The sequence below is a fragment of the Nonomuraea sp. B19D2 genome (genome assembly GCF_040137845.1).
GTDB lineage: Bacteria > Actinomycetota > Actinomycetes > Streptosporangiales > Streptosporangiaceae > Nonomuraea.
Window position 1 is genome coordinate 56,058 of the sequence record NZ_JBEFAK010000008.1, and the last position, 56,861, is coordinate 112,918.

The window sequence follows — 56,861 nt, forward strand, 5'->3', positions numbered from 1 at the left end:
GAGCAGCAGGGCACCGGCCGCCTGGCCGACGCCGACCCCTCCCGCTACGACGCCGTGCTCTACGCCGGAGGCCACGGCACCATGTGGGACTTCCCCGACGATCCCGACGTCATCCGCGTCGGGCGCGAGGTGTACGAGCGGGGCGGCGTGGTGGCGGCGGTCTGCCACGGCCCGGCCGCGCTGGTGAACCTGACCCTGTCCGACGGCTCCCACCTGGTGTCGGGCAAGCGGGTGGCGGCGTTCACGAACGAGGAGGAGAAGCTGCGCGGCGTGGCCGACGTGGTGCCGTTCCTGCTGGCGGACAAGCTGGTGGAGCGGGGCGCCCAGCACGAGCCGGGCGCGAACTGGCAGGCTCAGGTCGTGGTGGACGGCCGCCTCGCCACCGGCCAGAACCCGGCGAGCGCCGCGCCGCTCGCGGAGCGCGTACTGCAAGTTCTCGCCGATCGGCGGGTCTGAATAGCGCAATCGCCGCCGGATGGCGGATTGTGCGCCGCGGCGCGGGCTCCGAGCATCGAGGGGTAGCCGTCCGTAGATGGGAGACCTCATGGCATTTCACCCCAACCTCGATCCGGAGATCCGCGCCGCGCTCGAACGCACGCCGCTCCCGACGTTCGAGATGGCGAACCTGTCGGGCGAGGAGCTGATCGGGATGCGGGCGCAGGTGAACGCGTTCCTCGCCGCCGCGCCGCCCGCGGACACGGACGTGGTGATCGAGGAGCGTCACGTTCCGGGCCCCGAGGGCGCCCCCGACGTGCGGGTACGGATCTACCGTCCGGCGCAGGACGCCGATGGGCGGCCGGGGCTCTACTGGATCCACGGCGGTGGGATGATCATCGGCACGCCCGAGATCGACGAGGCGATGATGATCGGCTACGTCGAGGAGCTCGGGTGCGTGGCGGTCTCCGTCGACTACCGGCTGGCGCCGGAGAACCCGCATCCCGCGCCGGTCGAGGACTGCTACGCGGGGCTGTTGTGGACCGCCAAGTCGGCGGGGGAGCTGGGCATCGACCCGGCCAGGATCGCGGTCGGGGGCGCCAGCGCGGGTGGCGGGCTGGCCGCGGCCACCGTGCTGCTGGCCCGCGACAGGGGCGGCCCGGACGTGGCGTTCCAGCTGCTCGTCTGCCCGATGCTGGACGACCGCAACATCACCCCGTCCAGCCACGAGTTCACCGAGGCCGTGGTGTGGGACAGGAGCGCCAACATCTACGGCTGGACCGCCCTGCTCGGCGACCGCATCGGCACCGACGACGTGCCCCCGTACGCGGCCCCGGCCAGGGCCACGGACCTGTCCGGGCTGCCGCCCGCGTTCATCGACGTCGGCGAGCTGGAGGTGTTCAGGGACGAGGACATGGACTACGCGCTGCGGCTGTCGCAGGCCGGGGTGTCCACCGAGTTCCACCTCTATCCGGGCGCGTTCCACGGGTTCGACGGGATGGTCCCGGACACCGAGCTCAGCAAGCGGACGCGGGCGGCCCGGCTGGCCGCGCTCAGGCGCGCGTTCCGGCTCTGAGGTTCGCGCGGAGCCGTACCAGGGCGAGGGCCAGGTGGGCGCGGAGGCGGCCGGCCGGGTCGGCGAGCGAGAAGCCCAGTACGGATTCGGCGCGGGCGATGCGCGCGGCCATCGAACTGTGGTGCAGGTGCACGGCGGTGGCCGCGCCGCGTACCGAGCCCGCCAGGCACAGCGCCCGCACCGCCGCCATGGCCTCGTCGCCGAGCCGCTCCATCGCCTGGACGTCGGCCAGGCCCGCGACCGCCGGCTCGGGGAGGTCGGCGAACAGCGCCAGCGCGCCCAGGTCCGACCAGCGCATCACGCGATCGTGCGGGCCGGTGAAGCGGAGCGCGGTCCGCGCGCCGGCCCAGGACTCGGCCGCCCGCTCCCCAGGCAGCTCGGGACCGATCCCGACCCGCGACCCCTCGGGAAGCTGGCTGGGCAAGGTGGTCGCCACCAGGACCGCCTCCGTGTCGCCGATCGTCGTGGCGCGGATCTGGTGGCCCATCGCGCGCAGGCCCGAGGCCAGCCCACGATCGGGCAGCGCGATGGCGAGCGCCTGGAGCGGGGTGGACGGGGGGAAGCCGAGCAGGCGCAGGGCGCGGGCGCGTTCGGCCTCGCCGGTCTCGGCCGACAGCACCAGCTCCACCAGCGCGGGGTCCTGCCCGGACCGCGCCAGCGCGCCTGCGCGTTCCAGGGTGACCTCGGCCGCCACCGCGTACCGCTCGAGGACGATCTCGTCGAGCCCGTGCGGCGGCCCCTCGCGCTCCATCCAGACCGCCCCGAGCCCGTCGCTCAGCTCTCTGACCTGGGACGGGGCGTCGGGCGTGGCCACGGCGCCGCTGGGCGACGTGCGGGTGCGGCGGCCGGTGGCCGCGTCGAGCAGCCCGACCGGGCACTGCGCCAGCCGCGCCGTGGCCGCGAGCAGCACGGGCACGCTCACGTGGTCGCGAACCAGCGAGTCGAAGTAGGCGATGACCCGCACCGCGCTCTCCGCGTCCGCGTCGAGCGTGGAGAGCCGCAGCAGCAGTCCCTGCATGGCCAACAGACTATGTCCGGCAACCACTGTTCGAGCTACCAAGCGTGCGCTAGGTTGGTTTATGTGGATCTCGACTTCTCCCCGGCCGAGCAGGGCTTCCGCGCCGAGGTGCGCGACTGGCTGAGCGCGCACGTGCCGGAGTCGCTCCCGTCCATGGACACCCCCGAGGGCTTCGCGGCGCACCGCTCCTGGGAGGCGCTGCTGGCGCAGGCGCGGTTGTCCGTCGTCTCCTGGCCCGAGGAGTACGGCGGTCGCGGCGCGTCGTTGACCGAGTGGCTGATCTTCGAGGAGGAGTACTGGGCCGCCGGAGCCCCCACCCGGGTGACCCAGAACGGGATCTTCCTGCTGGGGCCGTCCCTGATGCGCCACGGCACGCCCGAACAGCGCTCACGGTGGCTGCCCAGGATGGCCAGGGGCGACGACGTGTGGGCGCAGGCCTGGTCGGAGCCGGAGGCGGGCAGCGACCTGGCCGCGCTGACCTCCCGCGCCGAGCCCGCGTCCGGCGGCTGGCGGCTGTACGGGCACAAGACGTGGAGCTCCCGGGCCGCCTACGCCACCCACGGGTTCGGCCTGTTCCGGACGTCGGGCACGCGGCACCGGGGGCTGACGTACTTCCTGTTCCCCCTCGCGGACGTCGCCGTGCGGCCGATCGCGCAGCTCGACGGGCTGCCCGGCTTCGCGGAGCTGCACTTCGACGGGGTGTTCGCCGACGAGTCGATGGTGCTCGGTGAGGTCGGCGAAGGGTGGCGGGTCGCGATGGCCACCACCTCCTCCGAACGCGGCCTCACCCTGCGCAGCCCCGGCCGCTTCCTGGCCACCGCCGACCGGCTCGTCGCGCTGGCCCGCTCCTCGGGCGATCCCGCGCTGGCCGATCGGGCCGCCAGGTGCTGGGTGGAGGCGGAGGCGTACCGGCTGCACACGTTCGGGACGGCGCGGCGGCTCATGGCGGGGGCGGAGATCGGCTCCGCGGCCAGCATGGGGAAGGTGTTCTGGTCCGAGCTGGATCTCCGCATGCACGCCCTGGCCATGGAGCTGCTGGGGGAGCGGGCCGGGGAGACGCCCTGGCTGGACGGGTTCCTGTTCTCGCTGGCCGGGCCCATATACGCGGGCACGAACGAGATCCAGCGCAACATCGTCGCCGAGCGGGTCCTGGGGCTGCCCCGATGAACTTCGGCTTCACTGACGAGCAGCTCGCCCTGGCCGCGACCGTGCGGGACGTGCTGCGGGCGCACTGCCCTCCGGCCGCGCTGCGTTCCGAGCGGCGCCCGGCCTGGGAGCAGCTGGCCGCGCTGGGGTTCTTCGGGTTGCTCCTGCCGCCCGAGAGCGACGGGCTGGGACTCGGGCTCACCGACATCCTGCCCGCGCTGGAGGAGATCGGGCGGGCGTGCCTTCCCGGGCCGGTGGTGGAGACCGCTGTCGCGGCGCCGTACCTGGTCGGAGGCGCCCTCAAGCTGGCCTCGGGCGCGGTGTGCGTGAGCGTGCTGCTGCCCGGGCAGGTGTACGCGCCGGACGCCGACCTCGCAGACCTGATCGTCGTGGCCGCCGCCGACGGCCTGCGGCTGGTGACCAAGGAATGCGTACGTCTGACGCTCCGGCCCGGAGCGGACCCGTGCCGGCCGCTGTTCGAGGTGGCCTTCGACTTCGCCGAGGAGCTGGGCGGCACGGCCGTGCCGGCGCTGCGGCGGGCCACGGTGGCGACGGCCGCACAACTCATCGGCGTCGCCAGGGAACTGCTCGCGGTCTCGGTGGCCTACGCCAAGGTCAGGACACAGTTCGGCGCCCCGATCGGGTCCTTTCAAGCGGTCAAGCACCAGCTCGCCGACGTGGCCGTGGCCGTAGACTTCGCGGCGCCTCTGGTGTGGCGGGCCGCGCTGGCGGTGGACGGTGCCGCGGCCACCGCCGACCGGGACGTGAGCGCGGCCAAGGCCGCCGCCGGCGAGGCCGCCGTGCTGGCCGCCCGGGTGGCGCTCCAGGTGCACGGGGCCATCGGCTACACCGAGGAGCTGGACCTGCGGTTCTGGCTCGCCCGGGCCTGGTCGTTGTCGGCCGCGTACGGCACCACGGCCGTCCACCGCGAACGCCTGCGTGCCGCCGTGCTGGCCGACGACCTCCGGAGGTATCCGTGAAGTTCGGCGTGCCGCTCGGCCTGGTGCATCCGGCCGCGTGGAAGGACGTGGCGGTGGCGGCGGACGAGCTGGGGTTCGAGTCGGTGTGGTTGCCCGAGCACCTCGTCTTCGCCACCGACCTGTCGCCGGCCGCCTATCCGGGCACGTCGGAGCCGGGCATCAAGCCCACGACGCCGCTGTTCGACGCGCCCGCGTACCTCTGCTGGCTCGCCGCCCTCACCTCCCGCGTCAAGCTGGGCACGGCGGTGCAGCTCCTCGCCCTGCGCCACCCCTTCGTGTCGGCCCGTGCGTTCGCCACCCTGGATGTTGTCTCGTCGGGACGGGCCATCTGCGGGGTCGGCGCCGGCTGGTACCGCGGGGAGTGGGAAGCGGCCGGGGTCGAGTTCCGGACCCGGGGAGCGCGGCTGGACGAGGCGATCGAGGTGGTCAGGCGGCTCTGGAGCGAGCCGGTGGTCGCCCATTCCGGGAGGTTCTACTCCTTTCCCGAGGTCGCCTTCGAGCCCAAGCCGGTGCAGCGGCGGTTGCCGGTGCTCGCGGGCGGGGAGTCGGCCGCCGCGCTGCGCAGGGCGGCCCGGCTGTGTGACGGGTGGATCAGCATGCCGCACACTCTCGAGTCGATCAAGCCCCAGCTCGACCGGCTGGGGGCGGGGGTGCCGGTGACCGCGCACGCGTACTCGCTGGCCTCGCCCGACGAGGTGCCCGCCTGGGCAGCGCTGGGCGTGGAACGGCTGATCGTACGTCCCTGGACGCGCAGCCGGGACGCGGTGTCCCGGTTGGCCGCCTTCGCCGCGGACCATGGATTCTGACGGACGGCGCCGAGGCCGTTCAGGTTTGACGGGCGGCGCCGAGGCCGTTCAGATTCGACGGACGGCGCCGAGGCCGTTCAGGCGCGGTGCCGTCCCCGCCTTCTTGGCTGACCTTGGGCGCTCCTGGCCGCATGGCTGGGAGCGCCCCTGCCGGGCTGGGGTGCGGCGCTCGTGCCCGCGCCGACCAGCTCGCGGTCGCCGTCGTGCCGGGGCGGTGGCGGGGACGCGGTGGTGGCGTGGCGGCGGCCGGTCGGCGCATTGTCCTGAGCGCCGCCGACGTGGACGCCTTGAGGGCCGGGCGCCGGCCTGCGGTGGCGGCGGCCGCGGAGGGGCACGTCGGTCGCGAAGGCCGCGGGCTCCTCGACGGGGTGCTCGCGGCGGCGGCGACGTCCCCGGTAGGTGGCGCCGATGTCGAGTACGTCGCCGCTCGTGCCTCCGGGCGGGGCGAAGGCGTCGAACGCGCTGGTCGCTCCCGGGATGACGATGCGCTCGAACGGCCCAGTGTCGACGAAGCGCTCCAGCGGCCCGGTGTCCAGCACGATCTCGACCGGCCCCGTCGTGGTGGCCGGCGCGGCCGGCCGGGTGCCGAAGAGGGCCTCGAAGGACTCGCTTCCCGCGGGGGCGTGGTGGGGTGACGCCGGGTGCGCGGTGGTGGCGCGCGGTGCGGCGTCCGTGGCGAGGTCGAAGGGGCGGGTGTCGAGCGGGCGCCTGCGGTGTCTGGCACTGCGGGTGGCGGCGCGGCGGAAGGCGTCCGAGGCGCCGACGTCCCGCGCGCCAGGTGTCGCGATGCGCGGGAAAGCGTCCGCGGCCGTGTTGGGCTGGGCGTCGTAGGCGGCGGTGCGTCGGACGGCCCCCGAGGCGGTAGCGAACTCGGCTGCGGAGGTGGCGGCGAGCTCGGCGGCGGCCGAGGTGCTGGTGAGCTGGACGGTTTCCAGGGCGGTGCGCTGGGTCGTGTCCTGGGTGCTGTCCAGGCGCACGCCCGCCCGTACCGGTGTGGTCGTGGTCGTGAGCTTACGACGGCGACGGCGGCGGTTGGTGTTGGAACGGGGCGCCGTGCTCCCCGCGGCGGCCGGTACCGCACGGAGGCGGCGGGTCTTGGCCACGGCGAGCAGCGCCAGCGCGGCCACCAGGGTCGAGCCGACGAGCGTCGGGGAGGAGATGACCGGCAGCGGGCCGGTGGCCGAGGCGTCGGCGTGCGTGGGGAGGGGCTCGGCCGTTGCCGCCGTGGTGTCGGCCGTGGCCGGCTTGGCGTGCTTGGCCTTCTTGGGCTGCTGCGTCACGGCCTCGGCGGCCTTGCCGTCGGTGGCGATGCCGGTGGTGGCCTTGGGGGCGGGCGTGGCGGGGGCCTGCGGGGACTTCTTCGCCGGGGAGCTTCCGGCGAGCGGGGCGTGGGCGGGCTCCTCGATCTCGCTGCGGGGGATCAGGGCGGTGAGCGACTCGTTGCCGGGAAGCTGGAGCGTGCCAACGTCGGTGCCGGGTCCGGAGGTCAGCGCGGCCTGCTCCTCGGCCTTCTTCTGGGCCTCCTGCGCCTGATGGGCCGCCTCCTGGTCCAGGCGGTCCTTGATGCGCTCGGGGTAGCCGTACCCGACGACCTTGCTCGTGTCGCGTTCCTTGCGCTTGGCGATGCCCCCGTCGATGTTCCCCTCGATGGTGAAGATCGTGTCACCCTCGACCCTGGTCACGACACCGACGTGGTCGATGTTGTCGATGTCGTTCGTCCCGCTCCAGTCGTAGAAGACGATCGCCCCGGGCTTCGGCTTGTGGCCCCACGCGCCCTGCTCCTTGAACCACTTCGCGTGGGACACCGTCCATGCGAACTGCCCGATCCAGTCCTCGTACCCGAGCTTGTAGGCCGCCCACGAAATGTACATGTCGCACCACGGAGCGGAGCTGTAGTCGGCGTCGAACTCGACATGCTTGCCGTACCACTTGCCGAACTTGGTGTTCCCGGCCCCTTCGGAGTAGCCGAGCTGGCTCTCGAGCAGGTCGATGAACTTCTGCATCTCTGGCGTCATGGAAGTATCGGGGAACCTTCCGGGCAAGACCGGGTTTGTCAACATGAATCCGGGTAAAGGGGGTAACCCGGGACTTGTGTGACAAAACCGGAGGCTTGTCGTCTTCCGTGATGAGCGAGGCTACCTTGCGGTCAAGGTAGGTCATGCACGACCCAAGAGAGGTTCAAGCCTTTAGAGGCTAGGTAACCGCTGGTCAAAGATGTTGCCAGAAATGTCCGAGCTTCGGTGGTTTAATCCAAAAAGATCTAGCTCATGCCCAGGTGACGGCCCCTACGCCCCCAAGCCCGCCGTGGGTGGTACCGGTCCATTCGGCGGGTTGTGTCCCGGGCGTGTTGCGCGAGTGTGCTTGAGGTCGGGCTTCATAGCTCCACCCGTGAGCCGCACCGCACCGCGCGCCGGGCCTCGTGCCGGACAGCGCCGCGCTGTGCGCCGTGGCGTTGGTTTCGCCGCGGGCCTGAAGGTGAACGCCGGTCAGTAGCCGGCGCCGGTCAGGAGGCCGCCGTCGACCGTGAACTCGCTTCCCGTGCAGTAGCTGGCCCGGTCCGACGCCAGGAACGCCACCACGTGCGACACCTCCACCGGCCTGGCGAAGCGCTTGATGACCATGGACTTCACGAACGCGTCGGCGTCGACCTCGGTCATGAGGTCCGGATCCATCGCCATCGAGGTGTTGATGGCGCCGGGATGCACCGAGTTGACCCGGATCTTGAACCGGGCCAGCTCACGGGCCGCCGACTTGGTGAGCCCGCGCACCCCGAACTTGGACGCCGAGTACGCCGACAGCCCCTCGGCCCCGACGTAGCCCTCGATCGAGGAGATGTTCACGATGGCGCCGCGCCCGGCCGCCTTCATGGGGCTGATCACCGACTTGATCCCCAGCCAGGTCCCCTTGAGGTTTACGGAAATCACGCGATCGAAGTCGTCGGGCGACATGTCGGCGATGCGGCGAAATTTCAGGATCCCGGCGTTGTTGACCAGGACGTCTAGCCGGCCATGCAGCTCCGTGGCTGTCGCCACCGCCCGCGACCAGTCCTCGACGCTGGTCACATCGTGATGGACGTACGCGGCCCCCGTCTCCTCGGCCAGCGCCTTGCCCTCCTCGTCCAGCACGTCACCGAAGACCACCCGCGCCCCCTCCGCCAGGAACAGCCGCACGTGCGCCGCCCCCATCCCGCGAGCCCCGCCGGTGATCAACGCGACCTTGCCGTCAAGCAACCCCATGACGCCCTCCCGCCGCGACCGCCACCGCGGCCGCCTCCATGGAGCGGTAGACGGGGATCCCCGCCGCCGCCGCGATCCGCCTCACTGCATCCTCGACGCCCGCAGGCGCGCACTCGCCGTTCCGGGTGACGAGGGTGATCCTGGTGCCGGGCAGCGCCTCCTGCGCCCCCGCCACGGCCCGCGCGTACGCGTACAGGGGCTCGGCCGCGTCCCCGTATGTGAAGAACGCCTGGACGTTGACGTGCAGGACCACGTCGCGGTACGCCCGGTGCCGCAGCAGAGCCTCGATCACGTCAGGCACCAGAGCGGCGCGCCCCAAAGGCCCCACCGGCACCTCGAGCGGATTGCCCGAGGCCACCACGCCGAGCCCGCGCAGCGCGTCCAGCGCGTCGCCGGGCAGCGGGTCGAGCCGTACCCCGGCCAGGTCGAACGCGTCCGCCGCCAGCACGCTCGCGCCCCCGCTCGGCCCCACCACCAGCACCCCGTCGGAGCCGGAGGCACGCGAGCCGTGCGCCTGGAAGTACGCCAGCACCCCGATGAGGTCGTCCTGACTGGACACCAGCACCGCCCCGGCCTGCTCGGCCACCGCCTCCCAGACCCGCCGGTCGCTCACCAGGCCGCCGGTGTGCGAGGCGGCCGCCTCCTGCCCCTGACCGGTGCGCCCGCCGACCAGCAGCACCACCGGCGCCTCCATGGAGCGCAGTGCCTCGAACAGTTCGCGCCCGTCACGCGGATCCTCCAGGTAGAGCCCGACGGCGCGGGTCTCCGAGTCGCGGGCGAGCCAGCGGAGCAGCTCGGCGGGGGTGACGTCGGCCGAGTTCCCGACGGTGACGACCCGGCTGAACGCCAGCCCGCGCCGCTCCCCGACCTTGATCACCTCGCCCGCGAGCCCGCCGCTCTGCGAGACCAGTGCCACCGACCCGGCGGGCCCGAGACCGCCTCCCACGAACGTCTGCCGCCCCCGAGGGCAGTACACGCCCATGCAGTTGGGCCCGAGCAGCCGCGTCCCCGCCGCCCGTGCCGCCTCGGCCAGCTCCGCCTCCAGCTCGGGCCGTCCGGCCTCGCCGAACCCGCCGCTCATCACCTGCACGAACGGCACCCCGTACGCCTGCCGCACCACCTCGGCACACCGCTCGGCGGGCACGGCCACGAGGGCGTAGTCCACGTCCGCATCGGCGAGAGACGGTACGGCCGGCACCCCCGCCACCTCGGCCGCCGACGGATGCACGGCCACCAGCGGGACGCCCGCGGCCCGGTAGAAGCCGAGGAACATGTTCCCGAAGTTCGGCCTGGTCGTGGAGGCCCCGACGACGGCCACCGCACTGGGCTGGAAGAGCGGCAGGAAGTTCGTCACGGCATCGGGCGCCCCGGGCGCGACAGGTCCCGGGGCGGGCAGGTAGCGGGCATCGACCGCGATCACCCCCGAAGGGCTCGCGATGACCGGGTTCAGCTCGAACTCGCCCAGCTCCAGCCGCTCCCACAGCCCGCCAGGGCCGCCGACCGTCATGAGCAGCTTGACCACCGCGTCCACGTCCGCGGGCGGGCCGCCGCGGTGCCCGTACAGGACGGAAGATCCGCGCAGGGACGCCAGCATGCGCCGTGCGTCCTCCTCCGAGATCGGGCAGAGCCGCAGCGCCGTGTCACGCAGCGCCTCCGTCCACACGCCGCCCAGCCCGGCCAGCAGCACCGGCCCGAAGCCCGGGTCCCGTACGAGGCCCACGATGAGCTCCACTCCGGCGTCGGCCTGCTCCTCGACGAGGAAACCCGCGACCTGCAGCCTGGCCCGCATGCCGGCCGCCGCCGCCCCGAGCTCGTCCCTGGAGAGCCCGAGCGCGACGGCCCCGACGTCCGACTTGTGCACCAGTCCCGGCCCGAACGCCTTCAGCACCAGCGGCTCGGCCAGCTCCGCGGCCCGGGAGAAGTCGAGGTCGTGCACCACCACCCCGCGCGGCACCGGCACCCCGGCCTCGCTGAGCAGCGCCTTGACCTCGTGCTCGTACGCGCTCACCTGAGCAGCCTCGTACGCGCTCACCTGAGCAGCCTCGTACGCGCTCACCTGAGCAGCCTCGTACCCGCTCACCCGAGCAGCTCGCGGATCTTCCCGCGCAGCAGCTTGCCGGGTCCGCCGGAGGCGTCCTGCGAGTGCGGGAGCTCGTCGGCCACCACGATGTGGTCGGGACGCTGGTGCTCCGGCAGCGTGTCGGCCAGGGCCAGCGCCAGCTTGGACGCCTCCAGCGGGTGCCCGGCGCGCGGCACGACCGCCAGCAGGACGCGCTGCTCGGCGGCCCCTTCCGGTACCCCGACCGCGCCTGCCTCGGCCACCCCGTCCAGCGCCGCGGCCGCCTCCTCGATCACGACCGGCTGGGTCCAGACGCCGCCCTTGAGTATCGAGTCCTCCCGCCTGCCCAGCACACGCAGCACGCCGTCGGGGGAGAGGGTCCCGAGGTCGCCGCCGACGTACCACCCGCCGCGCAGCACCTCCGCCGTCCGCTCCGGCAGGCCGTCGTAGCCGGTCATCCGGTGCGGCCCGGCCAGGTTGATCTCGCCGACCTCGTCGATCACGCGGTCGCCGTTCGGGTCCGTGATCTGGACCGCGTTGCCGGTGCGGGCGCGTCCTGAGGAGCCGAGCGGGGTCGAGCCGTCGTCCACGCGACCCATGCACGTGTACGGGGCCTCGGTCTGGCCGTAGTACGAGTACACGCCCGCCTGCGGGAGCCTGGCCTTGATCCGGTCCAGCATGGTCCTGGTCAGCGGCTCGCCGCCCAGCATGATCACCTGGACGGACGACAGGTCCACGCCCTCGTGGTCGGGCGACGCGAGCAGTGCGGCGTAGAACGAGGGGATCTGCGACAGATGCGTGACCCGCTCGCGGGGGACGACGCGCAGGAAGTTCGCCGGGCCCCAGTCCTGCTCCAGCACCAGGCGCATCCCGGCGTACAGAGCCGGCCCGACGATGGCCGGGAAGCCGATGCCCCAGATGATCGCGCCCGTCCCGAACACCGAGTCGGGCCCGCGCGGCACGTCCAGCCAGATCTGCGCCGTGGCCAGGGAGGACGCGTGCGTGTGCACGACCGCCTTCGGCAGTCCGGTCGTGCCCGAGGTGTAGTAGAGCGCCAGCGGGTCGTCGTACCAGCCACTGATCGGCGGCTCCTCGTCGGAGTCGCCTTCGAGCTCCCGCACGTCGATCCACGTGGTCACGGCCGGCAGGGAGCCCCTGATCTGCTCGACCACGCCCTCGACCGTCGCGTCGTACACGAACGCCGTGCACCCCGAGGCCGCCACCACGTCACGCAGTGTCTCCACCGGCCAGTACGGGTTCAGCGCCGCCGTCACCGCCCCGATCTTGGCCTGCGCCAGGTAGACCTCGGCCACCCGCAACGTCTCGTTGAGCAGCGCCGCCACCCGCCGGCCCGGCGTGATCCCCTTCGCGAGGAGGGCGCCGGCGCGGCGGTTGACGTTCCTGTTGAGCTCGTCGTAGGTGAAGCTCTGCTCGCCGCAGTACGTGAGCGCGACCCGGTCGGGCGTGCGCAGCGCTCCGGCGGTCAGGATCGCGTGGCCGTAGTTGCCGTATGGTGATCGCGCCATGGGGGATGCCTCCAGTCAGAGGGGCTGATAGAGCACGAAGACGTTTCCTGAGGGATCGCGCAGCACGGCCCGCGCCTCGTGAGGCCCCTTCTCGGGCTCCCGCACCACCTCGCCGCCGCGTGCCGCCATCTCCCGCACGGCCTGCTCCAGGTCGCCCACCCTGAACGAGGGCGCGACCGAGGCGGTGACGTGCTCGGCGGGCCCGGCCAGCGCCACGGTGACCCCGCCGCCGTCCAGCGCCGCGAACCGGTCGCCGTCCCTGAACTTCACCGGCAGGCCGTAGAAGGCGATCGCCTCGTCCAGGTCGGCGACGGGGATCAGCACGTTGCCGAGCTTCACGCTGGCCTCCAATGAGGGAGTTCGTCGATGAATGTCACGCGTACCGGCATGCCGACGCGCACGTCGTCCGGGGCGCACCCCACCACGTGCCCGAACGCCCGCACACCCGCCGGCAGGTCCACCCAGGCCATCACGTACGGCTCCCGGCCCCGGTACCCGGGGGCGAACGAGCGGTGCACGACCGTGAACGTGTGCACGACGCCGTCGCCCGCGACCGGCTCGAACACGCGCTCGCCGGCACCGCACCAGGGGCAGTCGGCTGCGGGGAGGTGGACGCGGCGGTCGCACGACGTACAGCGCTGGACGACCAGCTCGCCGCGCGCGCAGGCGGCCCAGTACGCAGAGGTGTCACCGCTCATCGCTTGCCAAGCTAGCGCACGCTTGGTTACCCCACAAGGCCGTTCAGCGGTGCGCTTATGGCGACGGCTCCGCCAGGGGAGTCGAGAGGGGCCGGACCGACGGCGACGTGCCTGGCAAGGTGCCCAACGACGTGCCCGATGGTGTGGGCGACGGCGTGGGCGTGGTGAGGGTCGAGGTGCTGTGTTCGTGGCTGGGCGTCGGCGTGGCGGAACGGGAAGGCGTGGGGCAGGCGGGGCCGTCCACCGCGACCTCGCTCACCTGCGGCCCGTTCGCCGCGGCGGGCTCCGTCATGACGACGATCCCGAAGTAAGCCCGCCTGCCGCAGGAAACGCTCCCCGGGTCGTGCGCCACGCTGCTGGTGTAGACGGTGCTGCCCCGTAAAGTGCGGCTCTCCTGCCGTACCGTCCTGGCCACCCCGCCCTCCCCGTCCCGCCGCGTGTACGAGATCAGCACCCGCACGGGCCCGGCGCCGTCCGCGGAGACCTTGATCGTCCCCACGGTGCCGCTCCACCCCATGATGCCGGCGGCCCGGACGGCGGCGGGACGGGGCACGGAGGTCCCGCCCTGCCGGATCGTGGGAGGAGGCGGCGCGGAGCTGCTCGGCACACGAGCAGGGGAGGGGGAGGTGCGGCGGGGAGCGGTGGACGTCCGGGTACGGGTAGGCGTGGCCGCGTCGACAGGCGTCGGCCCCGGCTCGCTCGGCGTCGTCCTGGGCGGTGGCATCAGGATCGTGCCGGGCCCCGGCGGCAGCCGCCCGCCCGACACCACGAGCGCGAGCGCCACCGTGACCACCGTCGCCCCCGCCACCCATAAGTGCGGGGGCAGCCGGGGCATCCGCAGCACCCGGTTCTTCAGGGTGATCCCGGCCGCCCGGTCGGTCCTGGCCAGCGGGAACCGGAGCGCCAGCAGCGTGGCCAGCTCGCCCAGGTGCCGCCGCCCCCGCTTCTCCCACTCCGGCCCGTAGCCGGCGACCGCGTCCTCCTCCAGCTCCGCAGCGAACTGCCTGGCCGAGGCGTACCTGTCCGCCGGATCCTTGGCCATCCCGCGTTTGAGCAGGTCGCGCAGCGAGTCGGGGGCCACTTCCAGCGGCACCGGCTCCGCCAGGTGCTTGTCCCGCACCGCGGGAACGTCCAGCGCCCCTTCGTGGCTGCCGGATGGGCCCTCCTTGACCGCCCGATAGGGCGGGCGCCCCCTGACCGCCTCGAAGAGCACGCAGGCCGCCGCGTACAGGTCCGCGGACGGCCCCGCCCGGCCCTGCGTCCACAGCTCGGGGGACATGTACTCGGGGCTGCCCGCGGGCACGTCCGGCTCCTCCGCGTGCACGGCGACGCCGAAGCCGGCCAGCTTGCTGGTGCCGTCGGCCTGGACCAGGATGTTCTCCGGCTTGACGTCACGGTGCGGCACGCCCCGCTCGTGCGCGGCGGCCAGGGCCAGCAGCGTGCTCTTCAGCACGGCGAGGGCCGCTTCCGGGCTGATCCCGCGGTGCTCGGTCAGCAGCGTACGCAGTGACACGCCGTCCACAAGTTCCATGACGACGGCGGCCCGGCCGGCGGTCTCCACGTACTCGTAGATCCGGACCACGTTCGGGTCGTCGATCTCGACCAGTTCGTGGGTGTCCGACCGGAAGCGGTCCATGAACTCGGCGTCCCTGCGCAAGGTGGCGTTCAGATACTTGATCGCCACGTAGGCGCCTGTCTGCTGGTAGGTGGCGAGGAAGACGCGGCCGGTGCGTCCGGCGCCGAGCTGGCGTACTTCGCGGTAACCAGGGACCAAGTCGAACCCCCATAAGCAGCCGTCTTCGATTCGACGGTCTCACCTGGGGTTGGGGTTGTCACGACTGGAGATATTTCGCCGGGTGTTATGCGAAATGACGCTGTGTTGCGGGTGATATGCTGAGTCGTTCCCAAGCAAGCGCTCGGCTAAATCGACGGAGGTCGCCTGTGGAGCGCGTGGCCGTGCTGGTGATGGAGATGCAGCGGGGCGTAGTCGGCGATCTAACGAAATTTCCGGACCTGGTGGACGCCTGCGCGCGGCACGACGTCGTGGCCAACACCGCCCGCCTCCTCCAGGCGGCCAGATCGGCCGGGATCCCGGTGATCCACTGCACGGCCGCCTTCCGCCCCGACCGGTCCGGCTCCCACACGGACAACTGCCCGTTCATCGTCTCCCTGCTCAAGGACCCGGAGCACATGCTGGAGGGCATGCCCGCCGCGGAGGTCATCCCCGAGCTGCGGGACGGCGGCGACCTGGAGAGCCGCCGCTACCACGGTTTCTCCCCGTTCACCGGCACCTCGCTCGACATGACGCTGCGCTCCCTGGGCGTGTCCGCCGTGGTCGCGGCGGGCGTTTCGGTCAACCTGGGCATCCCGGGCCTGGCGCTGGAGGCGGTCAACCTGGGTTACCGAGTGACGGTGGTGACGGACGCGGTGGCGGGCATTCCCGAGGACTACGCGCGGGCCGTGCTGAAACACACGATCAGCCTCCTCGCCACCCGCGCCGGCACGGCGGACCTCGTCGAGAGGTGGAAATGATGGACGGGCTGCGCCTGGACGGGCGCGTGGCCGTGGTGACCGGGGGAGCGGGTGCGATCGGCGCGGCCATCGCCACGGACCTGTCCGCGCTGGGGGCGGAGGTCGTGGTCGCCGACGTGCGGAACGCGGAAGCGGTGGCCGCCGATCTGCCCGGCGGGCGGGCGGCGGTCGTGGACCTGGCCTCGCCCGCGTCCGTCGAGCAGTTCTCCGAAGCGGTGGGACAGGTGGACATCCTGGTGCACAACGCCGGGGTGTCGATCGTGGAGGCGTTCGCCGAGAGCAATCCCGCGGGCTGGGACCTCATGTGGCAGGTCAACCTGCGCGGGCCGATGCTCCTCACCAAGCTGCTCCTGCCCGGCATGCTGGCCAGGAGATGGGGGCGGCTGGTGTTCGTCTCCTCCGACGGCGCCAGGGCGGGATCCGGCGGAGAAGGGGCGTACGCGGCGACCAAGGCGGGGCTGTTCGGCCTGGCCAAGACGCTCGCCAGGGAGGCGGCCAAGGCGGGGGTCACCTCGAACGTGGTCTGCCCCGGCCCCACGGACACGCCCATGCTCCATCGGGTGTCCGCGGCCGAGCCGGGGCTGGTGGACAAGATCGCGCGCGGCATCCCGCTGCGCCGCCTCGGGACCCCCGCCGACGTGGCGGGCCTGGTCGCCTACCTGTGCACGGATCGCGCGGCCTACATCACCGGGCAGACGCTGTCGGTGAGCGGCGGCGTGACCATGCACTGAGCGGTCATGCGGTCAGAGCGAGTCGTAGACGGCCTGCACCAGGCGGAGGCCGCGCAGGTTGCCGGAGACGGCGTTGGCCATCCTGTTCATGACGTAGCCGATGGCCAGGCCGCGCTCGGGATCGCCCACGCCGAGCGAGCCGCCCAGGCCCGAGTGGCCGAACGCGGTCTCCGACGGCATCAGGAACGTCATGGACGGCCGCATGTAGCCGAGGCCGAACGAGGTGTCCAGGAGCAGGACGCGGTCGGGGCCGTGCACGCGGGGGCGTACGGCCTCCCGCAGCGTCTCGGGGCGCAGGAGGTCGCCCGCGATCAGCGAACGGTAGAACCCGGCCAGCCCCCTGGCCGTGGTCACGACCCCGGCCGCGGGCCAGCCCGCCCGCAGGATGACGGGGTGGTTCGCGCCGCCCTTGAGGAGGTGCATGCCGGGGTTGCCGAGCGAGCGGTTCATGAGGCTCTGCGGATCGAGCGCCGCCTTCGCCATCTCGGCCAGCACATCCGGCACCCCGCCGGTGGCCTCGGTGACCGCTGCGCGGGGGCGTTCGCCTGCCTTGAGCCGGGCCGTGCGGGCGATCACCGAGTCCGGCGCCCCCACCCAGAGCTCCAGCCCCAGCGGCTCGGCGATCTCCGCGGCGACCAGCTCGCCCACCGACTTGCCGGTGACCCGCCTGATCACCTCCCCCACCAGGAACCCGTACGACAGCGCGTGATACCCGTGCGCCGACCCCGGCTCCCACAGCGGAGCCTGACCGACGAGCCGGGCCGCGATGGCCGCCGGATCCCCGAACTCCGCCACCGGCACCGGCTCCTCCACCACCGGCAACCCGCTCTGGTGAGTGAGCAGGTGCTCGACGGTGATCGCCCCCTTGCCCCGGGCCGCGAACTCCAGCCACACATCCGCGACCGCCCCGGAGACGTCCACCAGCCCCCGCTCGGCGAGCTGCAGCAGCACGGTGGCGGTGATCGCCTTGGTGCAGGAGTAGGCGAAGGCAGGCGTGTCGCCCTCCCACAGCCGCCCCGTGTGCCGGTCCGCCACACCGCCCCACAGATCCACGACCGGCTCGCCGTCCAGGTAGACGGCGAAGGCGGCGCCCAGCTCCGCGCCGTCGGCGAGATGCCGGTCGAACACCTCGCGTACGCGGGAGAACCGCGGATCGCAGTGCATCGGACCTCCGGAGCAGGGTTATCCGCGCCAGGCGGCGCGCAGGAGAAAGGGAGCGCTTACTTGGTTCACGAGCCTAACAACTGGGGACGATTCGGCCCAGACGATCAGCGCGGCACCCTCAACCTGCTCACCCCGGCCGTGGTGCTCGAAGCCCTGAGCAGCGCCACCACGGGCGAGGTGCTCAGCCTGGCCATGCCGATCAGGGGCGCCACCTCCTCGCCCGCCCCCACGACGGTGCCGCACCTGCCCGGCCGCCCGCTGCCGCAGCACTTCATGTCCGTGGACGGCGGCGACTACGCGGCCGGCGCCCGCCCGATCGGGGAGGGGCTGTACGTGGCCGACGACGCGCTGGTCGTCAGCCATCACGGCACCACGACCCATATGGACGCGCTGTGCCACATGTGGTCGGGCGACGAGCTCTACAACGGCCATCCGGCGGCCAGGGTCCGCTCCTACGGCGCGACCAGGTGCGGCATCGAGCAGGTGGGCGGCGTGGTCGCCAGGGGGGTGCTGTTCGACGTGGCCCGCCACCTCGGCCTCGACCACCTGCCCGCGGACTTCAGGATCCCGGCGGAGCTGCTGTCGGAGATCGCCACGCCACGACCGGGGGACGCCGCGGTGATCCGTACCGGCTGGCCGCTGGTGTGGCGGCGCTCGCACGAGGAGTACTGGGCGGGCCAGCCGGGGCTGTCCGCGGCGGCGGGCCGCTGGCTCGCCGCGCACGACGTGTCCGTGGTGGCCTCGGACAACGCCGCCATCGGCGGGCTCAACGCCCAGGGGCTCGCCGACGAGGACCTCGCCGACGACCTGCACCTCATCCTGCTCCACCGGCACGGCGTGCACCTCGTCGAGATGCTCTGGCTGGAGGAGCTGGGGGCCGCCGGCCGTACGGAGTTCGTCTTCGTGGTGGCGCCGCTCAGGATCGAGGGCGGAACCGGCAGCCCGGTCACTCCCCTGGCCATCCTCTGATCCGGACGCTTCCGCATATTTTCCGGCGCATTTGGATATTTCGTGATCAGCCGTTCACCCCTGCCCCCAATGGTCTGTCCCGGTAAGACTCCCCGTGCTAGGAGACCCATGCGCCGCCTCGCCCTCATCGGCATCGCCGCCACCGCCCTGACCGCGCTCGCGGCCGTACCAGCCGCCGACGCCGCCACGGCGGGACGCGGCCCGCTGCGGATCAACCAGATCCAGACCATGGCCACCCACAACAGCTATCACCGCGAGCTGACCGACGCCGAGAAGGACGTGCAGCGCAGGACCGACGCCAACTGGTGGAACCTGCAGTACTCGCACACCGCCCTGCCGAACCAGTTCACCGCCCAGCACGTGCGCGGCATCGAGCTGGACGTCTTCCCCGACCCCAAGGGCGGCCTGTACACCAACCCGCTGGTCAGGCGGGACGCCGGGCTGCCGCCGCTCAACGACCCCGCGCTGGCCAAGCCCGGGTTCAAGGTGCTGCACTGGGCCGACCACGACTACGGCACCAACTGCTCGGCCCTGGCCACCTGCCTGCGCCAGGTGCGCGAATGGTCCGATGCCCATCCTGGGCACGTGCCGCTGACGATCCTCACCGAGCTCAAGAGCACCGACCCGGCCAAGGAGGCGATGGGCGGCGCCAAGAGCCCGGCGTGGGACGCCGCGCTGATGGACGCGCTGGACGCCGAGATCCGCTCGGTCTTCCCTGACGACCGGCTCATCACGCCCGACGACGTCCGCAGGCCGGGGCTCACCCTCGAACAGTCCGTGCTCCAGCACGGCTGGCCGGAACTGTCGTCCTCGCGGGGCAAGGTCATGTTCTTCATGGACAACCAGGCCGAGGCCATCCAGAAGCCCTATCTCACGGGTCACCCCAGCCTGGAGGGGCGGGTGCTGTTCACGAACTCCCGGCCCGGCCGCGCGGACGCCGCCTTCATCGGCTGGAACGACCCGCAGGGCACGAACACCGCGCAGATCCAGGACTTCGTGCGGAAGGGCTACTACGTGCGCACCCGCTCCGACGTGCCGTTCACCGAGGCCAGGTCGGGCGACACGAGCCGGCTGAAGGCGGCGCTGGACAGCGGCGCGCAGATGGTCAGCACGGACTTCCCCGTGATCGGCCTGTCCGCCAGGAACGGCAGCGACTACGTGGCCGAACTGCCCGGCGGCGCCACGGTCCGCTGCAACCCGGTGAACGCGCCCGCCGGCTGCCAGGACCGCACTCTGGAGCGCGTGCGCTGAACCGTTCTCCCCGATGTACGGGACGGACCGATCAGGCGACCTCTATGAACTCACGACCGGGGCGGTGCTCTCGCGCACGATCAGCCGGGTCGCCGGCTCGACGCGCAGGGTCTCCGGCTGCTCGCCGTTGATGAGCTGGACGAGGAGCCTGACGGCCATGCCGGCCATGTTCGTCGGCGGCTGGCGCACGGTGGTCAGCGGCGGGGCGATCCACTGGACAGCCAGCGCTGGTAGAGGGGTGCGTACAGTAGCTCGAGCGCCAGATCGAGGGCGACCGTGCATCAGCCTCGCTCGGCCAACCTGGCCGCGCTCATTCCTGGCATCACCCGCGCCGGACGCACCGTGGCGTTCACCGCCGAGACCATGGCCACCGCCCACGGCATGCTCCAACTGCTCGCCCTGCTCACCCACGGCGGCCCTGACACATTGGTGTCTGAGGCGGCATGCTCACCGCTGCCCTTGAATCGGACGACCCGCGGTGCGCCGCTTTTCGATCAGTTCTCGACGGCGTACGTCGTCTGGACGAGGCCGGCCTTGAGTGCCTGGGCGGACAGGAGCGTGAGAGAGATGTCGGCCTCCAGCGGGCCGAAGAGCGGGATACCGGAGCCGATCAGGACGGGAACCTGGGTGATCGTGATCTGCTGGACCAGGCCGGCCTGCAGGAAGGTTCTGATGGTCTGTCCTCCGTCGACGTAGACGCTCTTGGTACCGCGGTCGGTCAGGCCCGCGATGAGCCGGTCCAGATCTGGGTAAACGGTGATGCGGGGGTCGCGGTCGGCGGGCAGGCGGCTGCTCAGCACGGCCACGTGCTTGCCGTCATACTCCCACCAGCCGGATGCCGTAACGGCTTCGTAAGTGGCGCGGCCCATCACGACGGTGTCCACGGTGGACATGAAATCGGGGTAACCGTAGCCTTCCCCACCGCCGGCGGCCTCGCCTCTGCTGATCAGCCAGCCGAGGTCGCCGTCTTCGCGGGCGATGAAGCCGTCCACGCTCGTGCCGATGAAAACCGACGCGGTGAAGGAATGATCCATAGTCGTCTCACTTCCAGGGGTAGGCCGTCGTGCGGCCTCGGGAATCGGTACAGGTGGAACGGTACGTAGGATGGTCGGCGCGGGAATCAGTCATCGCATAGGTAATCCGGCGATGCGCAGTGGCGCGGAATTGGCAAGGGGGTGCCGTGCTGTACGGCAGGACCGCCGAGCAGGCGGTTCTCCGGCGGTTGATCAGTGAGGCGGCCGGCGGGGTCAGCGGTGCACTGGTCATCCGAGGCGAGCCCGGCATCGGGAAGTCGGCGCTCCTGGCCGATGCCGCCGAGACGGCGCGAGCTGGGAACTACATGTGGGTGCTGCGCGGTGTCGGCGTCGAGTCCGAGGCGCAGCTTCCCTTCGCCGGGCTTCATCTGTTGTTGCGGCCCGCGCTCGGGAACCTGGCCGGCCTGCCCGAGCCACAGCGGCGTGCATTGGAGGCCGCTTTCGGGCTGGGCCCTGCCATCCCGGCCGATCGAATGCTGGTCGGGCTCGCCGTCCTGACGCTGCTGTCGGCGCTTGCCGACGAGGGCCCGCTGCTGTGCCTGGTGGACGACGCGCAGTGGCTGGATCGGCCATCGGCAGAGGCGTTGGTGTTCGCGGTGCGGCGCCTTGGCGCCGAGCCCGTTGCCGTGATCCTGGCGGTACGGGATGGCACGGCGCACCTGCCCACGACAGGCCTGTCCGAACTGCGGTTGCGAGGGCTCGACCCGCAGGACGCGGCCGCGCTCGTCGACGCGCAGGGCGGGGGTCTGGCGCCCGACATGCGTCACCGCGTTCTGCGCGAGGCTGAGGGGAACCCGCTCGCGCTGATCGAGCTGCCGACGGCCCTGTCGACCGGTGCGGGCAGCAGCTCGCCGCAGGGCGGCAACCTGCCGCTGACCGATCGTCTGCAGGCCGCCTTCCACGGCCAGGTCACGCGGCTCCCCGAGGCCACGCGGACTCTCCTGCTGATCGCCGCCGCCGATGACACCGGCGAACTGCCGGTGCTGCTGAACGCCGCACAATCGATGTCATCGGGCATCAATGATCTGGCACCGGCCCTCGACGCCGGGCTGGTGCTGCTGGAGGAGGGCGACCGGCGGTTGTCGTTCCGCCATCCCCTGGTCCGGGCGGCCGTCTACCAGGGCGCGCCGCTGCACCTGCGCCTGTGCGCCCACCGGGCCCTCGCCAAGTCCCTCGGCGGACCAGAGCACGCCGACCGGAGAGCCTGGCACCTGGCCGCGGCCGCCACCGGCCCGGACGAGCACGTGGCCGCGGAGCTGGAACGCGCCGCCGTGCAGGCCGGCGAGCGCAACGGGCACGCCGCGGCGGCCACCGCATATGAGCGGGCGGCGAGTCTTTCTGCCGACGGCGACGCCCGCGGCAGACGACTCACGCTGGCGGCCGAGTCCGCCGCACAGGCCGGGCTGCTCAGCACCGCCCGTGCTCTGGCCGAGCGGGCGGCGCCGCAGGTCACCCGCCCCCTTGCGCGTGCCAGGCTCGTCCGGGTGTTGGCGGCGGTCATGGCCGGGGACGGCTCGCTCCGGGGAGCCAACGACCTGCTGCTCGCCGAGGCTGTCAAGACTGATCAGCACAGTGCGTTCGGGGTTGTGATGGAAGCGGTAGGGAACGCCTGGTTCGCGGGCGACCTCGACATGGCCGTCCAAGCCGCCGTCCACCTCGACGCCCTGCAACTGGACGCAGGCGACCCGCTTCTGCCGGTGCATCAGTTGAACGACTGGATCATCTCGCTCGTCCTGGGCCGCTCGACCGACCACCTGCCCTCCATGGCGAAGGTGGTACTCGCGGCCAACGACATCCACCTCGACCACGCACGCAACCGTACGCACATCATCGGGCTCGGCCTGATCGCAGGCCTGGACGCCTGGTCACTCGACCTCGCGAACACCGTCGTCGCTGACAGCCGCGCGCGGGGGGCGATCGCAGACCTGCCCGCGGCGCTTTATCACGCGGCCATCACCGAGACCTTGCTCGGGCGTCACCGCGACGCCGCCGCCAGCGCCACCGAGGCGCTCAGCATCGCGCAGGACACCGGCCAGTGGCAGTGGATCAGCCTCGCGAGCGGTGTCCTGGCCTACCACGCCGCGATCGAAGGCGACGAGGAACGCGCCCGCGGCCTGGCGGCCGGCACCCGAACCGACTCCCGCGACCGGGTCTCCTCCCCGGGCATCCACCGGGCCGAGTGGGCGCTCGGCCTGCTCGACCTCGGGTACGGCCGGGCGGAGACGGCACTGGAGCGGCTCGAGCCCCTCGGCCTGGGTGACGGGCGCCATCAGCTACCCGGTGAACGCAGCGCCCCCGACCTGATCGAGGCAGCAGTACGGATCGGCGTGCCCGAGCGGGCGACCGGCCCGTACGCCCGCTTCGAGGACGTCGCCCGCCGCGTCAGGCAGGCGTCCATCGACGCCCTCCTCGAACGCTGCCGGGCCCTGCTGTCACCCGACGAGCGGGCGGAGGAGCACTATGCCGCTGCGCTGCACAGCCACGAACACGACAGCAGGCCGTTCGAACACGCCCGCACGATGCTCCTGTACGGGGAGTGGCTGCGCCGGGCGCGCCGCAAATCCGAGGCCCGCGAGCACCTGCGCGCCGCACTGGCGGCCTTCGACCACATCAACGCGAGGCCCTGGGCCGAACGCGCCCGCATCGAACTCGACGCCACCGGCCTGGCCGTCAAACGCCGACAGGCCCAAGGCGCTCTCTCCCAGCTCACCCCCCAGGAACTGCAAATCACCCGGCTGGCCGCCCAGGGCCTGACCAACCGCGACATAGCCGCCCAGCTCTTCCTGAGCCCACGAACCGTCGGCCACCACCTCTACAAGGCCTACCCCAAGCTGGGAGTCACCTCCAGATCAGAACTCGCCACCCTCCACCTGACCGACTAGAGCCACAAACCACTCGGGGGCCGTTTCATCCCGCTTCTCGGAGTTGAAGGAGGGGCTGTCCAGTGATCTGCGCGGCGAGGGTCTGGGTGGTTTCCAGGGTGGGCATGAGGGTGGCGGTGATCTGCGTGCCGAGCAGCGCGGTGAGCAGGTGCCCGATGATGTGTTCGTCGCCGACGCCGGGCCGGTACAGCCGGGCTGACCCGATGTTCTTCTGCCTGAGGCAGCAGGTTGAAGCTCAGCAGATGCGCGAACGCCGCCCCAGTGCGTCGACCCGTCCCGGTCGCTAGGTCCCGGGGTAGTTCCCTCCGCCGTGTGCGGTGTCCAGGGCGTCGTAGTCGGGGGTGAAGCCGCGCTTGGGTATCGCGTCCACGAACGCCACCTCCCTGGGCTTCTTGTACGACGCCACCTGCGTCTTGACGTGCTCGACCAGCTCGTCCTGAGTGGCGGTGGCGTCCGGCTTGAGCGCCACCACGGCCTTGACCGCCTGGTGCCAGGCCGGGTCCGGCACGCCGATCACCGCGGCGTCGGCCACGGCCGGATGGGACTTGAGCGCGCGTTCGACCTCGGCGGGGTAGATGTTCTCGGCGCCCGACTTGATCATCCGAAGTTTGGGGCCGATGAAGGTGATGGTGCCGTCGGGTTCGCGGCGGCCGAGGTCGCCGGTGTGGTGCCAGCCGAACGCCGACTTGGCCGCATTTAAGTCGGGTCGGGCGAAATATCCGGAAAAGAGGGTCTTGCCGCGGGCGCAGATCTCGCCCACCTCGCCCGGCGGGACCTCGGCGCCGTCCGGGGCCAGGATCCGTACCTGGACCAGCGGAGAGGGGCGGCCCGCGAACCCGGCGCCGCCCTCGGCCAGCCCGAGGAACGTGAGCATGCCCCCCACCTCGGTCTGCCCGTACCCGCCCATCTTGGACCGGCACCAGGGAGAGTCGTCGACGGTGATCATGTCGTCCCATTCGGCCGAGTGGGAGACGAACCTCAGCGACGACAGGTCGTACTTGCCGCCCGCGTTCGCGGCCACCACCGCGTCGATCATCTGCCCGAACAGGAACGCCTGCGTCACCCGCTCGGCGTCGATCAGCCGGCAGACCTCCTCGGCGTCGAAGGCGGGCGTGAACACGTTCGTGCCGCCGATCTGGAGCGTGGCCAGGCAGAACATCATCGTGCCCACGTGGAAGAGCGGCCCGTTGTTGAGGAACGTGAAACCGGGCTCCATCTGGCGCACGACCAGGAGCGAGGCGCTGTGGGCGACGAGCGCGGCGCTGCTGAGCAGGGCGGCGCCGGGCCGCCCCGCGAAGGCGGCCGTGTAGAGGGCGAGGACCGGCTCGGTGTCCGCCACCTGCGGGAAGTCCCGCAGCGAGCCGCCTGCCACCAGCTCCTCGTACTCGTCCCCGGCCCGCACCCACGTGCTCCCGGACACGGCGGACACGGCCGCGGTGGCGTCCGAGTGCTCCCAGACGACGACCTCGGGGGTCAGGTCGGACAGCACGAACCGCAGCTCGTCCTCCGACTGCCGCCAGTTGGCCGGGCAGAGGATCGCGCCCAGGCGGGAGCAGGCCAGCAGCAGCTCCAGCACGGCATGAGAGTTCTGGCCGAGCCACAGCACCCGGTCACCGGCCGCCACCCCTTGCCCCGCCAGGGCGTCGGCCAGCCGGGTAACCCGCTCGTCCAGCTCCGGGTACGTGCGCCGCACCTCACCGTCCACCACCGCCGTGACCTGGGGGCGGCTGCGGGCGTGGTCGGCGAGGACGTCGGACAGGGACAGGCTGTGGATCATCTTCAGTCTCCAAAGGCCGGCATGACTTCGGTCGCGAAGAAGCGCATGACCCGCTTCATGTCCTCCAGCGGCATCGGCCGGGTGCTGCCGAAGTCGCACAGGAGGTTCGTGAAGCCGGCGTCCTTGAGCAGCGAGATCTGCTCGACGACGCGGTCCGGGTCCCCGATGACCTCCAGCTGCTCCCACCGGAAGTCCGCCGACACCGTGCCGCCCTTGAGATAGCGGTCCTGGTAGTACTCGAAACCCTGCGCCGCCTTGCCGGTCTTGGGGTCAATGGGGGCGCTCTTCTCGTTGAAGATGCGGGAGCGGTCGAACGACGCCTCGAACCTCGCCAGGTCTTCGCGGGCCTGCTCCAGCGTCGGGGCCACGTACACGGTGCGCGCCACCACCAGGTCGGCCCCTGTCAGGTGCCCGGCCCGCGCGGCCGTCTCCCGCCAGGTCTCGGCCGCCTTGACGACCTTACGGAACGGGGCGGCGGGGTCGGCCAGGATGGGCAGCCCGCGCTCGGCGTACATGGTCACGGTCTCGGGGGAGACGGCGGCCACGTGCAGCGGCGGGTGCGGGCTCTGCAGCGGCCTGGGCGCGAGCGAGACCTCCGTGCCGGTCTTGTAGAACTTCCCCTCGTGCTGGTATGACTCCTGCGTCCATAGCCCGACGATGACCTCGAGCGCCTCGTTGAACCGGTCGCGGGCCTCCGCCAGGTCGATCCCGAACCCCTCGAACTCGAAGCTCTGGTATCCCCGCCCGATCCCCAGGTCGAGCCGCCCGCCCGAGAGCACGTCCACCTGCGCGGCCTCCTCGGCCACGTGGATCGGGTTGTGCAGGGGCAGCACCACGATCCCGGTGCCCAGCCTGATGCGGGAGGTGCGGGCGGCGGCGTGGGCCAGCATGGTGAACAGGTTGGGGACGACGCCGTAGTCGCGGAAGTGGTGCTCGGCCAGCCGCACCCCGTCGAACCCCAGCTCCTCGGCCAGCTCGATGAGCTCCAGGTGGTAGTCGTAGACGTCCTTGAAGCTCTGCCCGTCGAAGCGGTGGAAGAGGTGGAAGGTCGAGAACTTCATGCGGCGGCCCCTCGGATGTAAACCAAGCGCTCGCTTGGGAGCGTACCACGCCGCCCGGGGAACCCCCAGGGGTTCGCCCCGAAGTGCGGACACTGGCCAAAGCGGCAGCCATGCGGACAGCACATATCCGTCGTGGCCCTTGGGGTCACCTCTGGGGAGACTCGCCGGCCGCCGCCGCAGCCGACCGGCGGATGGGCTGTTTCACCAGCTGCATGCCGTGCAGCTCAACTACCTGGGCCACGGCCAGGGCGCGATGGTGGAACTCGTGCCAGTCCCAGCCGACGAATGCGTTGTGGGCGGTCAGGACACCCGCCCGCGCGATCCCAGGCGCGTACACGTCGGCCAGCACTCCGGCGGGCTTGACGGAGGTGACCGTGCACTGGATCGGGGCGTCAGCCAGCATCGGGCACTGTTCCAGCGCCTTGGGGATACAATCCCAGCACGTCGGTGGCGCGTTGGTCCGGCCGGAGTTCTCACCGGTGCCCTCGAACACCGTCTGGGCGAGCAGCCACGGGATCAGGCCCGTCTCCGGGTCGGTTGCGGGCCCGCCGCACACCTGGCACAGCAGCTTATCGATGCACCGCCACTGGCGGCGCGTGTTGAGCTTGCGCATGCGTTCGGGGCCGCGCTTGTCCGGCTTGCTGTGCAGGTCTCGCACTCGCCCGCGCAGGATTTGCGCCGGTTCACCCCTCCACTGCGCGGGCGGCGTGACCCAGTCGCCCGGCCGGGGCGGGAGGTAGGACAACCGGAACTGGCCCGCGTGCCACTCGAACCCGATCGGGTCGTCGACCAACTCGGCGGCGTACGCAATGGTGTACGGGACGGTGTCGTAGCCGGTCACATCGTCACCGCGCAAGCGTCCACTGGGGCGGCCTGCCGACGTCGCGTCACGGCTGCGCCGCGGGCAGACCTACTCGTGGCGCCCGCGGCGGGCGATGGTGTGGGTGTTGCGGACCTGTGCCTGTCCATATACGGACGGTAGGAGCGGCGCTAACAGGGTCTCAAGATGATTGCGCGCCATCGCATGGCAGCAAGCCAGAATGGCTCATGATGGCTCCGCAGACTCTCCCTCAGGGAAGTGTGCGGCAGCCAGGTCGTCCAAAATGTTGGTCATCAGGCCGCGCGCGGCCTTGCCGTACAGTGCAGCCTCCTTCATCAGGCCGAAGATCTTGCCATAGAGCGCGATCTCCTCTGGCTGCGTCAGTGACAGCTCCGCGGCGAACGTCTCGACAGTCACCAGGCGTGTGCCATAGATCCAGAAGCCGTGCACAGGCGACTTGGGGAGCCGGGCGGTGAACGGGATCACGCCAAGGGCGACGTTGGGGAGCGTGGCCGACGCAATCAACCGCTCGATCTGCCCCATCAACACCTCAGGCGGGCACATGAGGTTGCGTACCGCCGCCTCGCTGAGGATGAAGTGGAAGCGGTGGCCGGGCTTATAGAGGATCTGCTGGCGGTCCATGCGCGCCTGCAGGCCGTCTTCCAGGTCATCCGTGATCTCGTGAATTGCGATCGACTGGGCCATGATGTGCCTCGCGTACTCCCGAGTCTGAAAGAGGCCGGGCACGGTAGCGGGCTCGAACCCGCGGATCAGATCGGTCTCTGCCTCGATGGCTGCGATCTGCCTCTGCCGGTCGCGGGTCCCCGTGCGCAGCTGGCGCTGCCACGCGGCATACGCCAGCTCGAGGCCGCGGAGTTGCGCGATTATCGACGACTGTTGATTGGCAGCGTCGCAGGCGGTGAGCCAGGCGCGAATGTCCTCCTCGGTGGGCGTCTGCTTGCCGAGCTCGATCCTCGACACCTTTGTTGCCTGCCATCGGAGGGTCTGCGCGAGCTGCTTGCCGTTGAGGCCGGCGTCCTTTCGCAGCTCGCGCAGACGTGCTCCGAGAGCCTCACGCACCTGGCGGGGATTCGGCAAGGTAAACCCACTTGGTGGCGTACGTGGAGTAGGGAACGGCATGGTGCCACGCCGAGTCCCGGCCGGCGCAGAACCCGTTGATGGTCGCAGGCTCGTCGACCAGCTCCATGCCGAGCAGGTCGTCGTCATCGCCGAACTGAAGCACTACCGCAGCGGTGGAGTCGAACAGCCAGTAATCCACCGAGGGCAGAGCTAGCTCCTGTGCATGATCGCGCGGGAGATAGCGGATATCCTCTCCCGCTTCGGCGTTGCCTGCGTTGAGCAGCAGCTCGAACTGGATGTACCGGGTCGGTGGTTCGGTGATGACCCGGACCCGCTCCACGCGGCGGCCGGTCGAGGTGACGTCTCGCATGAGCTGCATCCAGACAGCGCGCTGCGCCTTGTTCAGCTCCTCCAGCCGTGGCCAGTCTCGCGCCTGGAATGCCTCCCAGCGATCATGCTCTGCCGGCACGTTGTAGCGGTCGCGGAGCTCGAGGCGAAACACGTCCGACTTGGCCTGGCGGAACAGGTCGAGGAACTCGTCAGCCGGGACCTCCCGGGTCACTGCACCTCCCGGGGAAGGTCGAGGACGTCCCACGGGACCTCGACGGCGATCTCGTCAGGGGCGAGGTCACGGAGGTCGGCGAGGGCCGCAGGATCGATGATCTGCTTTCCCTGGACTACGGCGGTGTTGCGGTCGGTCTTGTACAGAGCGGGGCAGCTGCCCTCGTTGCTCGTTCCGGTCTTGCCGAGGTACGTCAGTCGCATGAGCCGTCCTCTCCGCGAAGCGATTGCGCGCGATAGCGCGTGTGCTCATCGATATTTCATTCCGTGACCAGTCACGTCAATGGTCCTGGAGGAAACAAAGAAGATGCTCCTGCTCCTCGGGGAGCATCCGTTGCCCCGGGGGAAACGCGAGGTCCTCCGCTGATGGGCGCGCTCGAGCCTCTCCCGTCCGCGACAGGACGGGCAGTGTGCAGATCTGTGCGGTAGACGCCTCCGCGAAGCGCCCCGAAGGCGCGGAGCGGCGAGAACCGACGGGAACGCGGTCGTGGGGCGACTACACCTCTGCAAGGACGTAGAGCAGGGCATTCAAGCTGGTCCCGCTGACGATGTCGCGCTTGTCGATCAGGCGGCGGATGTCCGTGAGTGGTACCCATTCGACGCGTTCGGCCTCCCACGCCTCGGTAGGCGGGCCGATGTACTGGGCGCTGTCGGCGCGGAAGATGTGGTGTTCAGAGTCGGAGATGCCGTTGGTCGGCTGTGCGTAGAGCAACGGACGCAAGGGGCCCGGCCGCCAGCCGGTCTCTTCTTCTACCTCCCGGGCGGCGGCTGCGATCGGCTCCTCACCTTCGTCGATCTTGCCGATTGGGATTTCCCATCCCCAGGTGTCGGTGATGAAGCGGTGCCGCCAGATGAGCAGCACACGATTCTGTTCGTCCGTGACGACCGCACCGGCTCCGGGCGCGGTGCGGACAAGACGGTGAGCGAGATGCCTTCCGTCCGGAAGCCCCACATCGGCCACTCGGACATCGAGCCATGGGTCGGTGTAGAGCTGTTCTTCGGAGTGCACCTTCCAGCGCATGTGGCTGCTCCCCATGGTGGACGCCTGAATCGGCACCACGCTACAAGGGGATGTCGGCCCGCTGCTTGGCGCGAGCGACAAACACCCTGACGAACTACGTGTCGTATGTGCTCAGTGCGGTTGTCACCGCCTCGATGCGCTCGGCGAGGCGCTCGGGTTCCTGCCAGAGTTGTGCTACCCAACCGGGGCCAGGCGAACGTCAGTGATGTAGATCACAGTCATGTATGCGGTGAGTCTTGGGTCAGCGATAGCCGCTGTTAGCTGCAGGTATGTCGCTCTGTGTGAAGTTTATAGTCCGGTGCCCGACTTACATGCCTCTTTACTAGCTATGACGCTATGGGGCATGATCTCCAGCTGATCATCCTTATGTTGATCTTATAGATAACTGGGGCAGCGATGCGGCGTGCCCTTCGTCTTGTGTGGAGGGTGCGGCGTGGGGCTGCTGCGTGCACGTGCTCGGCTGTTGGCAGGCGTCATGATGACTACTGCGGCTGTCATGATCTCTGGTCTCGCTGTTCCGGACCTCGTTCAGCAAGCTGCCGCTTCGACTCCCGAACAGGCCAAAGAGCCCAGCGTGCCGGGCCGCCCCGTCTCTGCCCGCAAGGATGTGATCAAGGGGGCGGAAGAGAACCGATCCGTGGCGAAGCGCGCCAACCCCACGTGGCCGAAGCCTGGCAGTGCCGAAGTGAGCGTGCCGACGACCGGCGGCCCGATTGCGCTCGCCTCTCTGCCGGTGAAGGTCGGTCCGCCTAAGACTCTGCCAGCCGGTCTGGGTACGGCTCCACCCCGGAACAGACGTCCAGTTGCGGTTGAGAAAACACGGAAAGGCAAGAGAGGCGGCGAGAAGCCGAAGGAGGCTGCCGCCGTTGTTGCGGATCCTTCAGCAGACCCTGTGACCAGGGTGAAGGCGGAGACCTTCGATGACGCGACGGCTCGTCGGCTCGGTGGTGTGGGTCTTGCTTTACGGCTCACGCGAAGCGATGGGGCTCAGCGTCCAGGGCAACTGTCGATCATGCTGGACTATTCGGGTTTCCGTGACGCGTACGGCGGTGGCTTCGCCTCACGACTGTCGGTCGTGGAACTGCCCGCATGCGTTCTGAACACGCCCCTCTCCAAGGATTGCGCAAAAGAGGCAGCGCGTCAGCGGAAGGTGCTGCCGGTATTCAACGACGTAGCCCATAACGCACTCACAACGATGGTCAAGGCCGCCCCGGCCACTGGAAGCCTCGCGGCATCTGCTTCACCGGACGCGGCCAGCGTTTACACGATCGTCAGCACGGCGTCGTCCACGGCGAGCGATGGCACCGGCTCATTCGAGGCGACCGACCTCAAACCGTCCGGCAGTTGGCAGGTTGGCCCATCGAGCGGGGACTTCACCTACTCGTATCCCATTCCGGTGCCTCCTGGACCTTCTGGCGGCGCCCCCAAGCTGTCGTTGGAGTACTCCTCGGCGTCCCTGGACGGGTTGACCGGCGCGACCAACAACCAGGCTTCCTGGGCAGGGCTCGGGTGGGATCTCGGAGTCGGGTTCATCGAACGCAAATACGACTCCTGCCCCCATTACAACCTCGGTGGAAACCACAGGTGCTGGAACACCGACGACGATCTGACCCTGTCGGTGGGCGGCAGGTCATCACGCATCGTGAAGGACTCCAGTTCGGGTGCATGGAAGACCGTTGAGGACTTCGGCTGGAAGATCAACTATGTGGCTTCCGGGGCGGAGTCCGGCTTCCCGTACTGGACCATCACCACGCAGGACGGTACGACGTATCGGCTCGGCTATCACCGAGATTCGAGCTGGCAGGTCCCGTATCTGGGAAGAGACGAAGCCGCGCCGTGTCACGACAAGTATCAGCTGGAGGGGACTGGGGCGTTCTGCCGCTTCCCGTACCGCTGGATGGTGGACCGGGAGACAGATCCCAAAGGCAACGTCATCGATTACACGTACACGGTCGAGGGCAACGAATACTGCCTGTTCGAGCCCGACTCCACCGGTTACTGCTGGGACGATGCGCTGCCCTATGACCGCGGCGGATATCTGGCGCAGGTCGCCTACGGCGCGAACGGCAACGTCGCCGGCTCGAAGCCCACCCATCGGGTGGTCTTCAACGTGGTGGACCGGGAGAACACCACCACTGGTTACAGCGACGTCCCAACCGACCTGGTGTGCCCGGAGATCAAGTGTGGTGTGGGAGCTCCTTCGTTCTTCGTCAGGAAGTGGCTGGACACGGCACTCGTCCAATCCTGGAACAGCCAGGCGAACGGGTGGGATGACGTCTCGCGCGTCGAGCTGCGTCGTGGTGGAGCGGACGTGGCCTGGCTGGACACCATCCGCCTCGTCGGGATGGCCGGAAGCGGTCCCGACGTGGCTCTGCCCGCAGTTCAATTCGATGGCGTCTTCCTGGACAACCGCGACAATTACGACTATGACACCCGGCCACGTATCCGCATGCTGCGCATCGCCGGGGTCGACAATGGCCTGGGTGGGCGTACCGAAGTGCGCTACGGCCAGCCATCCGGGTGCGGTCTGACCACTTCCGCTGACGCCCTTGTTCGCGATGACGCTAGCTGGGACTGCTATTGGGTGGACGAAGGCAGCTACGCCGATGTGAACAACGACTATCACTTCGTCGGCTCGGTGTACAACAAATGGCTGGTCACGCAGACGACCGACAAGGATCTGGTCGGTGGTTCCCCCGACGTCATCACCCGCTATCGGTATCTCGGCTCTCCTGCCTGGGGACGACCCGTCGCCAACTACTACACCGATAGCTGGTGCGCATCGGGGCACTTCGACAGCAACTGGGACTTCGTCTGCGATGCGCTGGGCGGCGAATGGACCGAGTTCCGCGGCTATCCCAGCGTCCGCGTGTTCAAGGGAAGCGGGGACGACCCGGCCGGCTACAGCGTCACCACGACGTCGTTCTTCCGAGGCTTGTACGACGAGCCCCTCGCTGACGGAACTCCGCGCCACCTGACGGTGACCGACTTCGACGGGACCGCGGTCAACGATCTACGCGGCCTGTCGGGCAGGACCTTGCAGGAGCAGACCTGGCGCGCCACAGCCACCGCTAATGAGAGCCCGATCGTGGCGTGCGTTTACCCGGAATGGGCGGACGCGGGCCCGGAGTGGTACCCCAAAGCCGCAGGTGACAAGGTGTCGCACAATGCCCGGCACTGGCAGGCGGTACGAATGACCACCGCGGAGCCGGGGACGTCGACCGACTGGAGCGACCTCGGCGCGTGCCCCACGATCACCCTCAAAGCGCCCAGCGCCTTCGCCGAGGAAGCATCGACGCGATACGAGTACGAGATCGCGGTGACGGGCGACGGGCCGGCCATCTCCGACCCGCACCTGGTCAACCAGACCAGGCAGGTCGCGAGGGAGAAGGTGTCGTCGGGGTGGCGGTACAGCGAAATCAAGACCGCCTACAACGATGATGGACTGCCCGTCACGGTGAACGATTACGGTGAGCGTGGAGTGGCCGCCGACAACTCATGCGCTGCCACGACGTACGCACGCAACACGTCGTCCGGGGCATGGATGATCTCCTATCCGGCCTCGCAAGCGCGTCGAGCCGGGGATGACTGCGCGGCCGGGACGCTCCTGGGCCGGACGATCACGTTGTACGATGGTGCGACCAGCGAAACCTCCAACGCCCCGACGAGGGGGAACCCCACCGAGGTTCGCTCCTACACCAGCGGCACCGAGTTCACCACGGCAACGTCGACTTACGACGGCTATGGGCGGAAAGTGTCGGCGACCGATCCGCTGCAAAAGACCACGACGACGAGCTACGCTCCGCCGGTCGACTGGCCCACCGACGGCATTACCGTCACCAACCCGCTTGGGCACACCGCCACCACGTGGACCTCCCCGTACTCCGGTTCAGTGATCGGCGCCCGTGACGCCAACGGGCGCGACGTGAACATCGACTACGACGCGCTGGGCCGAGCCACAACACTGTGGACACCCGCCCAGCCGAAGAGCGCGGGCACCCCGGCGGCCACGGTGTCATACACCATCCCGACAGACGCCGGCGGCGCGGTGAACGGCCCAGCCAAGACCACCGTAGCCCGGCTGCTCTCCGGATCGGGCGCGACGGCAAAGTACGCCACGAAGTATTCCTACGATGACGGACTAGGCCGTACTCGGGAAAGCCAGACGACTTCCCCCAGCGACGGCCGCATCGTGTCCCTCGTCACCTATGACACACGCGGCTTGACAGCGGCCACGACCGCGCCGGTGCACAACACCGCGCAACCCGGATCTGGTCTTCTCAATCCAGCGCTCACCTCTGTGCCGCAATGGTCCAAGCCGGTCTATGACGGACTCGGGCAGGCGATCGCTCAAGTCGACATGGCGCTCTCCGCCGAACTGCGCCGGACCACCACCGCATACCTCGGCGACCGTAGCGAGGTCACGCCACCTACCGGCGGCAAGACGGTCACCTACACCGATGTCGATGACCAGGTCACGAAGGTCGAGGAATGGAAGGACGGAAGCGCTCACTTCGACACCCTTTACGAGTACGACCTGAACGGCCAGCTCACCAAACAGATCGACGCCAACGGCAATGTTCGCACGTTCGGATATGACCTGCTGGGCCGCCGCCTTACGGGTCACGATCCCGATGCCGGCGATCCGGAGCAGAGCTTCGACGCCGCCGGCCGCTTGACCTGGTCCAAGAACGGTAAGGGCCAGAAGATCTCCTACACCTACGATGATCTCGGGCGTAAGACCGCGCAGTGGGTCGGCGATCCGGACACGGGCACCAAGCTCGCCGCATGGGTGTACGACACGGTGTCAAAGGGACAGCTGACCTCGGCGACCAGGTACGTCAACGGACAGCCGTACACGGACGCGATCACCAGCTACGACTCGATGGACCGTCCCACGGCCTCGACCTTGACGATTCCCCCCGTGGAAGGACTCCTGGCCGGCTCGTACGAGTTCACCACCTCCTACACGCCGTCCGGGGCGGTGGCTGACTTCGGCATGCCCGCTGCCGCCGGACTGCCTGCGGAGAAAGTGACGTCGACCTACACGGACCTGGGCCTGCCGGACGGCTTGAGCAGCGACCTGGGTGTATACGTCAAGGCCACGATGTTCTCCGCGACCGGCCGCTTGGCCGAACGTTCGTACGGCGGCAACGGGCAAGTCAAACGAGCCCTGACCTGGGACAACAGCACCGGCTGGCTCTCTCGCATGATCACCATGACCAAGGCCGACACTGCCAGCCCGGTCACCTCCCAGGACGACCAGTTCTTCTATGACGCCTCAGGGCAGGTCACACGCATCCTGGACGCCGCCTCCGCCGTGTCCGGCTCAACAGTCGGCCAGTCGGAGTGCTACTCCTATGACGGCCTGCACCGGCTCGAGAAGGCCTACACCACGACAGGGTCGTCGTGCACGGCCCCGCCGGACAGCCAGGGAACCGAGCCCTACAACCACACCTACGCCTACGACGCGGTCGGGAACATCACTTCGATCGACGACAACGGTCAAAGCTCGACCTACCGCTATCCCACAGCGGGGCCCTCGTCGGTCAGGCCCAACGCCGTCACCTCGATCGACCGCCCGACCGGCAGCGACACCTACGGCTACGACGACGCGGGACAGCTCACATCAAGGACGGTCGCAGGCAAGCAGGCGGCCTTCACCTGGAACGAACTCGGACAACTGGAAAAGACCACCGTCGGCGAAGACGACACCACCATGGTCTACGACGCCGACGGTGACCGCCTGATCCGCCGCGGACCCGACAAGACTGTCCTCTACCTCGGCAGCTCGGAAATCGAGCTCACCGATGGCAGGCTCACGGGAAGGCGCTACTACGCCTCACCCGACGGTGCGATGGTCGCCATGCGCACCGTCGCCCAGGGTGTCACCTGGATGATGTCCGGCCTGCACGGCTCGACCCAATTGACGATCAATGACGCGACGGGCGACGTTCGGCGGGAGCGATACCTGCCCTACGGGCAACGCCGCGGAATCGACGACTTTCCTCTCACCGACCGTGGCTTCCTCGGCAAGACGGAAGACAGCGACACCGGCCTGACCCTGCTCGACGCCCGTTACTACGACCCGTCCATCGCCAAGTTCATCTCCACAGACCCGCTCCTCGACCTGACCAGGCCCCAATGGGCCAACCCCTACAGCTACGCCGGCAACAACCCCATCGGCCTGTCCGACCCGACCGGGCTCTCGCCCTGCGTCCAGGCCGACTACAAGAATCCTCGGGACTACCGGGAGTGCAAGGAATGGGAACAGCGTCGAGGCGAGCAGCGGAAGAACTGCAAGAATCCCGATTCTAAGCAGTGCCAGGCATGGCGCAAGCGCACGCTCACGACCGAACTGCAGAAGGAAGCCGATCGCATCGCGGGGCACCTTTCTCCGCAGTACGGATTCGCGCTGGCATGCGGGAACACGGACGCGCCCGTTGACGCCGAATACTATTGCGAGTACAAATCGGGCAAGGATTACGTCGCAGGATTCTTCTTCCTGTTCTTCCCGCTCGACGGCATCGACAAATGCCTGGGCAGCAAGGACACAGGCGCCTGTTTTGAGGCCATGCTCGACACCGTCCCCGCCGCAAAGCTGGCAAAGTATGCCAAGAGATACAAAGAGATCGTATGCAATAGCTTCGTCCCTGGCACGTTGGTGCTCATGGCCGACGGCAGTCGCAAGCGGATTGAGGAGGTCCAGCTCGGGGATCGGGTGATCGCCACCGATCCGGAGACCGGCAAAACGGAGGCCAAACCTGTCATTGCGCTGATCGCAGGCGAAGGAAGCAAGAAACTCGTACAGATAACGATAGACATCGACGGCGACAAGGGAGAAGCTACCGGCATCGTGATCGCCACCGCAGGCCACCCCCTCTGGGCCGCCGACGGGAGGCGATGGGTAGATGCGGACGATCTTCGGCCCGGGATGATCCTCCGGACTGCCTCCAATGGCTATGCTGAAGTCAGCGCGGTCACCGCGTGGACGGCAGTCCAGCGGGTGTACAACCTCACCGTTTCCGATCTCCATACCTACCACGTGACCGCCGGAAGCGTTGACGTTCTCGTCCACAACGAAACGTCGTGCGGCGGCAAAATGGCATCGGCCATCGGCGACGATCCCTACCTTGTTCGTGCCGCCCAAGAAGCTGGACGAAGCAATCAGAAAGACTTGGATCGCCTATTCAATGAACTTTCGAAGGGGAACATGAATCCCGGAAGAGGCAATGGGTATCTAACGGGAACCGACGTAATGTATGCGCGAGCTAAAAACGGCGGACGACTTTTCTTTAGAAAAGTCGGCGACACGATTGTGATTGTCGGGAAGGCCAACAAAAATAATGAACCCGGAGTCATTGCAAAACTCAAAAAACTCTATGTCAAGTAGTGCATACTACTCTTGGAGTGAAGAGTCGTTCACTGTTGACATTCTTCGACTGGGGGGAGTGGACGACGAATCCATGGAGTTGGGGGACTCTATTATCACACTGCCAAACGGCGTTAGATACAGCGCTTGCATGATGACCAAAGAAGAGGTCACACGAATCATGGAACGCGAGGAAATGTCAGGCGAGTCACTTAGTGGCAGCTATTTGTGTCAGCCGGACCTGGTCATCATCAAAAATAAAGGCGCATCAGCAATGGTCGACGTGGTTCGCGACATAGTGAAGTCCGGAGACATTGCCAAACAACTTCCTCGAATCGGCGAAGACGACGAGCCAGACATGCCTGTGATGTGACGCAGGCCATCGGCGTTCAATTTGAACACCATCGACGCATCCACGTCGCCTCATGCCGCGCAGGAGTCGTATTCGGTCACGGTGGCCGTGACTGCGAACTTACTCAACGCGGCTTCGGGCGCGCATCGGTCAGGGCGCCCTCGACATGGCGAACCACGAGACCATCAGCGTTTCGAGGGTGTGCGTGTGCGCCCGCGCCCCCGCGCCGAACAGGTGGGAGGCGAGCCTCTCGGTGGTGCCGCACGGCTTTGGCCGGGCGACGGTGACCGGCCCCTGGTGGTCTTGGCGTTGGCCTGCCAGCGACCGTTACAGCGGTCAGGCCGTAACGCTTGTGGCTTGAAGATTCAGCGCGGAACCTACCCCTCGAACTCCAAGCTCTGGTATCCCCGCGCGAGCGCTACCCTTGACCGAACCCCGGGCGCGAGTCGCCGATCTTCGGCAGCTATCCGGGACGGGAGCACAGCGGCCGAACGGCGGTGCGAGACCCGTGTGGCTCCGATCAAGGGACCTGCCGGGTGGATGCGGGAGCCGTACACTGGGGCTCATGAGCAGGACCCAGCATGTGCCCTACGTTCTGGAGCAAGACGAAGATGGGATCTGGTGTGCCAGTGCCCAGCTCCGGCCCGGTGTGGGCGCGGTGGGTGATGGCCCCACCGCCGAGGCGGCGGTGGCCGACCTTCGCGAGGCGCTGATCGCGCTGATCGAGGAAGTGGGCCTCTCATCCGAAGTGACCGTGACGGTGAACGTCGCCTGATGCCACCCGTCCCTGCCCTGTCCGGCGCCCAGGTCGTGTGAGCTCTGGAGAAAGCCGGTTTCGCCATTGCCCGTGTGCGCGGAAGTCACCATGTCCTGCGCCACGACGACGGGCGGGTCGTCAGCGTCCCCGTCCACCTCGGCCGGGATCTACCCAAAGGAACCTCGCGCAACATCCTGTCCCTGACCGGGATCACCGCAGACGAGCTGACCGACCTGCTGTAGCCGCCTCAGGCATTGACTACCACATGCGCCCTGACGGCTACGCTGACTGCAACAGGGACGAACAACTGTGGTTCCCGGTGGACGGCTGCCGCGGCGACACGCATGGTCCTCCGCTGACGGGCGCGCTCCGCGCGACGGAGCTCCGGCAGCGCCTCCCGGGAAGGGCTCCGCCCCCCGAAACCCTGCTGGCTCCGCTCGCCAGTCGACCGCCCGCTGCCCGGTTACCGGATGGGCTCGTTGGAGCCCTCTCCCGCCCGCGAGAGGACGGGCAGTTTGCGAATTGGTGCGGCAGGCGCCTATGCGAAGCGTCCGAAGGGCGGAGCGGTGAGAGCTGGCGGGACCGCGGTCGTGGGCAACTACACCGCTGTAAGGGCGTAGAGCAGGGCGTTCATGCTGGTCCCGCTGACGATGTCGCGCTTGTCGATCAGGCGGCGGATGTCCGTGATCGGAACCCACTCGACGCGTTCGGCCTCCCATGCCTCGGTAGGCGGGCCGATGTATTGGGCGCTGTCGGTGCGGAAGATGTGGTGTTCAGAAAGCCTCAGTGCGCCCATCAATCTGGGCAAATCCGGGTGAACACTCCATGATGGGCCGATCTGGTGCAGGATGGATCTTCATGTGAATGCCGCCCCACGGCGGAACTTGATCCTTCGGAAGGAGCACTATGCGAGTCCTCGCTCTCATGACTCTGGGCACCACGCTTTTCTTTGCCGCCCCATCGACCGCGCAGGCCACCACCACGGGGCCGGCCGCCAGCCTGGCCCCGGTTGCGAGCGCTCAGCGTGCGGCCGCCTGGCCCGCCTGTGTGAAAGCCGGCCGCACGAAGTTGAACAACAGCGGTTGGTCTGATCCCAAGTGGCAGGTCGCGGTGTCCAACAGCTGCGCCAGCAGGATCAAGTACGCGATCGTGCGCGACCATCAGTCCGACTTCGGCTATGTGGAGGTCGCCCCCGGTAAGACCCACCGCCGCAACATCGGCAAGTACTCCTTCGGGCATGGCGCCTCCGAGCCCGACGGCGTGAAGATCTACTACCGGGGTACCCGCTACACGAAGCGCTTCTGACGGCGGGCGTGGGCGGCAGAGGACACCCCTGCTGCCGCCCCCTGAAGCTTGCTGACGGCAGGCTCATGAAGTGCCGCACGGATCCGTGACCTGCTCGACCAACTCGGCGAATCCGATGTGCCGGTAGGTCGGCACCCGCGCGGATCGGCCAATGACTCGAATTGAGGACCAAGTTGGGCGAATTGCCTGGCGTGTCGCACTAAGATCCCGCAGGTGATCGAGAAGAAGGGGAACGTTTCCTGGGCGAGGCTGCCCGCCCTCGGAGCGGTCCTGATCGTTCTCACCACTGCGGCGGGCTGCGCACAGTGGTTCCGGAACGCGGACGAATCCCACAGACCGGCACCTGTAGGAGAAGCCACGCGACCAACCCCGCAGATGTCGGATCCATCGAGGGTGAATGCTCAGGTAGCAGCGAGCCGATCGAACGTGGTCAAGCTGATCGGTAACGCTCCCTCCTGCAACAACACCAGGCCAGAAGGGACGGGATTCGCCTACGAGCCTGAACGAGTGATGACCACCGCGCACCTGGTCGCAGGCACCGCCGGCCCCATTACGGTGATCGGACCAGACGGAAAGCGCTACAAGGGCAGAGTCGTCCTCTTCGACCCAAGCCGTGATGTCGCCGTGCTGCGGGTGCCGAGCCTGCGCGCCAGATCGCTGGTCTTCGGCCCGATCAAAGCCGGCGAAAGCGCTATCGTCGCTGGATATTCAAAGGGCGAGGACCTCACTGTGACGTCGGGCAAGGTCAGCCGCGGCACTATCGCGCATGGCCCGGACATCTACCACGAGCGCCAAATCCGCCGCGAAGTCCACATCGTTCATGCGCCCGTCAAGGCAGGGGTTCCGGGCGGACCTCTGCTCAGGTCCGACGGAACGGTCTCCGGCATGGTCTTTGCTAGTGATATTCGTAAGCCCAGCGGCTACGCGCTTTCAGCCGCAGAAATCATCCGCTCGGCGATGGACGGCACGGCCGCCACCGCGACCGTATCCACGCAGGGATGCGATTGAGGCAGCGGCCCGCGATCACCTTGCGCTCTCCGCGGCTCAGCGTGCTGCCACCGCACAGGAGTTGATGCGCGGGGTTATCCCGGGGCCTTGCGGCTGAGGTGTTCCCAGGCGCGGTATTCGGCGGCGCGCGCCTGGTCCATCTGCTGCACCAGGTCGTAGGAGTGGCCGCCGACGATCAGCCGCAGGGGCGGGTCCGGCAGGTCGACCAGTTCCATGATGACCGGGGCGGCGGTGCTCGGGTCGGGTCCCGCGTCGTCGCCCCACATCTCGGCCAGCTTGGCGCGCAGCGGGTCGTAGCGGGGGTTCGGCTGCGTGGCCGTGGTGCCGGTGGTGAACAGTCCGGTGTTGTAGCCGCCCATCTGCAGGATGGTGACCTTGATGCCGAACGGCTCCACCTCCATGGCCAGGGACTGGCTGGCCGAGTCGAGCGCCGACTTGCCCGCCGCGTACAGGCCGACCGAGGCGACGCCGCCGCCCGAGCCCATCGAGGTGACCTGCAGGATGTGTCCTGAGCCCTGTTCGCGCAGGTGCGGGACGACGGCCTGGGCCACCCAGAGCGCGCCGAAGAAGTTGACGTCGAAATGGGCCCTGATCTGCTCTTCCGTGGCCTCTTCCAGCATGCCGTACAGCAGCCCGCCGGCGTTGTTGACCACGATGTCGAGCCGTCCGAACGCGGCTGCCGCCCGGTCCACGCCCTCGCGTACGGCGGCCCGGTCGGACACGTCGAGCGGCATCCGTACGAGAGTGTCGGGATATTTCCGGCAAAGGTCGGCCAGCGGCTCGACGTCGCGCGCGGTGGCCACGACCCGCTCTCCCGCGGCCAGCGCCGCCTCGGCGAACGCCCTGCCCAGGCCTCGGGACGCGCCGGTGATGAACCATACACGGGTCATGAAGATCCTCCTCGGAACGAGACGAGACGTGGCGTCTCGCTAAGCGGACACTCTATACGACCGTCAATCGCCGTCAAGACGGACCGTCTCGTCTCGCTCTGCTGCTATGCTGAGCCGCATGTCCAAACCACCCGACCCGGCCCGCCGCAGCGAGCGCTCGCGCCAGGCCATCCTCGACGCGGCCCGCGAGCTGGTCTCCGAGGTGGGATACGCCAAGCTCTCGATCGAGGCCATCGCCGCACGCGCCGGCGTGGGCAAGCAGACGATCTACCGCTGGTGGCGGTCCAAGGGGGCCGTGGTCTTCGACGCCTTCCTCGCCCTCAGCCAGGTCGGCGACACCATCGCGCTGCCTGACACGGGTGACATCGAGGCCGATCTCAAGGCGGTGATGCGGGCGACGGCGGCCGAGTTCGCCGATCCGGAGTTCGAGGCGCCGATCAGGGCGCTCAACACGGAGATCATCAACGATCCCGAGCTGGCCGCGCAGTACCGCGAGAAGCTGGCGGGCCCGGTCGACGAGGCGAAGAAGGCCCGGCTGCGCAGCGCGCAGCAGGCCGGCCAGATCGCCGCCGACGCCGACCTCGACCTGGCCCTGGAGCTGCTGTACGCCCCCCTGTTCCAGCGCTGGCTGCACCGCTCTGGCCCGCTCACCGCGGAGTACGCCGACGCCCTCGTCGACCTCGCGCTCAAGGCCCTGCGCCCGGACTGACCGCGATCTCAGCCGGCACGGAAGTCGGCGATGATCTCCTCGAGGTGGCGCAGGGCGACCTCGACGCGTACCGGGTCGTCGTAGTAGGGATCGTCAGGCACCGGGAGCGACGCCGCGACGCCCCAGCCGCGGCCCCGCGCCCAGGTCGCGTCGTCCACGCCGAGCGTCTCCCTGAAGACGCCGCGAGCCTGCGGAGGCAGGAACTTCCACGCGGCCAGCAGGTCCACGGCGGGGTCGCCGACGGCGAGCGTGCCGAAGTCGATGACGGCGCTCAGCCTGCCCTCGACGGTCAGGAGATTGCCGGTGGCGAGGTCGCCGTGGATCCACACCGGCGGGCGGTCCCAGGCGGGGGCCGTCAGGGCCGCCTCCCACACGGCCGTCACCGCGTCGGTGTCCGCCATCCCGCGCAGCGCCTCGATCTTGGGGCGGACGCGGGCCTCGACGGCCAGTGAGTCCCGCTCGTCGCCCATCGGCACGCCGCGGAACGCGTTGCTCCACGAAGGGCCGGGGCCGCCGGTCGCGTCGATCCCCTGCAGCGCGCGGACGAATCCGGCCAGTTCCTTGGCCGCCTGGAGGGGATCCGCCAGCTCCTCCGTGGTCTCGCCCGCCAGCCACCGGTAGACCGACCAGGGGAAGGGATAGCCTTCGCCGGGCTCGCCCTTCGCGAGCGGCTCGGAGATCGGCAGCGGCAGGTGCGGGGCGATCCGCGGCAACCAGCGGTGCTCGCGCTCCACCTGCCCGACCCACCGGCGGTAGCGGGGCAGACGTACGGACATGTCGTCCCCGAACTGGAACGTCGCGTTGTCCATCCCGGAGCGCGGCACGGGGCGGAGGGGCAGGCCCGCCCACTGGGGGAACTGCGCCGCGAGCAGGCGGCGTACGAGGGCCTCGTCGATCAGCGGGTCCTGGGGTTCAGACGTCGACACGAACGGCTCCTTCTGGCTGAGAGGTGGGGGAGGGGCGCAGGACCGGGGCGAGCAACGTCAGCAGCACGACCACGCCGGTGATCATCGCGAACGCGGCGGGGTAGCTGAGCGCGCCCGCGACCCAGCCCGTCACGGCAGGGGCGATCAGGCCCGACATGTAGGTGATCGTCGCCACGCCGGCCACGCCCTCGCCCGGAGTCGTGCCCGCGTTGCCCGCCGCCGCGATCACGAGTGGCACGATCAGCGCCACTCCCAGCCCGACCAGGGCGAACCCGGCGATGCCGAGCGCGGGCGTGCGGGCCGCGACCACGAGGGCGCCGCCGACCGCCGCCAGGGCCCCGCCCGCCCTGACGGTCGCCACCGGACCGAGCCGGCGGATCACGCGGTCGCCCAGCAGCCGCGCGCTCGCCATGCAGAGCATGAAGACGGTGTACCCGGCGGCGGCCAGTCCGGGACCGGCGTCGGCGACGGCGGTGAGGTAGACGGCGGCCCAGTTCGAGCTGGCGCCCTCGGCGAACGTCGCGCAGAACCCGACCAGCCCGATGGCCAGGATCGCGCGCGTGGGCAGCGCGAAGCGCCGCGGCGGGGGCGCGTCGGGCACGGAACCCGCCATCCCGCTGTCGGGGAGGAGGCCGCGGCCGGCCGCCGCCCCGAGGCCGAGCAACGCGAGCGACATGGCCCCGAGGTGGATCCGGGCGTCGACGCCCGCGTGGGCGGCCAGGGCGCCGACACCGCCGGCGGCCAGACTGCCGACGGACCACATGCCGTGCAGCCCCGACATGATCGAGCGGCCCAGGTGCCGTTCGAGGACGACGGCGTGCGCGTTCATCGCGACGTCGCACATGCCCGCCGCCGCCCCGAACAGCAGGAACGCCCCGAACAGCCACACGGGCGACGGCGCGAGGGCGGGCAGCGCCAGCCCGGCGCACCACAGCGCGAGGAGGGCGCGCGTGGCGGCGCGGTTGCCGAAGTGGTAGGCGAGGCGGCCGGCCATCGGCATGCCGACGAAGGCGCCGATCGACGGACACAGCAGCGCGAGGCCGAGGGTGCCGGGGCTGAGGTGCAGGTGCTCCTGGATCCAGGGGATGCGCGTGGACAGGCTGCCGGCGACGGCGCCGTGCGCGGCGAAGACGGCCGCGATCGCACGATGATGGCTCACGTCCTGAAAATTATCAGGCAGGCTTCCTGATGGAAACAGATTTTAGGCAGGCTCCCTGACTATTATGAGGGCCGTGAGGACCGCGACCCCGGCCATGGCCCGGGCGATCAATGACCGGCTGGCGCTCGACCTGCTGCTGGAGCACGGGCCGCTGACCGCGCCCCAGCTCCGCACGATGACCGGGCTGTCCAGGCCCACCGTGTCCGACCTGATCGAGCGGCTCATGGCAGGCGGCCTCATCGAGGTCACGGGCGAGACCGGGGAGGACCGGCGGGGCCCGAACGCGCGCCTGTACGGGCTCGTGGCCGACCTGGCCCACGTGGCCGGGGTTGACGTACGGCGCGACGCCGTCAACGTCACGGTCGCCGACATCACCGGGCGAGTGGTCAGCGAGGCCAGGACGACGATCGGCGCGCGAGCCGACCTGGCGGACATCATCGCGAAGGTGGTCGGGGGCGCGGTGGGGCAGCGCGCGCTGGACACGGTCGTGGTCGGCGCGCCGGGGCTGGTCGATCCGCGTGACGGGGAGCTGGTGTCGCCCAACGACGTGCCCGGGTGGCGGCGCGGCATGATGGCGTCCGTACGCGAGCGCGTGGGCGTGCCGGTGACCTTGGAGAACGAGGTGAACCTCGCCGCCGTCGCCGAGCTCCGCACCGGGGCCGCGGTGGGGAGCGCGGACTTCGTGCTGCTCTGGCTGGACGACGGCGTGGGGGCGGCGGTCGTGCTCGGGGGGCGGTTGCGCCGGGGGGTGTCGGGCGGCGCGGGCGAGATCGGGTTCCTCGAGGTGGGGGGCGTGTCCTTCTGCGATCTGGTGGACGCCGGCGTCGTACGTGGGTTCGGGCAGGACGAGCTGGCCCGGCGGATCGCGCACGGCGCCTTCGCCTTCGCCACCCTCCTCGACCCCGGCCTCGTCGTCCTCGGCGGCTCGACGGGCCATGAGGGCGGGGACGAGCTGGCCGAGCTGGTCGCCGGGCACCTGCGGGAGCTGGCTCCGACGCCGACCGAGGTCCGCGCCAGCACGGTCAAGGGCAACGCGGTGCTGCAAGGCGCCGTGCTGACCGCCCTGGACCTGGCCCGCGACCACGTCTTCGGCTGACCGCCGTCGCTTCGGGCGGGTCAGGCGAGGGCCGTGATCAGCCCCATCGCCAGCGCCGTGCGCTCCGGGATGTGCTCCACCAGCACGTGCTCGTGCCGCGCGTGCGCCCCGTCCCCCACGGCCCCCATCCCGTCCAGCACGGGCCGCCCCAGCGCGGAGACGAAGTTCCCGTCGCTGGCGCCACCCACCGACGCCTCCTCCAGCAGCCACCCGAACCCGGCCGCCACCTCCCGCGCCTCCTTGAACAGCCGCCGCGAGGCCGGGTTGGACGTCATGGGCGGCCGGTTCCAGCCCCCGGTGGTGGAGATCGACACCCGCGGATCCGACGCCTGCAGCGCGGCGAACACGTCGTCGATCCGCCCCATCTCCGCCGGCTCCGTCACGCGCACGTCGATGCCGCAGCTGGCGTGCCCGGCCGCCACGTTGCGCCCGGTGCCGCCGGTGATCAGTCCGACGTTCACGGTGGTCCCGCGCTCGCGGGAGCCGGCCCGGGCCACCGTGGTGACGATCTCGGCCAGGGCGTGGATCGCGCTCGCCCCCGCGTACGGGTCGAGCCCGGCGTGCGCCTCCACCCCGGCCGCGTTCACGTTGAACAGCCCCACGCCCTTGCGGGCGGTCTTGAGCGCGCCGTCGAGTGACGCCTCGAAGACCAGGCTCGCCAGCGCGTCCGCGCTCGCGTTCTCGATGTGCTTGCGCGAGGTCAGGCTGCCGATCTCCTCGTCCCCGTTGAAGAGGAACCGCACGCTCGGATGCGGCAGCCCCAGCTCCCGCAGCCCGCGCAGCGCCCAGATCGACTGGACGAGGCCCGTCTTCATGTCGAACACGCCCGGCCCCGTGGCCTTGCCGTCCGCCACCGCGAACGGCCACTCGGCGAGCGTCCCCGTCGGCCAGACGGTGTCGTAGTGGCAGAGCATGAGCACGGTCCCCGGCGCGGTGCCCTCGTACATCAGCTCCAGGATGTCGCCGTGCGGCCCGCCGATGTGCAGCACCTCCTCGTCCGGCGTGCCGAGGCGTTCGACGGCCCGGGCGCGGATCGCGCGCAGCCCCTTGACCAGCAGGGGCTTGTCATAGCTGTAGGTCTCCAGCTCCACGGCGGCCTTGAGGTCGTCGAGCATGGCCGGGAGGGCCTGCCGGGTCCAGTCGGTGATCAACACGGGTATCCTTCCGATGAATCAGCCGGCATTAGCCCGTCTCCTTTTCCCCATATTTCGGTCAACCATTACATGGGGTAAGGGCACTTCCTGACAAGTGCTCCGGTCGAGGGATGGACGTTCAGGCGACCGGGACCGGTTCCCTGAGCGGCAGGCGTACCTCGAACCACGTCTCGCCCGGCACCGAGCGCACCTTGATCTCCCCGCCGTGCCGTCCGGCCACGATCCGGTAGGAGATGTCGAGGCCGAGACCGGTGCCCTGGCCCACGCTCTTCGTCGTGAAGAACGGCTCGAAGATCCGCTCCTTGATCGCGTCGGGCACGCCTGGACCGGTGTCGCCGACCTCGATGATCGCCTCGTCCTCGTCGTGCGCGGTGCGGATCGTCAGCGTGCCCGCCTCGCCCATCGCGTCGAGCGCGTTGTGGATGAGGTTAGTCCACACCTGGTTGAGCTCGCCCGCGTAGCACGGGATGAGCGGCAGCGTGCGGTCGTAGTCGGTGACCACGCTGATGCCCGGCGGGATCTTCCCGCGGAAGATCGCGATCGTGCTGTCGAGCAGGTCATGCACGTCCACCTGCTGGAACGGCGCCCGGTCCATCTGCGAGTACTGCTTGGCCGAGCTGATCAGCGACGTGATGCGCTCGGTGGCCTCCGTCACCTCGTTGAGCATCTGGGAGATCTCGATCGCCTTGGCCAGCCAGTGCAGCGCGTCGGAAGCTCGATCCTCGCCCACCTTGGCGCGGACCTTCTCCAGCTCCTTGTTCGAGAACCCGGCGTTGACCAGCGCGGGAGCGAGATCCCAGGCGTTCTCGACGCCCAGCTCGTCCAGCGCCTCGCCCAGCTCGTCCTCGGCGTCGGAGATCTCCAGCGGCGTGCGCTGCGGCATCTTGCCCAGGTTGTCCGTGCAGGACTCCTGCCAGTCGATCAGCGCGCGCAGCTTCTCCGGCGGGATGCCCGCCTCGGCGAGCTGGGCGAGCTGGATCCGCGAGGTCCTGACCAGCGTGCGCAGCTCGCTCGCCGCGCGCACGGCCGCCGCGGCCGGGTTGTTCAGCTCGTGCGTGAGCCCGGCCGTGATGGTGCCGAGCGCGGTCAGCCGCTGCCGCCGGTCGATGATCTCTCTTTGCATCCGTCCGCCCGACAACATGCCGTCGAGCAGGTGCATCGCCATCGGGAACCACTCGGCCACGATGTAGCCGAACTTCTTGGCCGGCAGCAGGAACATCCGCGTCGGCGCGGTGGCCCGCAGCGTGTGCTGGTACGTCTGCGGCGCCCGGTCCCCGAGGTAGGCGCTGGTGGCGCCCCCGTAGACGCCGGGCTGGGAGGTGCGGGGCATCGCCACGGTCCCGGCGCTGACGGTCTCGCTGATCATCTGGATCTCGCCATCGAGCAGCACCGCGAAGCACTCGGCCGGGTCGCCCTGCCGGATGATCATCTCCTCCTGGGCGAACGTCCGCACCTGCCCGCTGCTGGCGAGCTTGGTGAGCTGCTCGTCGGTCAGCCGCTCGAAGAGGAAGAGCTTGCGCAGTTCATCGATGTCGACAATTTCGCTCATTGCTTCTCCAGATAGCGATGCACGAGCGCGACGGCCATCGCGCCCTCGCCGACGGCGGAGGCCACTCTCTTGATCGACTCGGCGCGTACGTCGCCCGCGGCCAGCACCCCGGGCACGTTCGTCTCCAGGTAGTACGGCTCGCGCCGCAGCGGCCAGTTACGCGGCCGCTTCCCGCCCTGCACCAGGTCGGGACCGGTCAGCACGAACCCCTTCTCGTCCCGCTCGATCGTCTCACCCAGCCAGGCCGTGTACGGCTCGGCCCCGATGAACACGAACAACCACTGCGCGTCCACCGTGCGCATCTCGCCCTTGGTCGAAAGCGTCAGCCGCTCGAGGTGGTCGTCGCCCTCGCCGCCGACGACCTCCGTCTGGAGGTGCACCTCGATGTTGGGGAGCGCGGCTATCTGCTCGATGAGGTAGTGAGACATGGACTTCTCCAAACCATCACCCCTCACCAACAAATGGACCTTGCTCGCGAATCCCGCCAGGTAGACCGCTGCCTGTCCGGCCGAGTTGGCCGCGCCCACGATGTGGACCTCGGTGTCCTTGCAGGACGGCGCCTCGGTCAGAGCCGCGCCGTAGAAGACGCCCCGGCCCACGAACTCGTCCAGCCCCGGCGCCTGCAGGCGGCGGTAGGTGACGCCGGTCGCCAGGATCACCGCGTGCGCCGCGATCTCCCCGCCGTCCTTGAACCCGACCACCCGTGCCTGGCCGCGCGTCTCCAGCGAGACCACCTTGCGCGCGGTCAGCAGCTCCGCCCCGAACTTCAGCGCCTGCCTGCGGGCCCGGTCGGCGAGCTGCTGCCCCGAGACGCCGTCGGGGAAGCCCAGGTAGTTCTCGATCCGGGAGCTCTGCCCCGCCTGGCCGCCCGAGGAGTAGGCCTCGACCAGCACGGTGTTCAGCCCCTCGGAGGCGCCGTAGACGGCCGCGCCGAGCCCGGCGGGGCCGCCGCCCACCACGATCAGGTCGTAGAAGTCGGTGGCCGGGGTGGTCGACAGGCCCACCGCCGTGGCCAGCGCGGCCTGGTCGGGCGACTCCAGCGTGGTGCCCTCGGCGGTCACCACCAGCGGCAGGTGGCAGCCCTCGCCCGCGGCCTTCACCAGCTGTGCGCCCTCCGGGTCCTCCGCCAGCATCCACCGGTACGGCACGTGGTTGCGCGCCAGGAAGTCACGCACCTTGTACGACTGCGCCGACCACCTGTCGCCCACCACCCGCAGCTCGGCCCGCTCGACCCGGTCCGTGCGCATCCAGGCGTCGAGCTGGCCGTCGATCACCGGGTAGAACTTCTCCTCCGGCGGGTCCCACGGTTTGAGCAAATAGTGGTCGAGGTCCACCACGTTGATCGCCTGGATCGCGGCGTCGGTGTCGGCGTAGGCCGTCAGCAGCACCCTGCGCGCGTACGGATACATGTCCATCGCGGCCTCGAGGAACTCGACGCCGTTCATCTGCGGCATGCGGTAGTCGGCCAGGATGGCCGCCACGTCGTCACCCCGCAGGCGCATCTGCTTGACCGCCTCGATGCCTTCCCGGGCCGCCTCGGCGCGGACAATCCGGTATTCCTGGCCATAGCGGCGTCTCAGGTCGCGGGCCACCGCCCGCGAGACGCCTGGGTCGTCGTCCACCGTAACGATGACCGGCTTGTCCATGTTTTCTCCCCACTGGTCCCTAATAGGAAGCATGTCATGTGCGGCAGAGTCAGTGAGCACTCGCTCATATCATGGGCGGATGCGCACACGCGATCGCATCATTGACGCCGCCGAGCAGGCGATTCGTGAGTTCGGCATCGCGGGTGCCACCACCAAGCGCATCGCCCACCTGGCGGGCTGCTCGGAGGCGCTGCTCTACAAGCATTTCGCCGGCAAAGAGGCGCTCTTCCTCGCGGTCCTGCTGGAGCGGCTGCCCGCGCTCGCCCCCGCGCTGGCGCGGCTGCGCCTCAGCGCCGGCCAGGGCGACCTGGCCGCGCACCTCACCGAGTTCGCGCTGATGGCCCTGGAGTTCTACCGCAAGGCCGCGGGCATCGCGTCCGGCGTGCTGGCCGACCCGTCCCTCATGGCGGGGTTCAGGGGCATGCTGGCCGAGAGGGAGGCGGGACCGCATCTGCCGATCCGGGCGCTGGCCGAGATCCTGCGGGCCGAGCAGCGCGGCGGCCGGCTCGACGAGGTGATGGACGCCGACGCCGCCGCCGCGATGCTGATGGGCGCCTGCTTCCACCGGGCGAACCTGTCCTACTTCGTGGAGCTCCCCGACGAGGACGGGCTCTGGGCCGCCGCGATCGTGCGCACGCTGGTCAGGAAGTGACGCTCAGGCGATGACGCGGCTCTCGCCGCCGTCCACCAGCATCGAGATCCCGTTCACGAACGACGCCCGCTCGCTGGCCAGGAACGCCACCACGTCCCCCACCTCCTCCGGACGCCCGATGCGCCCGACAGGCACCGCCTCGCCCCGCTGGGCGAGGGCCTCCTCGTCGCCTGCCATGCTCCGCAGCCGCTCGGTGTCGATGGGCCCGGGCATCACGTTGTTGACCAGCACGCCGTCGCGGGCGACCTCGCGGGCCAGGGTGCGTACGACGCCGGCCACGGCCGAGCGGGTGGCGTTGGACAGCGCCAGGCCGTCGATCGCCTCCCTGGCCGACCTGCTGGTGACCGTGACGATGCGCCCCCAGCCGCGCGAGCGCATCTCGGGCAGGACCGCGCGGATCAGGCGTACGGTGCCCAGCAGGTTGCGCTCGACGGCGACCTCCCAGTCGGCCAGGCTGGCCTGGTCGAAGCGGCCCGCCGGCGGCCCGCCCGCGTTGGCCACCAGGATGTCGATCGGGCCGAGCACCTCGCGCGTCTCCTCGACCACCCGCCGGGCGGCGGCCGGGTCCTCCACGTCCGCCAGCACGGCGTGCACGATCTTGCCGTACTCCTGCAGCTGCACCACTGCGTCCGCGAGCCGGTCCGGGTTGCGGGCGCTGACGCAGACGTCGCAGCCCTCCCGTGCGAGGCTCTTGGCCGCCGCGAGCCCGATGCCCGCGCTGCCTCCGGTGACGAGGGCGACCTTGCCCGAGATGCCGAGATCCATAGGGGCGACTATAGATCGTGCGGGGGTGGCTGAGCAGGTCGCCCGGCCGGCACTCCAGCGCTCAGTCCGGGGTGACGCGGGTGAGTTTGTCCGGGTTCACCATGCTGTAGATCTCCTTGATGCGGCCGTCCCGGATGTCGAACGCCACCAGCTGCCGGTATCCGGACACCCGCGTCCAGATGGCCGGATGGCCGTTGACGTCGAGCACCTGCGTCTCCGGGGAGCCGTACTTGTTCCTCAGGCCCAGCACGAAGGCCGCCACCTTGCGGCGCCCCAGGATCGGCCGCAGGGCGGCCCTGACCTTGCCGCCGCCGTCGGTGTAGGCCACGACGTCGTCGTGGAGCAGCTCGGTGAGCGCGGCCAGGTCGCCGCCCGAGGCCGCGTCCATGAACTTCGTCAGCAGCCTGGTGTGGTCCTCCGCGGACGGCTGGAACCTGTCACGCCCCTGGGCGAGCCGCACGGAGGCGCGGTGGTGCAGCTGCCTGGCGTTGGCCACGGAGGAGCCGACGATCTCCGCGATCTCGTCGTACGGGAGCTCGAACGCCGCACGCAGCACGAACACCGCCCGCTCCGGCGGCGAGAGCCGCTCCATCAGGTGCAGGGTCGCGTACGAGACGGTGTCACGCAGCTCGGCGGTGTCCAGCGGCCCCGCCTCCGCCGTCATCACCGGCTCGGGCAGCCACGGCCCCGTGTACGCCTCGCGCCTGACCCGCGCGGAACGCAACTGGTCGAGCGCCAGCCGCGAGACCACGGTCAGCAGGAAGGCCCGCGGCTCCTTGACCTCGCTCCGGTCGGCGCCCTCCCACCGCAGCCAGGCCTCCTGCACGATGTCTTCCGCGTCCCACATGCTGCCGAGCAGTCGGTAGGCCAGCCCCAACAACATGGGGCGATACTCCTCGAACTCCACGGCGGCATCATCTCCCGTCGCCAAGGCGGTCGGCGTGCCGGGCCCCAGTTGAACTTCCCGGCTGGAAATGCCGCGGTAAGCATGATGAGCTTGGGAAGTGGCGAGAAATCTGATCCTGTCAGGAGGACTGTTCCACGACTTCGCCGCCACGTCGGCCGCGCTCGCGGAGGTGCTCGCCGAGGTGGGGGTCGAGTCGGAGATCACCGAGGACATCGCGGGCGCGCTGAGCGAGCCGTCGGAGGTCCAGCTCATCACGGTCAACGCGCTGCGCTGGCAGATGGCCCAGGACCGCTTCGCCGACCTGCGTGCCGAGTGGCGCTTCGCGTTACCGGCCGAGGCCCGCACCACTCTCCTCGACCACCTCGAGCGGGGCGGCGGGCTGCTGTGCATGCACTCGGCGTCGATCTGCTTCGACGACTGGCAGGGCTGGTCACGCGTCCTGGGCGGCTGCTGGTCCTGGCCCAAGTCCCACCACCCGCCGCTGGGGTGGACGGGGGTGCGGGTGCACGGCGGACACCCCGTGGTGGACGGCCTGCGGGACTTCGACGTGGTGGACGAGGTCTACAGCGACCTCGACATCCTGTCCGACGTCCGGCCGCTGGCGTCGTCGAACGGCCAGCCGCTGATCTGGTCGCGGCCGGTGCGCCGGGGCCGGGTGTTCTACGACGCCCTGGGCCACGACACCAGGTCGTACGAGAACGAGGTGCACAGGACGCTGCTCCAGCGGGCCGCGCTGTGGCTGCTGAAGCGGCCCGTCACCATCACGGAGTGAAGGACCAGCCGGTCCAGCGGGTGACGTCCACGAGGATGACCGGGCCGTCGGGCCGGTGCTCGTGATACTGGCCGTATTTGGCGGCCAGCGCCTCGACCGCCGGCTCCCGTTCCGGTCCCTCCTCCACGACCCTGGCCAGGCCGTCGGCGCGCGCCCACCACAGCCGGGCCCAGTCGTCCTCGTAGTGGTCGGCCAGCAGGCTGACCCGCGGGTTCTCCCGGATGTTCCGCAGGCGCCGCAGGTCGGTGGTGCTCTTCGGCTTGTGGTCGATGGCGGTCACCACCTGGTCGGCGACGACGGCGAAGGTGACGGGCACCAGGTGAGGGGTGCCGTCGCCGCTCGCCGTGGCCAGCCGTGCCACCCGCTCTCCCCGGAACCTCGCGCGGGCCCGCTCCCCGTCCATCCCCTCATTGTGGTGTCCGGGAAAGGCGTCCGGAACCTACAAGACCGCATGTCGCCCGCGTGGGCAGGATGACCGCATGAACGTGAACCTTGCCGCGGTCCCCGGTTTCCTCGCCGGGCACGCGCGTGTGCTGGATCGCCGCCGCTACGACCTGCTCATGGGCGACGGCGACGCGGCCTCCGTGCTGGCCGCACTGGACGCCTACCGCAACCCGGACGGCGGCTACGGCTGGGGGCTGGAGCCGGACCTGCGCTCACCCGAGAGCCAGCCGGGAGCCGCTTTGCATGCCTTCGAGGTGTTCGAGAACGCCGCCCCCACGACCGCGCCGCAGGCCGTGGCGCTGTGCGACTGGCTGGAGTCGGTCACGCTGCCCGACGGCGGGCTGCCGTTCTCGCTGCCGCTCACCGTCTCGGCGGCCACCGCCCCTTGGTGGGCGGGCGGCGACGCGACCACCTCGTCCCTGCAGATCACCTCGATCTCCGCGGCCGCCGCCCACCGCGTGGCCGCCCACGACCCGGCCGTGGCCGGGCACCCGTGGCTGGAGCGGGCCACGCGTTATTGCCTCGACGCGATCCAGGCGCTCGACGCGGCGCCGCACGCGTACGTGCTGGTGTTCGCCGTGCGTTTCCTCGACGCCGTGTACGACAGCCGGCCCGGGGCGGCCGACCTGCTCAAACGGCTCGGCGCCCACATTCCGGCGGACGGGCGGGTGCCCGTCGAGGGCGGCACCGAGAACGAGGCGCTGCGTCCGCTGGACTTCGCCCCCGACCCGGGCCGGCCGGTCCGCGACCTGTTCGAACCCGAGGTGATCGCCGCGGACCTCGTCCGGCTGGCGGGGGAGCAGCACGACGACGGCGGCTGGAGCGTGGACTACGCGCGCATCTCGCCCGCCGGGGCGCTCGAGTGGCGCGGGGCCGCCACCGTGCACGCCATCGAGGTGCTGCGCGCGAACGGCGTGATCTAGGCCCCGCCGGGGGAAAGTCGCATAAGGAAGGTCGCCTAAAGGGACAGGCGGCGGGCCGACTCGGACTCCTGGGCCATGCGGCGCAGCGCGTCGAACGCCCTGCCGTACAGGACGGTGCCGAGCACCAGGGCCTCCACGGCGGCGTCACGCGGGCCGTGGAACGGGACGGTGTCCATCTCGACCTCGGACACCAGCTTCCGCGCGGCTTCGGCGTACGGCGCCAGGTCGATGTGGATGCCGAGCTGGCGCATCCGGACGAGCGTCTGGGCCAGCTCGTCGCGGGTGGGGGCGTGCGGGGCGATGTCCCACCCCAGGTCGGCGATGAGACGGTCGACATGGTCGCGGGCGATCTGCCAGTCCTCGCCGGGCTCCGGCTCGACGGCGGCGCTTAGGGCGTAGTGGGCCGTGCCCAGCATCTCGTGCACGGGGAGGGACTCGTCCTCGACCGCCGCGATGACCTTCTTGATCGAGGCCACGGGGAGCTTGCCGACTTCGAGCAGGGCCCGGATCAGGCGCAGTCTGCGCAGGTGGGACTCGTCGTACTCGGCTCTGGTCGCGGCCGTCTGCTGCCCCTGGTGCAGCAGGGATTCGCGGAGGTAGTACTTGATCGTCGGGATGGCGACACCGGACTTGGCGCTGAGTTCGGAGATGCGCATCGCTAGATAATAGCGCTATCCAGATCGGGCGAGGTGGCGGGCCGCGCTGAGGAGCTCGTGCACGTCGGTCTGGCGGTTCCAGAGGAAGACCACCTCCAGCGGTGGCACGTCCTCTTTTATCGGGATAAATCTGAGTGCGTCGGGGATTGTCGTGCCCTCGTGCACGCACAACGCGTAACCCGCGCCCTCCTCCACCATGTTGACGACCAGGTCGTGCGTGGCCGCGGCCGGGCCGAGGCGGGGGTGGAGGTGGTGCCGTACGAACCCCTCCAGGAAGCGGCGGGCCCCGGCCACCGCGTCGGACTCCGGCATGACCAGCGGCTCGGCCGCCAGGTCCGCCAGCGAGAGCGTCTCGTGCGCCGCCAGGGGGTGGTCGCGGTGGAGCAGCGCGCGCACCGGGAAGCGGTGGACCAGCATGCGGGCCACGCCCCTGGGCAGCGAGCCCGGGGCGTAGCCGAGCCCGGCCTGCAGGGTGCCGTCCACGATGGAGACGATCTGCTCGGCCGTCCCCATCGGCGCCACCCGCAGGTTCGAGGTCTGGAGCTGGGCGAGCAGGCGGGCGACCACGTCGGCCAGCCCGTCGGCCACGCCCAGGCGCGCGCTCTGGGCCGTGCACCTCGCGGCGGCCACGGCCCGGTCGAAGGCGTCGACCGCGACGGTGGCCTGGGCCAGGAACGCCTCGCCGGCCTCGGTGAGCTGGACGCCGCTCGACGAGCGGCTGAACAACTCGACCCCGATCTCCTTCTCCAGTGCCCTGAGCTGCTCTGACAGCGTCGGCTGCGCGATGTGCAGCACGGCGGCGGCCCGGCGCAGGCTGCCGGCCCGTGCGATCGCCATCGCGTACCGGACGTAGCGTAGATCCATCCCTCACCTCGGCGTGATGATGGGCTATCGGTTGATCACACCTCCGTATTACAAGAGGGGCTGGCTCCGGTGAAGATACGGTGTTATCCGCCATAGGGGACATTTATGGCAGTGGGCGAGCAAGCGCTTGTGGCGGATGAGGGCTCCGGCTAGCGTGGCGGCGACCGGGCGCGATCGTTCGGGCGTCCGGTGCCGGCGGGTGAGCGGAGGAGGCGGGGGATGCAGCCGTTCGCGGGGCGGGCGGCCGTGGCCGGGATCGGGATGACGGCCCTGACCAGGGAGTCCGGGCGCACCGAGCTGGAGCTGGCGGTCGAGGCGTGCCGGGCGGCCTGCGCGGACGCGGGGATCGGGCCGCGCGACGTGGACGCGGTGCTCAGCTACCACATGAACGACTCCGCACCCGTTGTGCAGGTGGCGCGGGCTCTGGGGATCGAGCGGCTCGGGTGGCACAACGACATCGCGGGAGGGGGCACGCAGGCGGCGTCGATCCTGGGCGACGCGGCGATGCTGATACACGCCGGTTTAGCGCGAAATATCGTGATATTTCGTGCGCTCAATGGCCGCTCCGGCAAGCGCATGAACACCGTCTCCACCGGACCCCAGGAGCGCTTCACGTACGGGCTGGCGGGCCCGATCCCGCTGTTCGCCCTGGCCGCGACCCGTTACCTGCACGACACGGGCCTCAACTCGGAGCACTTGCACGCGGTCGTCGCCCAGTCCAGGGAGAACGCCAAGAGCAACGCGCGAGCCCTGCGCCGCGAGCCGCTCGAGCTCGCCGACTACCTCGCCAAGCCGTACGTCTGCACCCCGCTCCGCACGGCGGACTGCTGCCAGGAGACCGACGGCGCCTGTGCCCTGCTGGTCAGCGGCGTCCTCGACGGTCCGCGCGTCCAGGCGGTCGTGCGCGGGGGAGGCCCCGGCTGCTCCTCGATGGACCGCGCGCCGGACGTCACCGCGATCTTCTCCGCGTACGTGGCCCCCATGCTCTGGGAGGCGTCCGGCATGCGCCCGTCGGATGTGGACGCGGCGCTGCCGTACGACGCGTACTCGTGGCTCGTGCCCCGGCAACTGGAGGACTTCGGGCTGGTCGAGC

At 69.9% G+C, this 56,861-nt stretch carries 53 protein-coding genes (2 of these 53 cut by a window edge); 23 read left to right on the forward strand and 30 right to left on the reverse strand.

Annotation, left to right across the window (positions count from 1 at the left end; genetic code table 11):
• A protein-coding gene (locus tag ABN273_RS17150; RefSeq protein ID WP_349449865.1) for a type 1 glutamine amidotransferase domain-containing protein crosses the window boundary here: on the forward strand, positions 1-456 show its 3' portion. Its footprint begins 213 nt before the window's first position; only the last 456 of its 669 coding nucleotides appear in the window; its start codon lies beyond the left edge, outside the window; it ends in the stop codon at positions 454-456.
• 88 nt (positions 457-544) lie between these two features.
• The gene (locus ABN273_RS17155) at positions 545-1,510 is read left to right on the forward strand and encodes an alpha/beta hydrolase (RefSeq protein WP_349449867.1); all 966 of its coding nucleotides are present in this window, start codon (positions 545-547) and stop codon (positions 1,508-1,510) included.
• Here ABN273_RS17155 and ABN273_RS17160 read toward each other — a convergent pair.
• Positions 1,488-2,528 (reverse strand): helix-turn-helix domain-containing protein, encoded by a 1,041-nt coding sequence (locus tag ABN273_RS17160; protein WP_349449868.1) that lies wholly within the window; start codon positions 2,526-2,528, stop codon positions 1,488-1,490. The two genes, ABN273_RS17155 and ABN273_RS17160, sit on opposite strands and share 23 nt — an antisense overlap.
• Positions 2,529-2,591: 63 nt before the next feature.
• On the opposite strand from ABN273_RS17160, the gene ABN273_RS17165 reads away from it, so the two are divergent.
• Genes ABN273_RS17165 through ABN273_RS17175 form a run of 3 tightly spaced genes read left to right on the forward strand, consistent with a single transcriptional unit; the run spans position 2,592 to position 5,460 of the window.
• Complete coding sequence (locus ABN273_RS17165; RefSeq protein ID WP_349449869.1) at positions 2,592-3,695, forward strand: acyl-CoA dehydrogenase family protein; 1,104 nt, start codon at positions 2,592-2,594, stop codon at positions 3,693-3,695.
• A complete protein-coding gene (locus tag ABN273_RS17170) occupies positions 3,692-4,654 on the forward strand; it encodes an acyl-CoA dehydrogenase family protein (RefSeq protein WP_349449870.1) in 963 nt (320 codons plus the stop codon). The genes ABN273_RS17165 and ABN273_RS17170 overlap by 4 nt, the downstream gene beginning before the upstream one ends.
• Positions 4,651-5,460 (forward strand): TIGR03619 family F420-dependent LLM class oxidoreductase, encoded by an 810-nt coding sequence (locus tag ABN273_RS17175; RefSeq protein ID WP_349449871.1) that lies wholly within the window; start codon positions 4,651-4,653, stop codon positions 5,458-5,460. Before ABN273_RS17170 ends, ABN273_RS17175 begins: the two co-directional genes overlap by 4 nt.
• 77 nt (positions 5,461-5,537) lie before the next feature.
• On the opposite strand, the gene ABN273_RS17180 is transcribed toward ABN273_RS17175, so the two are convergent.
• From ABN273_RS17180 to ABN273_RS17210, 7 genes are all read right to left on the reverse strand, one after another.
• Complete coding sequence (locus ABN273_RS17180) at positions 5,538-7,475, reverse strand: CHAP domain-containing protein (protein WP_349449872.1); 1,938 nt, start codon at positions 7,473-7,475, stop codon at positions 5,538-5,540.
• Positions 7,476-7,946: 471 nt separating this feature from the next.
• Positions 7,947-8,696: a glucose 1-dehydrogenase gene (locus ABN273_RS17185; RefSeq protein WP_349449874.1), complete on the reverse strand. Its 750-nt coding sequence runs from the start codon at positions 8,694-8,696 to the stop codon at positions 7,947-7,949.
• On the reverse strand, positions 8,683-10,728 hold the full coding sequence (locus ABN273_RS17190; RefSeq protein ID WP_349450111.1) for an acetate--CoA ligase family protein: 2,046 nt from the start codon (positions 10,726-10,728) through the stop codon (positions 8,683-8,685). The genes ABN273_RS17185 and ABN273_RS17190 overlap by 14 nt, the downstream gene beginning before the upstream one ends.
• A 44-nt stretch (positions 10,729-10,772) precedes the next feature.
• Positions 10,773-12,281: a class I adenylate-forming enzyme family protein gene (locus ABN273_RS17195; RefSeq protein WP_349449875.1), complete on the reverse strand. Its 1,509-nt coding sequence runs from the start codon at positions 12,279-12,281 to the stop codon at positions 10,773-10,775.
• Positions 12,282-12,296: 15 nt separating this feature from the next.
• A complete protein-coding gene (locus tag ABN273_RS17200) occupies positions 12,297-12,620 on the reverse strand; it encodes a VOC family protein (RefSeq protein ID WP_349449876.1) in 324 nt (107 codons plus the stop codon).
• Complete coding sequence (locus tag ABN273_RS17205) at positions 12,617-12,979, reverse strand: Zn-ribbon domain-containing OB-fold protein (RefSeq protein WP_349449877.1); 363 nt, start codon at positions 12,977-12,979, stop codon at positions 12,617-12,619. The genes ABN273_RS17200 and ABN273_RS17205 overlap by 4 nt, the downstream gene beginning before the upstream one ends.
• A gap of 55 nt (positions 12,980-13,034) precedes the next feature.
• On the reverse strand, positions 13,035-14,753 hold the full coding sequence (locus tag ABN273_RS17210; RefSeq protein WP_349449878.1) for a serine/threonine-protein kinase: 1,719 nt from the start codon (positions 14,751-14,753) through the stop codon (positions 13,035-13,037).
• A 167-nt stretch (positions 14,754-14,920) separates the two neighbouring features.
• Here ABN273_RS17210 and ABN273_RS17215 point away from each other — a divergent pair, with 167 nt between their 5' ends.
• Positions 14,921-15,511: a cysteine hydrolase family protein gene (locus ABN273_RS17215; protein WP_349449879.1), complete on the forward strand. Its 591-nt coding sequence runs from the start codon at positions 14,921-14,923 to the stop codon at positions 15,509-15,511.
• Positions 15,511-16,242: an SDR family NAD(P)-dependent oxidoreductase gene (locus ABN273_RS17220; RefSeq protein WP_349450112.1), complete on the forward strand. Its 732-nt coding sequence runs from the start codon at positions 15,511-15,513 to the stop codon at positions 16,240-16,242. Before ABN273_RS17215 ends, ABN273_RS17220 begins: the two co-directional genes overlap by 1 nt.
• Before the next feature lie 12 nt (positions 16,243-16,254).
• On the opposite strand, the gene ABN273_RS17225 is transcribed toward ABN273_RS17220, so the two are convergent.
• Positions 16,255-17,406, reverse strand: coding sequence for a serine hydrolase domain-containing protein (locus ABN273_RS17225; protein WP_349449880.1), 1,152 nt, complete (start codon positions 17,404-17,406; stop codon positions 16,255-16,257).
• A 60-nt stretch (positions 17,407-17,466) separates the two neighbouring features.
• Between ABN273_RS17225 and ABN273_RS17230 the strand changes: the two genes are divergently transcribed.
• Both ABN273_RS17230 and ABN273_RS17235 read left to right on the forward strand, forming a co-directional pair.
• Positions 17,467-18,375, forward strand: coding sequence for a cyclase family protein (locus tag ABN273_RS17230; protein ID WP_349449881.1), 909 nt, complete (start codon positions 17,467-17,469; stop codon positions 18,373-18,375).
• Between the two features lie 108 nt (positions 18,376-18,483).
• Positions 18,484-19,626: a phosphatidylinositol-specific phospholipase C1-like protein gene (locus tag ABN273_RS17235; protein WP_349449882.1), complete on the forward strand. Its 1,143-nt coding sequence runs from the start codon at positions 18,484-18,486 to the stop codon at positions 19,624-19,626.
• Between the two features lie 42 nt (positions 19,627-19,668).
• Here the strand turns inward: ABN273_RS17235 and ABN273_RS17240 are convergent, their stop codons facing one another.
• Together ABN273_RS17240 and ABN273_RS17245 are read right to left on the reverse strand one after the other, a co-directional pair.
• Positions 19,669-19,908 (reverse strand): substrate-binding domain-containing protein, encoded by a 240-nt coding sequence (locus ABN273_RS17240; RefSeq protein WP_349449883.1) that lies wholly within the window; start codon positions 19,906-19,908, stop codon positions 19,669-19,671.
• Between the two features lie 212 nt (positions 19,909-20,120).
• Positions 20,121-20,660 carry a dihydrofolate reductase family protein gene (locus tag ABN273_RS17245; RefSeq protein ID WP_349449885.1) on the reverse strand — a complete coding sequence of 180 codons (540 nt, stop codon included), beginning with the start codon at positions 20,658-20,660 and terminating at the stop codon, positions 20,121-20,123.
• 146 nt (positions 20,661-20,806) lie between these two features.
• On the opposite strand from ABN273_RS17245, the gene ABN273_RS17250 reads away from it, so the two are divergent.
• Positions 20,807-23,542: an ATP-binding protein gene (locus tag ABN273_RS17250; protein ID WP_349449887.1), complete on the forward strand. Its 2,736-nt coding sequence runs from the start codon at positions 20,807-20,809 to the stop codon at positions 23,540-23,542.
• 43 nt (positions 23,543-23,585) lie between these two features.
• Entirely contained in the window at positions 23,586-23,741 is a 156-nt protein-coding gene (locus ABN273_RS17255; protein WP_349449888.1) for a hypothetical protein, read from the forward strand.
• 84 nt (positions 23,742-23,825) lie between these two features.
• Here ABN273_RS17255 and ABN273_RS17260 read toward each other — a convergent pair whose 3' ends face one another.
• From ABN273_RS17260 to ABN273_RS17290, 7 genes are all read right to left on the reverse strand, one after another.
• Entirely contained in the window at positions 23,826-25,319 is a 1,494-nt protein-coding gene (locus tag ABN273_RS17260) for an AMP-binding protein (RefSeq protein ID WP_349449889.1), read from the reverse strand.
• A gap of 2 nt (positions 25,320-25,321) precedes the next feature.
• On the reverse strand, positions 25,322-26,380 hold the full coding sequence (locus ABN273_RS17265) for an LLM class flavin-dependent oxidoreductase (protein ID WP_349449890.1): 1,059 nt from the start codon (positions 26,378-26,380) through the stop codon (positions 25,322-25,324).
• Positions 26,381-26,525: 145 nt separating this feature from the next.
• Positions 26,526-27,236, reverse strand: coding sequence for a hypothetical protein (locus ABN273_RS17270; protein WP_349449892.1), 711 nt, complete (start codon positions 27,234-27,236; stop codon positions 26,526-26,528).
• A 189-nt stretch (positions 27,237-27,425) separates the two neighbouring features.
• Positions 27,426-28,280: a helix-turn-helix domain-containing protein gene (locus tag ABN273_RS17275; protein WP_349449893.1), complete on the reverse strand. Its 855-nt coding sequence runs from the start codon at positions 28,278-28,280 to the stop codon at positions 27,426-27,428.
• Positions 28,273-28,842, reverse strand: a complete 570-nt coding sequence (locus tag ABN273_RS17280; protein WP_349449894.1) for a DUF6879 family protein — start codon at positions 28,840-28,842, stop codon at positions 28,273-28,275. The genes ABN273_RS17275 and ABN273_RS17280 overlap by 8 nt, the downstream gene beginning before the upstream one ends.
• A complete protein-coding gene (locus ABN273_RS17285; RefSeq protein WP_349449895.1) occupies positions 28,839-29,045 on the reverse strand; it encodes a hypothetical protein in 207 nt (68 codons plus the stop codon). The genes ABN273_RS17280 and ABN273_RS17285 overlap by 4 nt, the downstream gene beginning before the upstream one ends.
• Positions 29,046-29,337: 292 nt before the next feature.
• Positions 29,338-29,862 (reverse strand): NUDIX hydrolase, encoded by a 525-nt coding sequence (locus ABN273_RS17290; RefSeq protein ID WP_349449896.1) that lies wholly within the window; start codon positions 29,860-29,862, stop codon positions 29,338-29,340.
• A gap of 433 nt (positions 29,863-30,295) precedes the next feature.
• Between ABN273_RS17290 and ABN273_RS17295 the strand changes: the two genes are divergently transcribed.
• The 4 genes from ABN273_RS17295 to ABN273_RS17310 all read left to right on the forward strand — a co-directional run bounded on the left by ABN273_RS17295 (position 30,296) and on the right by ABN273_RS17310 (position 38,585).
• Positions 30,296-37,255 carry a polymorphic toxin-type HINT domain-containing protein gene (locus ABN273_RS17295; RefSeq protein ID WP_349449897.1) on the forward strand — a complete coding sequence of 2,320 codons (6,960 nt, stop codon included), beginning with the start codon at positions 30,296-30,298 and terminating at the stop codon, positions 37,253-37,255.
• Positions 37,256-37,313: 58 nt separating this feature from the next.
• Positions 37,314-37,607, forward strand: coding sequence for a hypothetical protein (locus ABN273_RS17300; protein WP_349449899.1), 294 nt, complete (start codon positions 37,314-37,316; stop codon positions 37,605-37,607).
• 544 nt (positions 37,608-38,151) lie between these two features.
• Positions 38,152-38,361 carry a hypothetical protein gene (locus ABN273_RS17305; protein ID WP_349449901.1) on the forward strand — a complete coding sequence of 70 codons (210 nt, stop codon included), beginning with the start codon at positions 38,152-38,154 and terminating at the stop codon, positions 38,359-38,361.
• 44 nt (positions 38,362-38,405) lie between these two features.
• The gene (locus ABN273_RS17310) at positions 38,406-38,585 is read left to right on the forward strand and encodes a type II toxin-antitoxin system HicA family toxin (RefSeq protein ID WP_349450113.1); all 180 of its coding nucleotides are present in this window, start codon (positions 38,406-38,408) and stop codon (positions 38,583-38,585) included.
• A 356-nt stretch (positions 38,586-38,941) separates the two neighbouring features.
• Here ABN273_RS17310 and ABN273_RS17315 read toward each other — a convergent pair whose 3' ends face one another.
• Positions 38,942-39,139: a hypothetical protein gene (locus ABN273_RS17315; protein WP_349449902.1), complete on the reverse strand. Its 198-nt coding sequence runs from the start codon at positions 39,137-39,139 to the stop codon at positions 38,942-38,944.
• Positions 39,140-39,267: 128 nt separating this feature from the next.
• On the opposite strand from ABN273_RS17315, the gene ABN273_RS17320 reads away from it, so the two are divergent.
• Both ABN273_RS17320 and ABN273_RS17325 read left to right on the forward strand, forming a co-directional pair.
• The gene (locus ABN273_RS17320; RefSeq protein WP_349449904.1) at positions 39,268-39,648 is read left to right on the forward strand and encodes a hypothetical protein; all 381 of its coding nucleotides are present in this window, start codon (positions 39,268-39,270) and stop codon (positions 39,646-39,648) included.
• A gap of 213 nt (positions 39,649-39,861) precedes the next feature.
• Complete coding sequence (locus ABN273_RS17325; protein WP_349449905.1) at positions 39,862-40,656, forward strand: trypsin-like peptidase domain-containing protein; 795 nt, start codon at positions 39,862-39,864, stop codon at positions 40,654-40,656.
• A 74-nt stretch (positions 40,657-40,730) separates the two neighbouring features.
• Here the strand turns inward: ABN273_RS17325 and ABN273_RS17330 are convergent, their stop codons facing one another.
• Positions 40,731-41,546, reverse strand: a complete 816-nt coding sequence (locus ABN273_RS17330) for an SDR family NAD(P)-dependent oxidoreductase (protein ID WP_349449906.1) — start codon at positions 41,544-41,546, stop codon at positions 40,731-40,733.
• Between the two features lie 118 nt (positions 41,547-41,664).
• Here ABN273_RS17330 and ABN273_RS17335 point away from each other — a divergent pair, with 118 nt between their 5' ends.
• On the forward strand, positions 41,665-42,255 hold the full coding sequence (locus tag ABN273_RS17335) for a TetR/AcrR family transcriptional regulator (RefSeq protein ID WP_349449907.1): 591 nt from the start codon (positions 41,665-41,667) through the stop codon (positions 42,253-42,255).
• Positions 42,256-42,263: 8 nt separating this feature from the next.
• On the opposite strand, the gene ABN273_RS17340 is transcribed toward ABN273_RS17335, so the two are convergent.
• A complete protein-coding gene (locus ABN273_RS17340) occupies positions 42,264-43,181 on the reverse strand; it encodes an aminoglycoside phosphotransferase family protein (protein ID WP_349449908.1) in 918 nt (305 codons plus the stop codon).
• Positions 43,168-44,340, reverse strand: coding sequence for an MFS transporter (locus tag ABN273_RS17345; protein ID WP_349449909.1), 1,173 nt, complete (start codon positions 44,338-44,340; stop codon positions 43,168-43,170). The genes ABN273_RS17340 and ABN273_RS17345 overlap by 14 nt, the downstream gene beginning before the upstream one ends.
• 73 nt (positions 44,341-44,413) lie before the next feature.
• On the opposite strand from ABN273_RS17345, the gene ABN273_RS17350 reads away from it, so the two are divergent.
• The gene (locus tag ABN273_RS17350; protein WP_349449910.1) at positions 44,414-45,436 is read left to right on the forward strand and encodes an ROK family transcriptional regulator; all 1,023 of its coding nucleotides are present in this window, start codon (positions 44,414-44,416) and stop codon (positions 45,434-45,436) included.
• A 20-nt stretch (positions 45,437-45,456) separates the two neighbouring features.
• Here the strand turns inward: ABN273_RS17350 and ABN273_RS17355 are convergent, their stop codons facing one another.
• The 3 genes from ABN273_RS17355 to ABN273_RS17365 all read right to left on the reverse strand — a co-directional run bounded on the left by ABN273_RS17355 (position 45,457) and on the right by ABN273_RS17365 (position 49,785).
• Positions 45,457-46,590, reverse strand: a complete 1,134-nt coding sequence (locus tag ABN273_RS17355) for a M20 family metallopeptidase (protein ID WP_349449912.1) — start codon at positions 46,588-46,590, stop codon at positions 45,457-45,459.
• 118 nt (positions 46,591-46,708) lie between these two features.
• Positions 46,709-48,139 carry an ATP-binding protein gene (locus ABN273_RS17360; RefSeq protein WP_349449914.1) on the reverse strand — a complete coding sequence of 477 codons (1,431 nt, stop codon included), beginning with the start codon at positions 48,137-48,139 and terminating at the stop codon, positions 46,709-46,711.
• Positions 48,136-49,785, reverse strand: a complete 1,650-nt coding sequence (locus ABN273_RS17365) for an NAD(P)/FAD-dependent oxidoreductase (RefSeq protein ID WP_349449915.1) — start codon at positions 49,783-49,785, stop codon at positions 48,136-48,138. The genes ABN273_RS17360 and ABN273_RS17365 overlap by 4 nt, the downstream gene beginning before the upstream one ends.
• Before the next feature lie 79 nt (positions 49,786-49,864).
• Between ABN273_RS17365 and ABN273_RS17370 the strand changes: the two genes are divergently transcribed.
• The gene (locus ABN273_RS17370; protein WP_349449917.1) at positions 49,865-50,437 is read left to right on the forward strand and encodes a TetR/AcrR family transcriptional regulator; all 573 of its coding nucleotides are present in this window, start codon (positions 49,865-49,867) and stop codon (positions 50,435-50,437) included.
• A 3-nt stretch (positions 50,438-50,440) separates the two neighbouring features.
• Here the strand turns inward: ABN273_RS17370 and ABN273_RS17375 are convergent, their stop codons facing one another.
• Positions 50,441-51,202: an SDR family oxidoreductase gene (locus ABN273_RS17375; RefSeq protein ID WP_349449919.1), complete on the reverse strand. Its 762-nt coding sequence runs from the start codon at positions 51,200-51,202 to the stop codon at positions 50,441-50,443.
• Positions 51,203-51,263: 61 nt separating this feature from the next.
• Positions 51,264-52,109 (reverse strand): RNA polymerase sigma-70 factor, encoded by an 846-nt coding sequence (locus ABN273_RS17380; protein WP_349449920.1) that lies wholly within the window; start codon positions 52,107-52,109, stop codon positions 51,264-51,266.
• A 97-nt stretch (positions 52,110-52,206) separates the two neighbouring features.
• Between ABN273_RS17380 and ABN273_RS17385 the strand changes: the two genes are divergently transcribed.
• The gene (locus tag ABN273_RS17385; protein WP_349449921.1) at positions 52,207-52,881 is read left to right on the forward strand and encodes a ThuA domain-containing protein; all 675 of its coding nucleotides are present in this window, start codon (positions 52,207-52,209) and stop codon (positions 52,879-52,881) included.
• Here ABN273_RS17385 and ABN273_RS17390 read toward each other — a convergent pair.
• Positions 52,871-53,284, reverse strand: coding sequence for a TIGR03668 family PPOX class F420-dependent oxidoreductase (locus ABN273_RS17390; protein WP_349449922.1), 414 nt, complete (start codon positions 53,282-53,284; stop codon positions 52,871-52,873). The genes ABN273_RS17385 and ABN273_RS17390 overlap by 11 nt on opposite strands.
• Positions 53,285-53,360: 76 nt before the next feature.
• Between ABN273_RS17390 and ABN273_RS17395 the strand changes: the two genes are divergently transcribed.
• Positions 53,361-54,248: a hypothetical protein gene (locus tag ABN273_RS17395; protein ID WP_349449923.1), complete on the forward strand. Its 888-nt coding sequence runs from the start codon at positions 53,361-53,363 to the stop codon at positions 54,246-54,248.
• A 35-nt stretch (positions 54,249-54,283) separates the two neighbouring features.
• Here the strand turns inward: ABN273_RS17395 and ABN273_RS17400 are convergent, their stop codons facing one another.
• Both ABN273_RS17400 and ABN273_RS17405 read right to left on the reverse strand, forming a co-directional pair.
• Complete coding sequence (locus ABN273_RS17400; RefSeq protein WP_349449924.1) at positions 54,284-54,904, reverse strand: MerR family transcriptional regulator; 621 nt, start codon at positions 54,902-54,904, stop codon at positions 54,284-54,286.
• Positions 54,905-54,919: 15 nt separating this feature from the next.
• Complete coding sequence (locus tag ABN273_RS17405; protein ID WP_349449925.1) at positions 54,920-55,768, reverse strand: LysR family transcriptional regulator; 849 nt, start codon at positions 55,766-55,768, stop codon at positions 54,920-54,922.
• A gap of 219 nt (positions 55,769-55,987) precedes the next feature.
• On the opposite strand from ABN273_RS17405, the gene ABN273_RS17410 reads away from it, so the two are divergent.
• Positions 55,988-56,861: the 5' portion of a thiolase C-terminal domain-containing protein gene (locus ABN273_RS17410; protein WP_349449926.1), read on the forward strand. The gene runs 197 nt beyond the window's last position; the window shows 874 of its 1,071 coding nt (coding positions 1-874); it begins with the start codon at positions 55,988-55,990; its stop codon lies off the right edge, out of view.

Bases quoted from the DNA above. Each gene is read 5' to 3' on its own strand.
- ABN273_RS17225 (WP_349449880.1), bottom strand. From the start codon at position 17,406: ATGCACTGCGATCCGCGGTTCTCCCGCGTACGCGAGGTGTTCGACCGG.
- ABN273_RS17220 (WP_349450112.1), top strand. From the start codon at position 15,511: ATGGACGGGCTGCGCCTGGACGGGCGCGTGGCCGTGGTGACCGGGGGA.
- ABN273_RS17305 (WP_349449901.1), top strand. From the start codon at position 38,152: ATGAGCAGGACCCAGCATGTGCCCTACGTTCTGGAGCAAGACGAAGAT.
- ABN273_RS17375 (WP_349449919.1), bottom strand. From the start codon at position 51,202: ATGGATCTCGGCATCTCGGGCAAGGTCGCCCTCGTCACCGGAGGCAGC.
- ABN273_RS17390 (WP_349449922.1), bottom strand. From the start codon at position 53,284: ATGGACGGGGAGCGGGCCCGCGCGAGGTTCCGGGGAGAGCGGGTGGCA.
- ABN273_RS17335 (WP_349449907.1), top strand. From the start codon at position 41,665: ATGTCCAAACCACCCGACCCGGCCCGCCGCAGCGAGCGCTCGCGCCAG.
- ABN273_RS17170 (WP_349449870.1), top strand. From the start codon at position 3,692: ATGAACTTCGGCTTCACTGACGAGCAGCTCGCCCTGGCCGCGACCGTG.
- ABN273_RS17155 (WP_349449867.1), top strand. From the start codon at position 545: ATGGCATTTCACCCCAACCTCGATCCGGAGATCCGCGCCGCGCTCGAA.
- ABN273_RS17315 (WP_349449902.1), bottom strand. From the start codon at position 39,139: ATGGGCGCACTGAGGCTTTCTGAACACCACATCTTCCGCACCGACAGC.
- ABN273_RS17235 (WP_349449882.1), top strand. From the start codon at position 18,484: ATGCGCCGCCTCGCCCTCATCGGCATCGCCGCCACCGCCCTGACCGCG.
- ABN273_RS17240 (WP_349449883.1), bottom strand. From the start codon at position 19,908: ATGCACGGTCGCCCTCGATCTGGCGCTCGAGCTACTGTACGCACCCCT.
- ABN273_RS17160 (WP_349449868.1), bottom strand. From the start codon at position 2,528: ATGCAGGGACTGCTGCTGCGGCTCTCCACGCTCGACGCGGACGCGGAG.
- ABN273_RS17405 (WP_349449925.1), bottom strand. From the start codon at position 55,768: ATGGATCTACGCTACGTCCGGTACGCGATGGCGATCGCACGGGCCGGC.
- ABN273_RS17185 (WP_349449874.1), bottom strand. From the start codon at position 8,696: ATGGGGTTGCTTGACGGCAAGGTCGCGTTGATCACCGGCGGGGCTCGC.
- ABN273_RS17180 (WP_349449872.1), bottom strand. From the start codon at position 7,475: ATGACGCCAGAGATGCAGAAGTTCATCGACCTGCTCGAGAGCCAGCTC.
- ABN273_RS17360 (WP_349449914.1), bottom strand. From the start codon at position 48,139: ATGAGCGAAATTGTCGACATCGATGAACTGCGCAAGCTCTTCCTCTTC.
- ABN273_RS17330 (WP_349449906.1), bottom strand. From the start codon at position 41,546: ATGACCCGTGTATGGTTCATCACCGGCGCGTCCCGAGGCCTGGGCAGG.
- ABN273_RS17265 (WP_349449890.1), bottom strand. From the start codon at position 26,380: ATGAAGTTCTCGACCTTCCACCTCTTCCACCGCTTCGACGGGCAGAGC.
- ABN273_RS17365 (WP_349449915.1), bottom strand. From the start codon at position 49,785: ATGGACAAGCCGGTCATCGTTACGGTGGACGACGACCCAGGCGTCTCG.
- ABN273_RS17195 (WP_349449875.1), bottom strand. From the start codon at position 12,281: ATGGCGCGATCACCATACGGCAACTACGGCCACGCGATCCTGACCGCC.
- ABN273_RS17395 (WP_349449923.1), top strand. From the start codon at position 53,361: ATGAACGTGAACCTTGCCGCGGTCCCCGGTTTCCTCGCCGGGCACGCG.
- ABN273_RS17285 (WP_349449895.1), bottom strand. From the start codon at position 29,045: ATGCGACTGACGTACCTCGGCAAGACCGGAACGAGCAACGAGGGCAGC.
- ABN273_RS17290 (WP_349449896.1), bottom strand. From the start codon at position 29,862: ATGCGCTGGAAGGTGCACTCCGAAGAACAGCTCTACACCGACCCATGG.
- ABN273_RS17400 (WP_349449924.1), bottom strand. From the start codon at position 54,904: ATGCGCATCTCCGAACTCAGCGCCAAGTCCGGTGTCGCCATCCCGACG.
- ABN273_RS17245 (WP_349449885.1), bottom strand. From the start codon at position 20,660: ATGGATCATTCCTTCACCGCGTCGGTTTTCATCGGCACGAGCGTGGAC.
- ABN273_RS17205 (WP_349449877.1), bottom strand. From the start codon at position 12,979: ATGAGCGGTGACACCTCTGCGTACTGGGCCGCCTGCGCGCGCGGCGAG.
- ABN273_RS17370 (WP_349449917.1), top strand. From the start codon at position 49,865: ATGCGCACACGCGATCGCATCATTGACGCCGCCGAGCAGGCGATTCGT.
- ABN273_RS17260 (WP_349449889.1), bottom strand. From the start codon at position 25,319: ATGATCCACAGCCTGTCCCTGTCCGACGTCCTCGCCGACCACGCCCGC.
- ABN273_RS17320 (WP_349449904.1), top strand. From the start codon at position 39,268: ATGACTCTGGGCACCACGCTTTTCTTTGCCGCCCCATCGACCGCGCAG.